This is a genomic window from Neobacillus sp. C211 (assembly GCF_051842875.1).
Taxonomy (GTDB): domain Bacteria; phylum Bacillota; class Bacilli; order Bacillales; family Cytobacillaceae; genus Neobacillus.
The window spans coordinates 172010-229149 of sequence record NZ_JBPXRO010000003.1; the positions used below are offsets into that span (position 1 = coordinate 172010).

Annotated in this window: 61 protein-coding genes, 1 pseudogene and 2 riboswitches (1 of these 64 cut by a window edge); of the genes and pseudogenes, 17 read left to right on the forward strand and 45 right to left on the reverse strand. The window is 39.0% G+C overall.

All coding sequences use genetic code 11. The annotated features are described in order from the left end of the window. Window positions 1-33: 33 nt before the first annotated feature. The 7 genes from ACSU6B_RS04430 to ACSU6B_RS04460 form a co-directional block, all read right to left on the reverse strand. Window positions 34-807: an SDR family oxidoreductase gene (locus ACSU6B_RS04430; RefSeq protein ID WP_215001846.1), complete on the reverse strand. Its 774-nt coding sequence runs from the start codon at window positions 805-807 to the stop codon at window positions 34-36. A gap of 230 nt (window positions 808-1037) precedes the next feature. Beyond that, window positions 1038-1439: a MaoC family dehydratase gene (locus tag ACSU6B_RS04435; protein WP_410883079.1), complete on the reverse strand. Its 402-nt coding sequence runs from the start codon at window positions 1437-1439 to the stop codon at window positions 1038-1040. After that, entirely contained in the window at window positions 1436-1885 is a 450-nt protein-coding gene (locus tag ACSU6B_RS04440) for a MaoC family dehydratase N-terminal domain-containing protein (protein ID WP_215001842.1), read from the reverse strand. The genes ACSU6B_RS04435 and ACSU6B_RS04440 overlap by 4 nt, the downstream gene beginning before the upstream one ends. A 20-nt stretch (window positions 1886-1905) precedes the next feature. Then, window positions 1906-2670 carry a beta-ketoacyl-ACP reductase gene (locus ACSU6B_RS04445; protein WP_410883082.1) on the reverse strand — a complete coding sequence of 255 codons (765 nt, stop codon included), beginning with the start codon at window positions 2668-2670 and terminating at the stop codon, window positions 1906-1908. A gap of 478 nt (window positions 2671-3148) precedes the next feature. Continuing rightward, the gene (locus ACSU6B_RS04450; RefSeq protein ID WP_410883084.1) at window positions 3149-4327 is read right to left on the reverse strand and encodes an acyl-CoA dehydrogenase family protein; all 1179 of its coding nucleotides are present in this window, start codon (window positions 4325-4327) and stop codon (window positions 3149-3151) included. Window positions 4328-4518: 191 nt separating this feature from the next. Then, the gene (locus ACSU6B_RS04455) at window positions 4519-4890 is read right to left on the reverse strand and encodes a DUF3147 family protein (protein WP_410883086.1); all 372 of its coding nucleotides are present in this window, start codon (window positions 4888-4890) and stop codon (window positions 4519-4521) included. Window positions 4891-4908: 18 nt separating this feature from the next. Further along, window positions 4909-5268 carry a DUF3147 family protein gene (locus ACSU6B_RS04460; protein ID WP_410883088.1) on the reverse strand — a complete coding sequence of 120 codons (360 nt, stop codon included), beginning with the start codon at window positions 5266-5268 and terminating at the stop codon, window positions 4909-4911. A 252-nt stretch (window positions 5269-5520) separates the two neighbouring features. On the opposite strand from ACSU6B_RS04460, the gene ACSU6B_RS04465 reads away from it, so the two are divergent. The 3 genes from ACSU6B_RS04465 (at window position 5521) to ACSU6B_RS04475 (ending at window position 8261) form a co-directional block, all read left to right on the forward strand. Next, window positions 5521-5676: a YpzG family protein gene (locus ACSU6B_RS04465; RefSeq protein ID WP_088086945.1), complete on the forward strand. Its 156-nt coding sequence runs from the start codon at window positions 5521-5523 to the stop codon at window positions 5674-5676. 182 nt (window positions 5677-5858) lie between these two features. Continuing rightward, window positions 5859-6362, forward strand: coding sequence for a GNAT family N-acetyltransferase (locus tag ACSU6B_RS04470; protein ID WP_410883090.1), 504 nt, complete (start codon window positions 5859-5861; stop codon window positions 6360-6362). A gap of 228 nt (window positions 6363-6590) precedes the next feature. Continuing rightward, window positions 6591-8261 carry a PAS domain S-box protein gene (locus tag ACSU6B_RS04475; protein WP_410883092.1) on the forward strand — a complete coding sequence of 557 codons (1671 nt, stop codon included), beginning with the start codon at window positions 6591-6593 and terminating at the stop codon, window positions 8259-8261. Window positions 8262-8286: 25 nt separating this feature from the next. On the opposite strand, the gene ACSU6B_RS04480 is transcribed toward ACSU6B_RS04475, so the two are convergent. Genes ACSU6B_RS04480 through ACSU6B_RS04495 form a run of 4 tightly spaced genes read right to left on the reverse strand, consistent with a single transcriptional unit; the run spans window position 8287 to window position 13365 of the window. Continuing rightward, window positions 8287-9393 carry a GerAB/ArcD/ProY family transporter gene (locus ACSU6B_RS04480; RefSeq protein ID WP_410883094.1) on the reverse strand — a complete coding sequence of 369 codons (1107 nt, stop codon included), beginning with the start codon at window positions 9391-9393 and terminating at the stop codon, window positions 8287-8289. 28 nt (window positions 9394-9421) lie between these two features. After that, the gene (locus ACSU6B_RS04485) at window positions 9422-10537 is read right to left on the reverse strand and encodes a GerAB/ArcD/ProY family transporter (protein WP_410883096.1); all 1116 of its coding nucleotides are present in this window, start codon (window positions 10535-10537) and stop codon (window positions 9422-9424) included. Window positions 10538-10567: 30 nt separating this feature from the next. Next, window positions 10568-11782, reverse strand: a complete 1215-nt coding sequence (locus tag ACSU6B_RS04490; protein WP_410883098.1) for a Ger(x)C family spore germination protein — start codon at window positions 11780-11782, stop codon at window positions 10568-10570. Next, window positions 11779-13365 (reverse strand): spore germination protein, encoded by a 1587-nt coding sequence (locus tag ACSU6B_RS04495; RefSeq protein WP_410883332.1) that lies wholly within the window; start codon window positions 13363-13365, stop codon window positions 11779-11781. Before ACSU6B_RS04495 ends, ACSU6B_RS04490 begins: the two co-directional genes overlap by 4 nt. Before the next feature lie 204 nt (window positions 13366-13569). Here ACSU6B_RS04495 and ACSU6B_RS04500 point away from each other — a divergent pair, with 204 nt between their 5' ends. Beyond that, complete coding sequence (locus ACSU6B_RS04500; RefSeq protein ID WP_215001829.1) at window positions 13570-13800, forward strand: hypothetical protein; 231 nt, start codon at window positions 13570-13572, stop codon at window positions 13798-13800. A gap of 61 nt (window positions 13801-13861) precedes the next feature. Here the strand turns inward: ACSU6B_RS04500 and ACSU6B_RS04505 are convergent, their stop codons facing one another. The 4 genes from ACSU6B_RS04505 to ACSU6B_RS04520 form a co-directional block, all read right to left on the reverse strand. Next, complete coding sequence (locus tag ACSU6B_RS04505) at window positions 13862-14086, reverse strand: hypothetical protein (RefSeq protein ID WP_410883100.1); 225 nt, start codon at window positions 14084-14086, stop codon at window positions 13862-13864. Window positions 14087-14351: 265 nt separating this feature from the next. Next, window positions 14352-14618 carry a phage holin gene (locus ACSU6B_RS04510; RefSeq protein WP_088086936.1) on the reverse strand — a complete coding sequence of 89 codons (267 nt, stop codon included), beginning with the start codon at window positions 14616-14618 and terminating at the stop codon, window positions 14352-14354. A gap of 108 nt (window positions 14619-14726) precedes the next feature. Next, a complete protein-coding gene (locus tag ACSU6B_RS04515; protein ID WP_410883103.1) occupies window positions 14727-16076 on the reverse strand; it encodes an ABC transporter permease in 1350 nt (449 codons plus the stop codon). Continuing rightward, window positions 16073-16762 (reverse strand): ABC transporter ATP-binding protein, encoded by a 690-nt coding sequence (locus tag ACSU6B_RS04520; protein ID WP_410883105.1) that lies wholly within the window; start codon window positions 16760-16762, stop codon window positions 16073-16075. The genes ACSU6B_RS04515 and ACSU6B_RS04520 overlap by 4 nt, the downstream gene beginning before the upstream one ends. A gap of 221 nt (window positions 16763-16983) precedes the next feature. Here ACSU6B_RS04520 and ACSU6B_RS04525 point away from each other — a divergent pair, with 221 nt between their 5' ends. Next, window positions 16984-19086 carry a transglycosylase domain-containing protein gene (locus tag ACSU6B_RS04525; protein ID WP_410883107.1) on the forward strand — a complete coding sequence of 701 codons (2103 nt, stop codon included), beginning with the start codon at window positions 16984-16986 and terminating at the stop codon, window positions 19084-19086. 17 nt (window positions 19087-19103) lie between these two features. Here the strand turns inward: ACSU6B_RS04525 and ACSU6B_RS04530 are convergent, their stop codons facing one another. From ACSU6B_RS04530 to katA, 18 genes and pseudogenes are all read right to left on the reverse strand, one after another. Further along, window positions 19104-19820: an ATP-binding protein gene (locus ACSU6B_RS04530; RefSeq protein ID WP_410883109.1), complete on the reverse strand. Its 717-nt coding sequence runs from the start codon at window positions 19818-19820 to the stop codon at window positions 19104-19106. Continuing rightward, window positions 19817-20308: an ECF transporter S component gene (locus ACSU6B_RS04535; RefSeq protein ID WP_410883111.1), complete on the reverse strand. Its 492-nt coding sequence runs from the start codon at window positions 20306-20308 to the stop codon at window positions 19817-19819. The genes ACSU6B_RS04530 and ACSU6B_RS04535 overlap by 4 nt, the downstream gene beginning before the upstream one ends. A 1-nt stretch (window position 20309) precedes the next feature. Then, on the reverse strand, window positions 20310-20894 hold the full coding sequence (locus ACSU6B_RS04540; protein ID WP_410883113.1) for a cob(I)yrinic acid a,c-diamide adenosyltransferase: 585 nt from the start codon (window positions 20892-20894) through the stop codon (window positions 20310-20312). Window positions 20895-20909: 15 nt separating this feature from the next. Then, window positions 20910-21344, reverse strand: coding sequence for a bifunctional adenosylcobinamide kinase/adenosylcobinamide-phosphate guanylyltransferase (locus ACSU6B_RS04545; protein WP_215001813.1), 435 nt, complete (start codon window positions 21342-21344; stop codon window positions 20910-20912). Then, entirely contained in the window at window positions 21296-21895 is a 600-nt protein-coding gene (locus tag ACSU6B_RS04550) for a histidine phosphatase family protein (RefSeq protein WP_410883115.1), read from the reverse strand. The genes ACSU6B_RS04545 and ACSU6B_RS04550 overlap by 49 nt, the downstream gene beginning before the upstream one ends. Further along, complete coding sequence (gene cobS, locus ACSU6B_RS04555; RefSeq protein WP_410883117.1) at window positions 21865-22653, reverse strand: adenosylcobinamide-GDP ribazoletransferase; 789 nt, start codon at window positions 22651-22653, stop codon at window positions 21865-21867. The genes ACSU6B_RS04550 and cobS overlap by 31 nt, the downstream gene beginning before the upstream one ends. Next, window positions 22650-24158, reverse strand: coding sequence for a cobyric acid synthase (locus tag ACSU6B_RS04560; protein WP_410883119.1), 1509 nt, complete (start codon window positions 24156-24158; stop codon window positions 22650-22652). Before ACSU6B_RS04560 ends, cobS begins: the two co-directional genes overlap by 4 nt. Next, the gene (locus ACSU6B_RS04565) at window positions 24155-24727 is read right to left on the reverse strand and encodes a bifunctional adenosylcobinamide kinase/adenosylcobinamide-phosphate guanylyltransferase (RefSeq protein WP_410883121.1); all 573 of its coding nucleotides are present in this window, start codon (window positions 24725-24727) and stop codon (window positions 24155-24157) included. Before ACSU6B_RS04565 ends, ACSU6B_RS04560 begins: the two co-directional genes overlap by 4 nt. Then, window positions 24709-25785, reverse strand: coding sequence for a threonine-phosphate decarboxylase CobD (cobD, locus tag ACSU6B_RS04570; RefSeq protein ID WP_410883123.1), 1077 nt, complete (start codon window positions 25783-25785; stop codon window positions 24709-24711). Before cobD ends, ACSU6B_RS04565 begins: the two co-directional genes overlap by 19 nt. Continuing rightward, window positions 25742-26725 (reverse strand): adenosylcobinamide-phosphate synthase CbiB, encoded by a 984-nt coding sequence (gene cbiB / locus ACSU6B_RS04575; RefSeq protein WP_410883125.1) that lies wholly within the window; start codon window positions 26723-26725, stop codon window positions 25742-25744. The genes cobD and cbiB overlap by 44 nt, the downstream gene beginning before the upstream one ends. Next, window positions 26722-28188, reverse strand: coding sequence for a heme ABC transporter ATP-binding protein (locus tag ACSU6B_RS04580; RefSeq protein ID WP_410883127.1), 1467 nt, complete (start codon window positions 28186-28188; stop codon window positions 26722-26724). Before ACSU6B_RS04580 ends, cbiB begins: the two co-directional genes overlap by 4 nt. Before the next feature lie 2 nt (window positions 28189-28190). Further along, the gene (locus ACSU6B_RS04585; protein WP_410883129.1) at window positions 28191-29252 is read right to left on the reverse strand and encodes a FecCD family ABC transporter permease; all 1062 of its coding nucleotides are present in this window, start codon (window positions 29250-29252) and stop codon (window positions 28191-28193) included. Beyond that, entirely contained in the window at window positions 29218-30183 is a 966-nt protein-coding gene (locus ACSU6B_RS04590; RefSeq protein WP_410883131.1) for an ABC transporter substrate-binding protein, read from the reverse strand. Before ACSU6B_RS04590 ends, ACSU6B_RS04585 begins: the two co-directional genes overlap by 35 nt. Before the next feature lie 194 nt (window positions 30184-30377). Continuing rightward, a riboswitch (cobalamin riboswitch) is annotated at window positions 30378-30570 on the reverse strand. A gap of 59 nt (window positions 30571-30629) precedes the next feature. Beyond that, window positions 30630-31100 (reverse strand): 6,7-dimethyl-8-ribityllumazine synthase, encoded by a 471-nt coding sequence (gene ribH / locus ACSU6B_RS04595; protein WP_214716906.1) that lies wholly within the window; start codon window positions 31098-31100, stop codon window positions 30630-30632. A 25-nt stretch (window positions 31101-31125) separates the two neighbouring features. Beyond that, window positions 31126-31749: pseudogene (gene ribB / locus ACSU6B_RS04600) on the reverse strand (3,4-dihydroxy-2-butanone-4-phosphate synthase); the annotation flags it as partial. A 60-nt stretch (window positions 31750-31809) separates the two neighbouring features. Then, on the reverse strand, window positions 31810-32469 hold the full coding sequence (gene ribE / locus ACSU6B_RS04605; protein WP_410883133.1) for a riboflavin synthase: 660 nt from the start codon (window positions 32467-32469) through the stop codon (window positions 31810-31812). Window positions 32470-32617: 148 nt separating this feature from the next. Further along, a riboswitch (FMN riboswitch) is annotated at window positions 32618-32766 on the reverse strand. Between the two features lie 162 nt (window positions 32767-32928). After that, entirely contained in the window at window positions 32929-33399 is a 471-nt protein-coding gene (locus ACSU6B_RS04610) for a GyrI-like domain-containing protein (protein ID WP_410883135.1), read from the reverse strand. Window positions 33400-33566: 167 nt separating this feature from the next. Then, window positions 33567-35027 (reverse strand): catalase KatA, encoded by a 1461-nt coding sequence (gene katA / locus ACSU6B_RS04615; RefSeq protein ID WP_410883137.1) that lies wholly within the window; start codon window positions 35025-35027, stop codon window positions 33567-33569. Window positions 35028-35273: 246 nt separating this feature from the next. Here katA and ACSU6B_RS04620 point away from each other — a divergent pair, with 246 nt between their 5' ends. Beyond that, a complete protein-coding gene (locus tag ACSU6B_RS04620) occupies window positions 35274-35477 on the forward strand; it encodes a hypothetical protein (protein ID WP_215001785.1) in 204 nt (67 codons plus the stop codon). Further along, complete coding sequence (locus ACSU6B_RS04625; RefSeq protein WP_215001783.1) at window positions 35470-35667, forward strand: YwbE family protein; 198 nt, start codon at window positions 35470-35472, stop codon at window positions 35665-35667. Before ACSU6B_RS04620 ends, ACSU6B_RS04625 begins: the two co-directional genes overlap by 8 nt. A gap of 212 nt (window positions 35668-35879) precedes the next feature. On the opposite strand, the gene ACSU6B_RS04630 is transcribed toward ACSU6B_RS04625, so the two are convergent. Both ACSU6B_RS04630 and ACSU6B_RS04635 read right to left on the reverse strand, forming a co-directional pair. Beyond that, window positions 35880-36080: a cold-shock protein gene (locus ACSU6B_RS04630; RefSeq protein ID WP_215001781.1), complete on the reverse strand. Its 201-nt coding sequence runs from the start codon at window positions 36078-36080 to the stop codon at window positions 35880-35882. Between the two features lie 129 nt (window positions 36081-36209). Next, window positions 36210-36965 (reverse strand): Cof-type HAD-IIB family hydrolase, encoded by a 756-nt coding sequence (locus ACSU6B_RS04635; RefSeq protein ID WP_410883140.1) that lies wholly within the window; start codon window positions 36963-36965, stop codon window positions 36210-36212. A 218-nt stretch (window positions 36966-37183) separates the two neighbouring features. Between ACSU6B_RS04635 and ACSU6B_RS04640 the strand changes: the two genes are divergently transcribed. Genes ACSU6B_RS04640 through ACSU6B_RS04650 form a run of 3 tightly spaced genes read left to right on the forward strand, consistent with a single transcriptional unit; the run spans window position 37184 to window position 38139 of the window. Further along, on the forward strand, window positions 37184-37450 hold the full coding sequence (locus ACSU6B_RS04640; RefSeq protein ID WP_215001777.1) for a spore germination protein: 267 nt from the start codon (window positions 37184-37186) through the stop codon (window positions 37448-37450). A gap of 20 nt (window positions 37451-37470) precedes the next feature. Next, window positions 37471-37713, forward strand: coding sequence for a spore germination protein (locus ACSU6B_RS04645; protein WP_215001775.1), 243 nt, complete (start codon window positions 37471-37473; stop codon window positions 37711-37713). Between the two features lie 12 nt (window positions 37714-37725). Continuing rightward, window positions 37726-38139 carry an Hsp20/alpha crystallin family protein gene (locus ACSU6B_RS04650; RefSeq protein ID WP_215001773.1) on the forward strand — a complete coding sequence of 138 codons (414 nt, stop codon included), beginning with the start codon at window positions 37726-37728 and terminating at the stop codon, window positions 38137-38139. Between the two features lie 72 nt (window positions 38140-38211). On the opposite strand, the gene ACSU6B_RS04655 is transcribed toward ACSU6B_RS04650, so the two are convergent. After that, complete coding sequence (locus tag ACSU6B_RS04655) at window positions 38212-38514, reverse strand: iron-sulfur cluster assembly accessory protein (RefSeq protein ID WP_215001771.1); 303 nt, start codon at window positions 38512-38514, stop codon at window positions 38212-38214. Window positions 38515-38888: 374 nt separating this feature from the next. On the opposite strand from ACSU6B_RS04655, the gene qoxA reads away from it, so the two are divergent. From qoxA to qoxD, 4 genes are read left to right on the forward strand one after another with little or no spacing between them, the layout of a single operon-like run. Then, window positions 38889-39851 (forward strand): cytochrome aa3 quinol oxidase subunit II, encoded by a 963-nt coding sequence (gene qoxA, locus ACSU6B_RS04660; RefSeq protein ID WP_215001769.1) that lies wholly within the window; start codon window positions 38889-38891, stop codon window positions 39849-39851. Next, complete coding sequence (gene qoxB, locus ACSU6B_RS04665) at window positions 39841-41817, forward strand: cytochrome aa3 quinol oxidase subunit I (RefSeq protein ID WP_410883143.1); 1977 nt, start codon at window positions 39841-39843, stop codon at window positions 41815-41817. The genes qoxA and qoxB overlap by 11 nt, the downstream gene beginning before the upstream one ends. Then, entirely contained in the window at window positions 41807-42412 is a 606-nt protein-coding gene (qoxC, locus tag ACSU6B_RS04670) for a cytochrome aa3 quinol oxidase subunit III (RefSeq protein ID WP_410883145.1), read from the forward strand. Before qoxB ends, qoxC begins: the two co-directional genes overlap by 11 nt. After that, window positions 42413-42706: a cytochrome aa3 quinol oxidase subunit IV gene (qoxD, locus tag ACSU6B_RS04675; RefSeq protein WP_410883147.1), complete on the forward strand. Its 294-nt coding sequence runs from the start codon at window positions 42413-42415 to the stop codon at window positions 42704-42706. Between the two features lie 66 nt (window positions 42707-42772). On the opposite strand, the gene pssA is transcribed toward qoxD, so the two are convergent. The 4 genes from pssA to ACSU6B_RS04695 form a co-directional block, all read right to left on the reverse strand. Next, the gene (gene pssA, locus ACSU6B_RS04680) at window positions 42773-43399 is read right to left on the reverse strand and encodes a CDP-diacylglycerol--serine O-phosphatidyltransferase (RefSeq protein WP_410883149.1); all 627 of its coding nucleotides are present in this window, start codon (window positions 43397-43399) and stop codon (window positions 42773-42775) included. Window positions 43400-43493: 94 nt separating this feature from the next. Next, the gene (locus ACSU6B_RS04685; RefSeq protein WP_410883151.1) at window positions 43494-44165 is read right to left on the reverse strand and encodes a phosphatase PAP2 family protein; all 672 of its coding nucleotides are present in this window, start codon (window positions 44163-44165) and stop codon (window positions 43494-43496) included. Window positions 44166-44357: 192 nt separating this feature from the next. Then, window positions 44358-45146 carry a TerC family protein gene (locus tag ACSU6B_RS04690; protein WP_410883153.1) on the reverse strand — a complete coding sequence of 263 codons (789 nt, stop codon included), beginning with the start codon at window positions 45144-45146 and terminating at the stop codon, window positions 44358-44360. Between the two features lie 295 nt (window positions 45147-45441). After that, a complete protein-coding gene (locus ACSU6B_RS04695) occupies window positions 45442-46974 on the reverse strand; it encodes a carboxypeptidase M32 (protein ID WP_410883155.1) in 1533 nt (510 codons plus the stop codon). Between the two features lie 281 nt (window positions 46975-47255). Between ACSU6B_RS04695 and ACSU6B_RS04700 the strand changes: the two genes are divergently transcribed. Next, entirely contained in the window at window positions 47256-49343 is a 2088-nt protein-coding gene (locus ACSU6B_RS04700; protein ID WP_410883157.1) for a peptidoglycan D,D-transpeptidase FtsI family protein, read from the forward strand. Window positions 49344-49380: 37 nt separating this feature from the next. Here the strand turns inward: ACSU6B_RS04700 and ACSU6B_RS04705 are convergent, their stop codons facing one another. The 4 genes from ACSU6B_RS04705 to ACSU6B_RS04720 form a co-directional block, all read right to left on the reverse strand. Further along, window positions 49381-49815: a (2Fe-2S)-binding protein gene (locus ACSU6B_RS04705; RefSeq protein WP_215002067.1), complete on the reverse strand. Its 435-nt coding sequence runs from the start codon at window positions 49813-49815 to the stop codon at window positions 49381-49383. A gap of 60 nt (window positions 49816-49875) precedes the next feature. Beyond that, window positions 49876-50709, reverse strand: coding sequence for an FAD binding domain-containing protein (locus ACSU6B_RS04710; protein WP_410883159.1), 834 nt, complete (start codon window positions 50707-50709; stop codon window positions 49876-49878). After that, entirely contained in the window at window positions 50709-53027 is a 2319-nt protein-coding gene (locus ACSU6B_RS04715; RefSeq protein WP_410883161.1) for a xanthine dehydrogenase family protein molybdopterin-binding subunit, read from the reverse strand. The genes ACSU6B_RS04710 and ACSU6B_RS04715 overlap by 1 nt, the downstream gene beginning before the upstream one ends. Before the next feature lie 100 nt (window positions 53028-53127). Continuing rightward, on the reverse strand, window positions 53128-54141 hold the full coding sequence (locus ACSU6B_RS04720; RefSeq protein ID WP_410883163.1) for an XdhC family protein: 1014 nt from the start codon (window positions 54139-54141) through the stop codon (window positions 53128-53130). Between the two features lie 151 nt (window positions 54142-54292). Between ACSU6B_RS04720 and ACSU6B_RS04725 the strand changes: the two genes are divergently transcribed. Continuing rightward, window positions 54293-55663, forward strand: a complete 1371-nt coding sequence (locus tag ACSU6B_RS04725) for an MFS transporter (RefSeq protein WP_410883334.1) — start codon at window positions 54293-54295, stop codon at window positions 55661-55663. A gap of 86 nt (window positions 55664-55749) precedes the next feature. Here the strand turns inward: ACSU6B_RS04725 and trhA are convergent, their stop codons facing one another. Further along, window positions 55750-56400 carry a PAQR family membrane homeostasis protein TrhA gene (gene trhA, locus ACSU6B_RS04730; RefSeq protein ID WP_215001749.1) on the reverse strand — a complete coding sequence of 217 codons (651 nt, stop codon included), beginning with the start codon at window positions 56398-56400 and terminating at the stop codon, window positions 55750-55752. Between the two features lie 574 nt (window positions 56401-56974). Here trhA and ACSU6B_RS04735 point away from each other — a divergent pair. After that, a protein-coding gene (locus ACSU6B_RS04735; protein WP_410883165.1) for a hypothetical protein crosses the window boundary here: on the forward strand, window positions 56975-57140 show its 5' end (the start). It continues 185 nt past the right edge of the window; only the first 166 of its 351 coding nucleotides appear in the window; the start codon lies at window positions 56975-56977; the stop codon falls past the right edge of the window.

Genomic DNA, 57140 nt, shown 5'->3' on the forward strand with positions numbered 1-57140 from the left:
TTCAATCAGCGAATCTCATTTTGGTGATAATATTTACATCGCATGCGCCCCTCCATCGACAACCACGATATCTCCCGTCACAAAGTCCGAAGCTGGTGCAGCTAGGAATAAGGCAACGCCTTTAAGATCATTATCGGTACCAAATTTCCTTAATGGTGTCCCTTCCAGAATGGCTTCTCCCCCTTGATCAAGCAGCCCTTTTGACATTTTCGTCGGGAAAAAACCTGGGGCAATCGCATTTACATATATGCCACTAGGTCCCCACTTAACAGCTAAATCTTTAGTAAAAGTAATCACAGCCCCTTTACTAGAGTTGTAGCCAATTGCATTCATATACTTTGGATTACTGCCCTTTAAACCAGCCACTGATGCAATGTTAATTATTTTTCCTGATTTTTGTTCGAGCATCACTTTTCCAACCGCCTGTGACATTAAGAAGGTACCAGTAACATTTACATCCATGACCTTTTTCCAAGCTTCGAGCGGCATTTCCTCGACTGGTGCTCCCCAAGTGGCACCGCTATTATTTACGAGAATATCGATTCTCCCAAATCGTTCAATCGTCCGCTTGACGACATTCTTGATATCTTCGGGGCTGGTGACATCACATTTTAAGGCAAAACTCTCCACACCCAGTCTTTTTATGCCTTCGCTTACTTCCTCACAGGCTTCCAATTTTCTTGAACAAACCACTACATTTGCACCTGCTTCCGCAAAGCCTTCAGCGATTTGCTGGCCAAGTCCCCTGCCGCCGCCTGTTACAATAGCTACTTTTCCCGTTAAATCAAACAACTCTTTCACATTCATTGATCTTTCCCCCTATTAATAGCATCATTGAACCCGTTACCACCGAAACCGGTAAAAAGCTTCCTGCACTTCCCTTTATAGACAGTCACTAAATACTAACCAGTTGGTATGTAGATATTTCTTATAATATCAAAATTTTCATAATATTCACATCCGACTTGATAACAATAAACCCAGCAGCAAGAAGGTTTTTTTCTTCTTGGTGCCGGGTCTAAATATACTTCATGTAATCAATATCGGTGATAGACTACCTCACCTTTTAATACTTCATTTCCTTGTTGATTGACTGCTTGGACCGTAAAGCGCAGATTTTGTTCCTGCTTTTCTTTCAGTGTCGCTTTCAGTGTAATCACATCATTTAAAAATACCATTCCTTTAAAACGGATCGAGTAATCCTGTATGAAGCCTTCGTCATAATAAGTAGTAAAAAGCTTTGCAAGGTTCCCCATTGTCCACATTCCATGGGCAATTATTCCTGGTAATCCTGCTTTTTTCGCCTCATCATCAATCGTGTGTATTGGGTTAAAGTCTCCTGAAGCACCCGCATACTTGATTAAGTCAAGACGCGAAACAGGCTCCAATTGAATTTCTTTGACCGATTCTCCAACTTGTAATTCAGTAAGAGTACTCATTGTGCCAACACCTTCCTCACAGCTTCAGAGATGACAATCGTTGAGGATGAGCTAAAAATTAAAGCGCCGGATAGATCCTCACCGTAATTTTCCACAACCAGGAATCCCATTTTCCCAAAGCTCCCTTTTTTCTCAAAGTAGCTTTTTACTTTGGAATAACAGTAAATTGTTTCGCCAACCCTTAATGGCCGCTCGTAATGAAATGTTTGTTCCCCGTGGATTAGACCTTTATTGGGAAGATTTAATCCTTCGGTGACACCATAATCAAAAGTTCTTGGAAAGGTTGGAGGTGCAATGTTGGCTTTGTTTCTTGAATTTCTTCCAGTTTCTTCATCAAAATAAATGGGATGAAGGTCACCAATCGCCTCCGCAAATTTTTTGACGGCTCCTCTTTCAACTTCATTTTTAACCTTGTTTGATTGTTTGCCTATCTGGTCTTTAAACAATTCATCCTCACCTCACCTAATTAACATTTTGGTCCGCCGGCAACATAAATTACTTGGCCATTCACGAAAGACGATTTTTCATCAGCAAAGAAGGCTACTGTATTGGCAATGTCTTCTGGCTTGCCACTTCTGCCGACTGGAATATGTGCCACACTTGCTTGAATTAATTGCTCAAAAGGAATGCCGATTCTGGCAGCGGTTTCCTTTGTCATCTCCGTTTCAATAAATCCTGGCGCCACTGAGTTTGCTGTAATCCCATATCTTCCCAACTCAATTGCGAGTGTTTTTGTAAAGCCCTGCAAGCCGGCCTTTGCCGCCGCATAATTGGCTTGACCGCGATTTCCAAGTGCTGATGTCGAAGAAATATTGATGATACGCCCATATTTATTTTCGACCATATATTTTTGTGCAGCTCGGGCTGCATTGAATGATCCTTTTAAGTGCACATCCATAACGGTCTGCCAATCTGAATCGGTCATTTTAAAAAATAGATTATCGCGGATTACCCCGGCATTGTTCACGAGGATATCTACGGAGCCAAATGCCTCATAAACCTCTTTCATTGCATCTTCAACCTGCTCGGCATCAACGACGTTTGCAACCTTTGAATAAACGTCATAACCTTTTTCTTTTAATTCACTAGTTGTTTCACTTAACGCCTCTTCGTTCAAATCTATTATAGCTACCTTTGCTCCTTCTTGTGCAAAAAGCTCGGCAATCCCTTTGCCTATTCCACGGCTTCCACCCGTAACAAAAGCAACTTTTCCCGTAAATCTGCCTGCCATTTCTATTCCTCCTGAGTTTAATAAATTTATAGATTGCGCTTACATTTAAATTGTGGCTATGTTATAGTTCATTTGATTTAGTTGTCAATAACCCTCATTGGAGACACTTTTCTTTGTTTTTCCCTGATTTCTGTTGCCAATAGCCCTCATTGGAACCACTTTTCTTTGTTTTTCCCTGATTTCTGTTGCCAATAGCCCTCATTGGAACCACTTTTCTTTGTTTTTCCCTGATTTCTGTTGTCAATAAACCTCATTGGAACCACTTTTCTTTGTTTTTCCCTGATTTCTGTTGCCAATAGCCTTCATTGGAGACACTTTTCTTTGTTTTTCCCTGATTTCTGTTGTCAATAACCCTCATTGGAGACACTTTTCTTTGTTTTTCCTGATTTCTGTTGCCAATCGTCTGGACCTTACAAATACAATAAATATGTCTCTTCACGACTTTATTTTGAACATCGAAATATAACAGAGACAATAATTATACGTATTGACCAATCTTCACATGACCTTTAATTAGGTTACGTGCGATAATCATTCGTTGGATTTCGTCTGTGCCGTCGTAAATTCTCCATAGTCTTGCTTCACGATACCAGCGCTCAATTGGTAATTCTCTTGTATACCCCATCCCGCCGTGAATTTGAAGGACACGGTCAACGACGTTGTTGCCCATATTTGCACCATATAATTTTGCCATCGATGCTACGTGTCGATTATCTTCCCCATGATCTAGAGTAAAGGCAGCGTTCAAGACTAGCCATCTTGCTGCTTCAATTTCAACCACAGAATCTGCGATTTGCCATTGGATTGCTTGTCTTTCAGCAATAGGTTTCCCAAATGTAACCCGTTCCTTGGCATAATCAATCGCCATTTGCAGCAAGCGTTCAGCGGCACCGACTGCTCTTGCCCCAACAACCCAGCGTGCAAACCCAATCCACTCGAGACCGAGATTATACCCCTTGTGTAATTCACCCAGAATATTTTCCTCCGGAACACGGACATTATCGAATACTAAGCCGGCTGGACCCCATTCTCCCATTGTATGTATATACTCTGATTTCCAGCCCATATCGCGATCGACAATAAAGCATGTAACCCCTTCGCGGCCTTGTGTTGATTGATGTCGTTCCTTATCCGTAATCGCTATCGCCATAACGAAGTCCGCTTCGTTTCCGCCGGTAATGAACGTTTTTTCACCATTTAGAACCCATTCACTGCCGTCTTTCACAGCTGTCATTTTGATATTTCTGGTATCAGAACCAGCACCTGGCTCTGTCATTGCAAAGCAGGACTTTTTCTCACCATTTATTGTTGGAAGTAAGTATTTTTTCTTTTGTTCTTCGTTGCCATAGTAAAGAATATTATCTGCACCACCGCCGAACTGGAATGGGACAAAGGTTTTTGACACTTCCATTAACACAATTGCCATCATCATTTGACCAAGATCTGCACCACCATATTCCTCTGGAGTGTTAATTCCCCAAAAACCTGCTTCCTTCGCTTTTAGTTGCAGCTCTTTTAGTTTACTTGCAGGAAGACTCGGTTTACCTTCTCGTTCATTACGAAGTACATCGTTTTCAAGAGGAATCAGTTCTTTTTCTACGAATCTTCTAATTGTTTTTTGGACCATTTTTTGTTCATCAGTCAATCGTAAATACATACCATTCACTCCATTCTTATTCTTAACATCAAGTTTAATGCCGTTAATTTATAATATGCTGAACCGATAGCAGGCATACCTACCGGTTGGTATGTTAACTTTATTTTATTCCGAACTTTCAGATAATACAAGTTAATATTTTCCTAATAAAAAAAATTCTCGAGCTATGGCTCCAAAGAATTTTTTGTTAACTATACATGACTAATTACTTTTCTTGCTGCCCGCTCTCTTAAGGTGAAAATGGTAAGTGAACTTCCAAGCCAAAATAGGAGACCTAGAATGATACTAAAAATCCAATTTTCACTGGTTTCCAATGTTATTAAAACTGTTATTACACAAATGATTCCACCAATCATTCCATATACTGAGCCTCTAGCAATATTTGTGGCTTTCTTAGTCCCCGAGGCAATTCCCACCATAATAACGGCTGTCAACATTACGGCTGGAAAAGCGGCAAAAATACCGGCAAGAATCTTCCATGGGGAAATAATAGTTATAAGATAACTTAGGGAGACTGCTGCCCCACCTAGTAAAAACCGAATAAATAAGTCCTTTTTATTCATGTTGTCCACCTTTTTCATTTAATGAGATGTAATGGATACAACAACAATTGATACAGTAAACCAGCAAGCCATTGCATGCAGGATTCCCTTTTTCCAACCTATCTTAGGAAGCAGGTAGCCTTCGAGGATGGAGACAAGAATATTGATTGCCATCCCAAAAATGGCGCCTTTAGATAACATGATCGAATGGGTAATAAGCTGACCTCCGTGAAAATCAAGACCAATGGTGAGTAATGCTGCCAGGTAAACAGCAGGAAATGCAGCAAATATTCCCCCAGCTTTCTCCCCTAACTTCTTTGCTACGACAGTACAGGCAACTACAGCTAGACCTCCCAATAGGAATCGAAGAAGCAGTCCGCCAAGTGATAAACTAACCATTTTAAATTCGCCTCTTTTATTGTTTTGACATGCTGTTAAAAATAATTTGATTTGTGAATTGAATCACAATCATTCGATGTATTCATTTTAACTCATTTCCATGACTATGCATTTGAACGTTTTATTAACGTTTTTAAAGAGATTTCTCATTAAATTTAAGTTTGATGACTAATTTCCTGACAATTTACAAAAGATAATAGTGATATTCATTAGAATATCGTCGTTTCAAATCCTTTGATGAGGTGATTTTAGATGAGTTATAAAGACCATTTAGATCCGCACTCAGAGCTCTTTCACTACCATACGACGCGTCCAAAACGTCAAAATTCACAAGTGAATGGGCAAACTCAAGTGACGCACAACACGATCATCTTAAGGAGTAATGCCAAGGCCCACCGTTGGGTTTAGGCAAAGAAACGAGTAATGGCAGCATAAACATTTACTGTCATTAGAAATGACCTTTTCTCGAACAGCAATTTCGAGAAAAGGTTTTTCTTTTTCTAAGTAATTTGTTATTACAATATTGATAATGTTTGTTCCAAAAGATATCATAAAATCTATTAAGAAAAAAAACGGGAGTGGTACATAACATGTTTGATGACTTTACGATTAGAGATGCCGATATGTGTGATTTGCCTGTAATTGTTGATATATACAATACAACCATAGCAAGTAGGATGGTTACAGCCGATCTTGAACCAATATCAGTAGAAAACAGAGTTCAATGGTTTAACGATCATTCATCAACCTTTCGTCCATTATGGGTTGTAGAAAATCAAGGAGAAATTTGTGCATGGGTTAGTTTCCAATCTTTTTACGGCAGGCCTGCCTATAATGCGACGGCAGAAATTAGTATCTATATTCATCCCGACTTTCGAGGCAGGAAACTTGGTAAATATTTAATCCAAAAAGCAATCGATACCTGTCCAAGTCTACAAATCAAAACCTTACTAGGTTTTATTTTTGGTCATAATGAACCTAGCATTAAACTTTTCTCAAGTTTTGGATTTGAAAAATGGGCACAGCTTCCGAATGTGGCTGAGTTGGATGGCATTGAACGTGATTTAGTTATCCTTGGAAAAAGACTCTTCTAAAAATCTTGAAATCGAAGAACAGATAGCTTATGGAATACACTCCATAAGCCTTTTCCATGTAGGCAATCAGATAATAATGTAGTAAAAGTTTTTATAGTTATTAATATTTCAAGCGTTGCATTATTCCAAAATAATGGATTATCTAGTACTATAGACTAAGGAGTAATAAATACTCACTACTCCTTGTTTTTAATAAACTTTATTCCTTTAAGAGAACTGGAGATTTCCATGAATAAAATAAAGATCATCATCTTCTACTTTTTTACAAGTATTATTTGGATATATGGGTCCAATTATGTAATCGAACAATATGTGCCCTCTTCACTTATTGAGTTGGTGTTAAGGTCAAAAGAGATCTTATATGTTGCCATGACTGGAGGGTTCATTTATTTCTTCATTAGTAAAAAAGAGGAGTTAGATGTTTCCCAGGAAGATCAGAAACGTCTATCTACTTTAATCAATTCAATGGTTGATTTTGTTAACTTTAAAGACGGTGAAGGCAGATGGATTGAAGCAAATGAATTTGGTTTACAATTGTTCCAGCTTGAGAATGTGGATTATCGGGGGAAAAAGGATTCGGAATTAGCCGAGTATACAGACTTTTACGGTGATGCTCTCAGATTTTGTGAAACTTCTGATGAAGAAGCTTGGATTAATCGAGAAATCACTCGCATAGAGGAAGTCCTTCCTGTTCCAGATGGATCAGTAAAAATATTTGACACGATTAAAGTACCACTATTTCACGAAGATGGCAGTCGACAAGGTTTGGTCATCATTGGACGTGATATTACCGAAAAAAAGGAAATGGCCTTAAAATTAGCAGAGAGTCAGCAACAATATAAGTCATTATTTGAATACAGTCCAGATATTGTTTATATGATGGATTTAGGCGGAACTATTACCAATTTAAACCCACAGTATGATGTCATTACAGGCTTCAAACGGGAAGAAGCGATTGGGAAAAATGTAAAACAATTATTACCGAAAAGTTATAAACGATATCTTCCAAAGTTCATTTCCACTGTTGTGGAAGAAATAAAACCGGTCATGTATGAGCTGTATATACCACATGCAAACGGGAATCGGATTATCTTACAATGTACTTCCCTTCCAATGATAATTAATGGAAATATCACTGGGATCATTGGCTATGGCAGTGATGTGACCACCTTAAGGGATGCAGAAGAACGTCTTCGCAGGACAGAAAAGCTATCAATCGTTGGAGAATTATCTGCCAGCGTTGCCCATGAAATTCGGAATCCGCTGACGTCATTAAAAGGATTTGTCCAACTTTTACAAATGGAAGATGAGAAGCATCAATTTTTTTATCAAATTATGCTCGACGAATTAAATCGTATCAATGACATTGTTGGTGAGCTTTTGTTATTGGCAAAGCCTCAGCTTTTAAAATATACCAAAGCAGATCTTCAGAAGCTATTAATGGACGTCATATCATTATTAAACACCGAAGCCAGTTTATATAATGTTCAAATTGAATCTCTTTTTCCAGAAAACAACATATGGATTGAATGCGAACCAAATCAACTCAAGCAATTGTTTATCAATTTGATTAAAAATTCGATTGAAGCAAGCCAAAATGGCGGAACGGTTTCCATTATTCTAGAGCAAATAGAAAATAGTCATGTGTTAATTTTCATTAAAGACAATGGCTGCGGAATTTCAAAAGAAAGATTAGAGAAAATTGGCGAACCTTTCTACTCTTCTAAAGAAAAAGGGACTGGGTTAGGTTTAACGGTTAGTTTCAAGATTGTTCAATCCCATCAAGGCAATATCCATTTTGATAGTCAGAAAAATCAAGGGACTTCGGTTCAAATTTCATTACCGATCAAGCAAAAAGACCCTAAAAACAACCAGCGCTCGATTCCTGAAGGAGTGTAAGACAAATGAGTGATTAGCCCGTCCACTACGACGGGTTTTTCTTTTTCTTCCGATTCCGGAAAAAAGCAATAATTAATAACATGGAAGGAATGATAATTTGAAAGGGCCAATGTAAATAAGTAGGTACTATAACCAGCCCTTCCTTTATATGTTCCGAATAATTAGATGCAATCGTAACTGATGTAAATAAGACGATAATTCCAAGTGGGAACCCGAGCTTTCGTTGGTTTTTTAATTGAAAGATATCAGCGGCACCAGCCACTGCAGCATAATAGTAGATGGCAATCTTAAAAAAACCTCCAATGATTAGATAGAGCATAAACAAGACATCGAGACGTTCGATAAAATCGGCAATTTGAATTTTCCCAACTGTCGTTAATAGTGGGAAAGTGGAATAACTAAAGAGATTTACCCCTAATACTGAAATATTTACTACTACTGTAATGGTAATATTTATTCCGCTTAATATCATGCCACTTAAACAGACTATTTTAACCTTCTTTTTATCATTTACAAACGGGAGCAGCATTGTAAAGACGACCATTTCTCCAAAAGGAAAGTTTATGGTTTGGGTTAAAAATGTCTTTATTACCGGTTTCAACCCATTCTCTAAAATCGGTTTTAAATTTCCCAAATGAATTAACCCAGAAAAGATAATTAACAGCATTCCTAATATCGCAGTCAGGTAAACAACCCCAAAATAAATTTCTCCAACTCGGGCTATGACCTCAAACCCCTTATGGATTCCATAGATAATAGTAATGATCATCAAGGTATTGATAACAAACAATGGTGTACTATTATAAATAGTGGTTGTTAATAACTCTCCAAAATCTCGCAATACCCTGGCTGCAAGATAAATAAAATAAACAATATATAAGAACCCAATCAACCGTCCAAGCCATTTTCCAGTTATTTCTTGAACATAACTAGTTAAGGGAAGGTCAGGATAGTACAAAAATAATTTGTAATAAATAAAAAAGATCATGATACCGCCAGTTAAACCGAGCAAAATGGCTATCCAAGCATCCTGTTTCGCATCTGATGCAATCCCAACTAGAATCGCACTACCCATTTCAAACAAAATGACTAGGACGAACAATTGGGTTGCACTTATTTTCGCCTTTTCCATGTACGATTAATCCCCCCCTTAAAAAGGGTTATTTATTTAAAACCGGGCTTGTTTGTTTCTTCCTGTTACGAATAAAAGCAATGATTAGTAAGATGGAGGGGATGATGATTTGAAAAGGCCATAGCAAATAAATTGGTACAAAAATCAGCCCTTCCTTTATAAATTCTGCAAAATTTGATGCAATCGTAATTGATGAAAATAAAACGAGCATTCCAATTGGAAACCCAAGCTTGCGTTGATCTTTAAATTGAAAGATATCGGCAGTTCCGGCCACTGCAGCATAATAATAAATGGCAATTTTAAAGAAACCACCAATGATTAAATAGAGCATAAATAATACATCTAAACGCTCGATAAAATCGGCAATTTGGATTCTTCCTACTGTGTTTAATAAGGGGAAAGAGGACCGACGAAAGAGATCCACTCCCAAAACAGAAATATTTACTACCGCTGTAATGGCAATATTTATTCCCGCTAATATCATCCCACCCACACAGACTATTTTGGCCTTTTTTTTATCATTTAAGAACGGGAGCAGCATCGTAAAAACAACCATTTCTCCAAAAGGAAAGTTGATGGTTTGAGTTAAAGAGGTTTTAATAACAGGTTTTAAGCCATTCTCTAAGATCGGTTTTAGATTACTCAAATGAATTAAACCCGAAAAGGTAATTAGCAGCATGCCTAATATCGCTGTCAGGTAAACAACTCCAAAGTAAATTTCTCCAATTCGGGCTATTACTTCAAACCCTTTATGGAGCCCATAGATAATAGTAAGAATCATCAAAGTATTGATCACAAATAGTGGAGTGCTATTATATATCGTTGTGGTTAATAACTCTCCAAAATCTCGTAATACCCTTGATGCAAGATAAATAAAATTGACAATATATAAGAACCCAATCAACCGTCCAAGCCATTTTCCTAAAATTTTTTGAAGATAACTAGTTAAGGGCAGGTCAGGATAGTACATATATAAGCGGTAATAAATAAAAAAGACAATGATTCCCCCAGCTAAACCGAACAATATAGCTATCCAGGCGTCCTGTTTCACTTCTGATCCGAGACCAAGAAGAATGGCACTACCCATTTCAAACAAAACAATCAGCACGAACAATTGGAAACCACTTATTTTTGCTTTTTCCATGTACGATCGTCCCCCCCTCCTTACTTCGCGTTATTTATTAATGCCTGACCAAAATGGATTTGTCCGTACTCCTTCGCGACGCACGTATGAATCTACCTTTACATTCACTTCCAGGTCTGCAAAATAATCGTTCCAATTCCCCTTTAGCTTCTTCCATAATTCAGGGTTAGCTTTATGTACACTATCACCAAACCCGAAGATATCACACTTTAGTTTCTGGACTTCCTTTACTGAAGACTGTATTTCCTTTTTAATCTCTTTTTCCACTAATTTTTCAATTTTTCCAATAATTGTTGGATCCATCAAGTCAATTGCGGTATTCGCTTCACTAATCCAGCCTTCATTCTCAATTTTAATATTTATTACAGGTTTCCCATTTTTAAAGATAGTTGAGACTTTGGTTTTTGATCTAATAGGCACCATACTAATGGCATTTTTCTTACCATTCCACTTTAGAGTTATATCGGTACTCTTCGCTTTATCTAGGACCCAGATCACTCCACGAGCCTTGTTACTTTCAATCCAACCGGTCAATTCACCGTCTTTAATAACCGCTAAGCCATCAGCTGAGAGGTAAGCATCGGTTGTTGTTTTTTGCAAATTAGTTGCTTTATTGGCTTCTTCTTTCTTACCAATTAGTCGATAACCGTTTAGAATAGGTTCTTTTCCACTGCCGACAATTCCATCAATGAGATCATCTATACTTATACTTATATTTTCCCCTTTCATAGCTTCAGTTGATTTGATCTCTTTTGTAATCTTAGTAACAGGCAGTTTATCGAGAATAGTCAGAGTTGTGACTATTTCCTCTGCCGTAGAATCTCTTGCTATAATTAGCTCTGTAGTTGTTCTAAATTCTGGATCCCTTGCAAAGGCATCTAACATATTAAGCATTAGAGTTCTATCACGTGCCACTTCTTCACTAACAACGACTACATTGGTGTGCGCATAATATAAACGGCGCGAAACCTTTTTAGTTGCATTTCTAGATGCTTCAGTAATGGTTCTACCAGTGCTTTTATAAACGGCTATCGGCAGCCCCTGGCCTCCTCCACCTTGCGCAGCTGAAACGTTCGCGGGATTAACAAGCTGAAACGAAATATGGTACAGATCGTCCTCACCCCTATCAATACCAAGTGCCATTACAAAGGCCAAATCAGTCAACTCTTTCTGATTCCAGCAAGCACTCAGGATCGGCAGAGACATGATTAAGATCAAAATAATAATGAACCATTTTTTCATCATTCTTCACCATTTTTAGGTTGATTTTCTGTTGGTTTAGGTGGACCAGGCTTTTGATGATCTCCTGTCCTCTTCATATTGCCTTTGCTAATAAACATCGGTCTATTTTTCATAGCCCAGACTGGAAAGCGAATAAATGCGTCCTGTTGATTATGGATGTTGAAAGGTGCTAGTGGCATCATGTATGGAATTCCAAACGAGCGAAGCGAACATAAATGAAGTGACATGAACATCAGCCCTAACATGATTCCATAAAAGCCTAACATCGTAGCTAATCCCATCAGGACAAACCGGACTAATCTTGCCGCAATCGCCATAGCAAATACGGGTGTGGAAAAATTTGCGATTGCAGTAATTGAAACGACAATAACCATTACAGGAGAGACGAAACCAGCCTGTACGGCTGCCTGACCAATTACGAGGGCCCCGACAATGGAAACGGCCTGACCAACAGCCCTTGGAAGCCTAAGCCCCGCCTCCCTTAAAATTTCAAATGTAACCTCCATGATTAATGCCTCAACAAAAGCAGGAAAGGGAACATTTTCCCGTTGAGCGGCAATAGCAATCGCCATCGTCGTCGGGATCATCTCCTGATGAAAGGTGGTCGCAGCAATATAAACAGAAGGTCCAATAACTGCGATAAGGAATGCTAAAATTCTTAACAATCGAATTCCTGTTGATATGTCAAATCGTGAATAGTAATCATCCGGTGCTTGGAAAAATTGAATAAAAATAGCTGGAACTGTAACAACAAACGGGGTCCCATCGACTATTATGGCAATTCTCCCTTCTAGTAAATGTGATGTCACGACATCTGGCCTTTCTGAGTGGTACGTGGTTGGAAATGTTGTCCAAGTTTGATCTTCAATCAATTGCTCTATATATCCAGAAGCAAGGATGGAATCGATATTGATTTGTTGAAGCCTTTCTTTGACCTCTCCAACAATTTTTTCATTGGCAATTCCTTCCAAATATATAATGGCGATATCAGTTTGGGAAACAGACCCTAGTTTCATGGAATCCACCCGTAAATTTGGACTTTTTATACGGCGGCGAATTAAAGCCGTATTCGTACGGAGTGTTTCCGTAAACGAATCTTTTGGACCACGAATTGATAATTGTGTGGAAGGCTCCGTAATCGAACGCCTTTCCCATCCTTTTGTTTCACCACTGATAGCTTTATTGCATCCCTGTAAAAAGATGACCGTATCTCCTGAGAACAATGAATCAAATACCTGATTCCAATTATCAATTGTCTTGACACTTCCAAGTGCCATAGTTTTATCCAGCATGTATTGTATTAGATCGACTGGTTCATCCGGTACCTTTGTTTCGATTACTGTTTCTAATATATAGTCGGCTATTGCATCAGAACTAGCCATTCCGTCAACGTAAACAAGAGCACCTTTATGTGGCCCAATTTTAAACTCGCGAAAGTTAATATCGCTACTATTGCCAACTTCCTCTTTTAGACGAGATATATTCTCTTGATAGTCTCTTAAAATCGGCAAGTCCTCCGGTTTTTGCGGATCTTGTTTTTGCCTATAATTATCATCCTGTCTCTTTTTTTGTTTATTTTTAAGCATCTTAGACAAAATCGACACAATACCGGCCTCCTTAAAAATTATTTGAACACTTTTCTCCCAATACTGGATATATTGCCCAAGGTATATCACTTTATCCCATTGAAAGTGGTTTTTATACAACCATAATTAAAATATACGAGTTAGAATAAGGAACAGCTTAGAAAAGAACAATAAAAACAAGATATTCCTAAGGGTGTGGTGAGGTTGAAAATATTGTTTGTTACGACCCTGCTGGCATTTGGCAGCTTAATACTAATTATTTCGTTGGATCTTTTGATGGGCGCAAGTATTTCAGGAATTATTTGGAAGGCAATTAACCCTTTTAGGGTAATGGAGGCAGCCGAATATATCATTGTTTTATTATTTATATTGTTTTTCGTCATTGATTCCTTCGGTGCTTATTTAAATAAGAAAAAAGGGAATTCATCTAACTAAAACGTAAAAATAATACGGTTTTCATTTTTCTTGGAAATATAAAAAAAGATAAGAGCTTACCTTATAATGGCAAGCCCTTATCTGAATTAGTATTTGATCTTTCTTTTTCTCTTTTATGGAACAACCGTTTATATATAGCACCTACAGCAGACAGACTACCCCACCATCTCCTCTTTCTTTCATAATTTGCACCATACACATAACGGTTCCAAAAAAAGTAGATGAATTCCTCTACAATCAGCAATAGGACGAAACATAAAGCAGAAATAGTAATCCAAAACCACATTTTAAGGACCCCTTTCCCAATGGATCATTAATTCTATTCCAAAAACAACAAAGAAGTACTACCAAGGGTCAAACCTAAATATCCTCTTACCATATCTCTCATCCTTATTTTAACAAACATTTAGCAAATTGTAGACATTATGGTAATAAATGTAGAATTTGGGTCAACAGTCCTAGAATTGAAGATATGAAAAATGCCTCTGGTTTTCATCACCAAAGGCATTTTTTTATCTTTCTGGGTATCCAGGTAGCCAGTTTTCATTAGATTAATTTGGGTCCTTGTATTTTAATGCCCGTTCACTGTCCCCATAGCCCTTGGTGGTTGGATCCTGTACGATTCCTAACATAGACAGCAATACAAATACAGCATTTAAAAAGGTTAACACAGAATTTTGAATAGCATCAGTGAGTTGAAAATCAATGATCCCAAAGGAATTTAAACATGCAAACACCATTTGAGCAACAATCATAATTTGAGATACAAACGCGATAACCCAGTTCCGGTTTCTTAATCGTACCTTCCAGTTAATCATCTTCCCCAGCCCTTTCCTTTATGTTAAACAATCTTTCTATTAACATATGCTTGGACTAGGAATTGGTTGTCCGCGAATGGTGCGGAATTTCATTGGATAACCTCGTAACTAAACTTCTCTCCGCATTGCTTTTAATACATCAACTTTTGTTGCCCGCTGTGCTGGTCGAAATCCTGAGATAATCGTAACACCATAACAAATTACAATACAAATGATTGGTAAAATAAGCGGGATGTCGCTAAATATTAAGTCTAAGTCCGATTCTTGACCAAATGCCTGTTTGATAATTAATGGAATCGCAAAATTCACCGCATAGCTAATCCCATAGGAAACGACTGTACCAATGAGTGCACCGATCAACCCAATATAACTGCTTTCAAGCAGAAAGATTCGTTTAATTGTTTTTGGACTCGCCCCGATTGCTTTCATAATTCCAATGTCAGGAGCCCGCTCGGTCACCGCCATCGTCATCGTATTATAAATTCCGATAGAAGCGATTAAAATAGCGATCGTTCCAATAAATATGAGTCCTGCTTTTGCAATCATAAACACCATATTTACCTCTTTTAATTCATTTACCACTGAATACGAAGCATAATTCTTGTCTTTTAATTGATCAGAGATACTTTGGACGGCTTCCATGTTTTTAGCATAGATTTTAACTTCATCATACGAGTTTTTATTGACATTCAGGTCGACAGGTACTTCACCATTGGCATCGAGCTGGTACCCTTTTGGTGTTCCTGTAAACGTCTCAATTTCCGTTAGCATATCATCCGAAATAAACACACTTCGATCTTCGGCCCATTCTTTCGTTGGCTTTTTAGAGATGCCAACAACCTTCAATGGAATCGTTTTTTCTACTTGTTTGCCCTCTTTAAACTGCCTGATCGTTAACTTAATTTCCTTGCTTAGTAATTCGCCTTTATAGAGATACTCCTCTTTAACCTGACCCTTTTCATCGTACAAATCATCGCCAGCATCCTTTTCTGCGAGATTATTTAGGAAATTGTACCCTACGGCCACTTCATCTTTTCCCTTTGGCAGCCTGCCCTCAGATAATTCAAAACCGGATTTTATTTCTGCAGGAAAATTCGCCACAAAAGTTTGCGTTGCTTCTTGATAATTCCCAATCGAATAGGTGCTTTCCTGTTGCAACATTTTCCTTCTTGTGACAGCTTTGACATCTTTAACTTTTTCAAAAACTTGAATATCTTTATCATTTAAAGGACGAAAAACCCCTTGATCTTTTGTTTCTTTGCCGTGAACATCAATTTGGGTGATGACCCTGCGTTCAGTAATTTCCTTTACCACTGATTTCTGTAAACCAAACCCGACAGAGGCGAGAACAATTAGGAAAGCACATCCCATTGCTGTCGCTAGAATCGTCATAAATACTCTCGTTCTATTTTTCTTCATATTCTGGCGGACGAAGCCGAATTGATCTTTTAACTTCATAACAGCACCCCCTCGACAATGCGGCCATCTTTTAACTCAATCTTTCGGCTGCCGATATCGGCCACCTTGTCATCATGGGTGATTATCAAAAAGGTGATTCCTAAATCTGTATTTAATTCCTTAATGAATTTCAATAACTCTTCCTCTGTTTCGCTATCAAGGCTGCCGGTCGGTTCATCGGCAAGTATAATCGGGGGATTAACAATTAAGGCACGGGCGATACTTACCCGCTGCTGCTGCCCGCCTGATAATTCTCCTGGATAATGATCCTGGTAATCTAGCAGCCCAACTTTTTTAAGCATTTCTTCCGTTTGGATTTTTCGTTCCTTTTCGTTAATACCTTTTAATATAAGCGGCAGCTCCACGTTTTGAAAGGCAGTCATGCTCGGAATCAATTGAAAGCTTTGAAAAATAAATCCTAGATTATTAATCCGGAAATCTGCAAATTTCGTTTCATTCAGATCTGATACCTTTTCCCCGCTGATCCAAATCTCACCCTCTTTCGGATGAATGAAACCACTCACTAAATTAAGAAGCGTCGATTTCCCCGATCCGCTTCTACCAACAATCGTAACAATTTCACCTTTTTCGACCGTCAAAGTAATATCTCTAAGTACCGGAATAATCGTTTGACTTCCTTTTTTTCCAATCACAAAATCATGGCTTAATTTTTTTATCGTAATCATTATTTCCTCCTGTTTCCCATTCATTACACCTAATAGACGAAGGTTTTTTTAATGAACCCTACACAAATTTAAAATATTTTTTAACTACTTTGTAGACGTGACTAAGTTTTATTTGTTACAAGAGGGAATAATAATAGCCAAATGGCTTTTGCTAGTCTTTTTATTCGATAAAATTTATAATAAAAGAATTAAAAATTACTTTTTTAAAGTAAGGAGATCACATGGAGAAATTGCATCCATTTTGGGAAAAAATCGTTCGTTTCTGGAAAAAGAAACATTTAACACAAATATTCTTATTAATTATTCTAGTGGTTGTTTTAGCGACCATCCTCTATTTTGGCTGGCTCGCGATGAGAGCAAATGTCCAATCTTTGAAGCAGGGTCTCAGCCAGCCGACAGTTATTTATGATAAAAATGGAAAAGTGGCTAGCAATGTCGCTACCAATCGGACGAAAGGCGTAAAAATCGAAGACTTGCCAAAGTATGTACCCAATGCGGTCGTTGCCATTGAGGACGAACGCTTTTATCAGCATGGCGGTTTTGATATCAAAGGGATTGCCCGTGCCTTTTTCAGTAATTTGTTTGCGGGAAGAATTACAGGCGGTGGCAGTACTTTAACACAGCAGCTAACGAAGAACGCCCTTCTCTCACCAGAACGGACCTATAAGCGAAAAGCTGAGGAATTATTTTTAGCGGTAAAAATCGAAAAGGTTTATACCAAAAACGAGATTCTGCAAATGTATATCAATCAGGTTTACTTCGGGAGCGGTGCCTGGGGTATTAGCAATGCATCAAAAAAGTATTTTAATAAAAATATCGAGGATGTAACGGTCAGTGAGGCAGCGATGCTAGCCGGACTATTGCATTCACCGAATTATCTTGACCCTTATAAAAACTATAATTTAGCGATGAAAAGACGAAATACAGTGTTAGCAAAAATGAAAGAACTCGGGATGATAAATAATTCACAGTATACGAAGGCTAAGAAAGAAAAGATCCGCCTTCACGATGGCGGCGGGAGCTTTGTTGAACGAAAATACCCTTATTATGTGGATGCTGTTTTAAATGAAGCTATCAATAAATATGGCATAACACAGGAGGAAATTTTAACAAGGGGATATAGAATTTACACTGCTTTGGATCAAGATCTTCAGACTGGCCTTGAAAAGGTCTATAGTAAAAACTACTTGTTCCCAAGGAGCCAAGGGGGGAAATTAGTTCAAAGTGGTTCCGTCCTAATGGACCCAGTATCAGGGGGAGTCTTAGCCCTTGTTGGCGGCCGCGGCGAGCATGTATTCCGAGGCTTTAACCGAGCAACACAATTACGGGCACAGCCAGGGTCAACGATCAAACCATTGGCAGTATATACACCTGCTCTTGAAGAAGGATACAACTATTCATCCAAGCTTGTCGATGAACCAACCACCTTCGGAAATTACAAACCAGAGAATTTTTCAAAAACATATTCTGGAAAGGTTGAAATGTATAAGGCACTTGAGAAATCGCTGAATATCCCGGCTGTGTGGCTGTTAAATAAGATTGGCCTAGATAGAGGGATCGATTCATTAAAAAGGTTTGGCATCCCTGTTACAAAAGAAGATAAAAACCTGGCAATCGCACTGGGCGGGATGAGTCAAGGGGTCTCCCCCCTTCAAATGGCAAACGCTTTTTCAGCTTTTCCAAATGGCGGGAAGCGTGAAGATAGCCACTTAATTACTAAAATTGTTGGGCCGACTGGAAATGTTTTAGCAGAGAGGGAAGCGAAAACCACAAAAGTGACGTCAGTAGAGGTCACGGATGAAATGACTTCGATGCTTTTAAATGTAGTAGAAACCGGGACGGGTAGACGCGCCCGTATTCCTGGAGTGCAACTTGCAGGAAAAACAGGATCGACCCAGTTACCATTTAAGGATGTCAGTGGAACGAAGGATCAATGGATGGTTGGATATACTCCAAATCTTGTCGGGGCAATCTGGTTAGGATTTGACCAAACCGACCGAGAGCATTACCTGCCAAGTGCGAGTTCGGCCAATGTGGTGCCAATTTTTAAAGAGATGATGAAGGAGTCTATTCAGCATCTTCCGAAAGAAGAATTCGAAGTTTCTTCAATTAATGCACAGCTCGCCGGAGAAGCTCCCCCAAATCTAAGAATCAATGAACAGGCGAAGAAGATAAGCAAAGAATTAAATGAAAATGCTCAAAAACTAGGTGAAACCATAAAAGAACAAGCCCCTGGATGGAAAAAGGGCTTGGATAAGGCTTTATATAAGCTCGGCGAGGCCGTAAATTTATTAGTTGAAAAGGTTAAGAATAGAGGTGAATAGCACGCAATTGATGCGTGCTATTTTTTTATTTCCAATAGGTTGAAAAATCTTCCTGCTGTTTTTATAACTGTTTCTTCCTGTCCTGGATCATACACAGCCAGAAAGCAGGTAGCTGGTCCAGCCGATTTTAAAATATCCACGTTTGTGATGACCATTTCCTTTGACACTTCTTCATTAGGGAACATCTGATTGATCTCATATAAAATCCCTCTGGAACCAACCGGCCAGACCATGACATCTTGAATCTTGCTGATCATCTGAAAAACGGACAGAGGGGCAACTTGATCCTTTTGTTCGATCACTTCGTTTCCAACAAGAGGCCTGCCTACCACTGCAAATTTCAATTGGTTAGAGTAAGCTAGCTCTGTCGTTCGAGCAATGGACTTTTTCCCAAGAACGATTAAACCAACAGCAGATTGCATGAGTGAAAAATTACTTTCAGTACTACCAGTTATCCGTACATCCGATAAATTTAGTTCACGCAGCCCTTTTTGTATTCCCGAAACTAACTCATCCCAGGGTTCAATTCCGCAGAAGTTGTGGAGCACCACTGAAATGGGCTCCCCCCCTGCTGCTATACATTCCATAACGGCAACTCTAAACGAAAAATAAGCTACCGTTTCGTATGGGACATGAACTAGATCTTGTTCCTTCTTCCCGATGGATCCGCTATTGTCGCATGCAATAATGAGCGAGTCCATATTGTTAAAAGGAATGGTTATAATATCTCTCATAATTTTTCTTCACGCTTCGCTAAGTCAAAAGTGACCAATGAAGAAAGCCTTGGAATTGCAACCAGTGCGATTACTGTATTGATGACCGAGCCGATTAGCAGTGAAGGGACAATTCCTAAATAAAAACCGACATTCATTAAAAAAATAAATGGTAAGGGAGCAACAAATGCATTCCCAATAATGAAGAGCGCACTTGCTAAAACCTTATTGTTTTTATAAAGACGTCCAAACATCCAAACGAGCACTGCCATTTCGACAGCAATTAAAAAGTGCATTGGCCCCAATGGGAAACCACCTATTAGAGCGGATAGCAGATGACCAAATGCTGCCACAACCGCTCCAGCCCTCGCTCCAAACAGGACTGCTGCCAATAGCGCAGGAAAAACATCCAATGCGACACTGCCGACAATGGCTGGAATTTTAATCATTGCTCCGACAACTGACAATGCCGTTAACATGGCCAGCCCGCTCACCACTTTTCCCTTCATACTACTTTTCCTCCTTACGCTTCCCATCCCTGAATACTTTTGCACTGCGCAAATACTCAACGTCGCTGACATTTAATCGGAAGTTTATAACTCTAGCCAATGCAAAGAAATAATCTGATAAGCGGTTTAGATACATTAAGGCTAATTCAGGTGTTTTCGAATCAGCTTTGACTAGCTTAACAACTAATCTTTCCGCTCTTCTTGTCACCGTTCTAGCAATATGAATCGATGCCGCGGGCTTAGATCCTCCTGGTAAAATAAACCTTTCTAATTCTGGTGCCTCTTTAATGTATTCATCTATTTTCTTTTCAAGGTAATCAATCGATTCTTGCTGAAGCTTTATTACTCGCTTCTCAGTCACATTAGCAAGGTCGCCTCCACAATCAAATAATTCATGTTGAATTTTCTCCAGATCATCAAGCACGTCCTTGAATAATTTGGGGTCAAGCTCTTGTATGGCCTGACCGACAAAACAATTCACTTCATCGACCGTTCCATAGGCTTCCACACGGGTATCATCTTTGTCTACCCTGCCACCAATTATACTTGTTTTTCCTTTGTCACCTGTTCTTGTGTAAATTCTCATTGAAACTTCTCCCCTTTACTTAATCGTTTGATTTAATCCATACCAAATGACGTCAACCTTAGCTGATTTTACGGCGATATCTTGATAGGCCCATCCTGTTACATCCCGCCACAGTCTATTTTCTACTTCCAATGGCACAATTCCTTTTGTAATATCAGTCCCAATTACAATTAATTGGCGATGTAGAGCTTCCTGCTCCCAAGAAAGCCAATTCTCGAGACATTTATTCCAAATCTCTCGACACTTGTCGCCATCATATGTCACAGTTAAATCTTTCAACCATATTTCTACACCCTCAAGGATCATCACATCCTTGCCAAAATCAATTAAATTTAACGGGAGAGAATGGTTATCATAAGCTGAGACCCAATGTTTATTCTCGTAAACAGTGTAGGTATTCTTTACCCAAGCCCGTTTGCCGTTAAAGGCACCTCCAATAATAAAGTGCACCGCATCCTCCTCCTTAAAGATTCTTTTTCAAATATGAGTTCAAACCCCTGATCATGATTAACCTGCCACTCCCAAAATTCTTTTTGGTGTGGGGCAAATTTTGATAAAAGATATCTGATGACTCCCCCATGAGTAATTACTGCTGCGTTCTGCAAACTAGAATCGAGAATCTCTCCAATCAGCCTGGCCCAGCCAGCATCAACTCTCTTGGTGAACTTATCAAATGATTCACCGTCGGGCGGACAATGCGTAACAGGATCTGCCAGCCATTGACGATAGAGTCTATTTTCTTTCAAGTCTTCGTACGTATTCCCTTCCCATTGACCGAAATTTATTTCTCGTAATTCTTTTAATAGGGATAGATTAGAGTTTGGAAATAATATTTCCGCTGTATCAGTACATCTTTGCAAATCACTTGAAAAATAGCGCTGATAGCTTTTTGTTACCGATATAGGTTTTGATTCCGGACATAACGGCGAATCGTTCCACCCTAGATAGGCTTTTCGTCTATTTTCTTCAGTTATACCATGACGAAATAATGCAATAACCACACGGTCATCCACAGGATTAACTCAGTCCCTTCAACAGCCGCACCTAATACATCCCCCGTAATTCCACCGAACCATTTCACAGCTTTCCGACGAAAAAGGAATAAACAGCAGGCTGCAGCGAAAATCAATAAACCTATTAAGAAGAATTCTTTTATGAATAAACTAACTAGAATTAGAACACCAACTAAATAAATGGGATACAGCCATAATGCCTGCGGTTTCGCCGCACTTTGGAATAACGTGCCCAGCCCTTCATTCTTGGCTGATTTTACCGTTAACAACAGAACACCCATGACAGTTTTACTTAAAAAAGGGATGACAGCAATCATGATAAATAGTATATTTCCGACCTTTGCTGTACTCTCATACATAAATAGAAACCGACAGCTTAATAAAACAAGAATGGAGAGAACGCCAAATGCACCCGTTCTTGGATCCTTCATAATTTCTAGCCTTTTCCCTTGATCTTGATAGGAAAAATAAGCATCACTTGCATCCATCCAGCCATCCAGATGAATTCCTCCGGTCAGGAGAATCGTTGCCAGCCAAAGCATGAATGCACAGGCAAGATGGGAAAAAGGAGTATATTCAAGACACAGATAAAATACCGCTGAATAAATGATCCCTTGTATTAATCCAACGAGTGGGAAGGCTTGGACTGCCTTTTTAAGATGGTCTTTATCCATTGGTAACTCGAGTGTGATAGGGATTGCTGTAAAGAATTGAATATTAATCAAGAAACCTTTCAAGAACGTCATGTTTTTGAACCCCATTGATTGATAATCTTTTTAATCAGATCCCATTTTAGATGACTTTTCATTTCGTCTGCGATAGAATCAAATCGTTTGTCTTTATAGTCGCTAATTGAACGGATTTCTTCTGCAGGGAGTCCTTTCCTTGTCCGAATCATGTTTAACCAGTGATTTCTCCATTCATCATTATGAAATAGATGGTGAAGGTACGTTCCAATGATTTGACCGTCATTTGCGAAATAGCCTTCTTCTTCCCCGTTTGCTAATGTTAAAAACGGACAGACCTCTTTAGAAAATATCGTCTTTCCTAAATGGATTTCATATCCTACGATTGGGTGGTGAATGGGTAATTCTATCCTCTTGTGATACTGGGCAGTGACTCGATTTGTTTCTTTTTCTTTATAAAAAGTGGTAGCAGCAGGAATCACTCCTAACCCTTCCACCTTGTAGTTCCGTATCCCAGTGTCGGAACCAACTTCATCGATCAAATATCCGCCAAGGATTTGATACCCGCCACAAATCCCAACAACATAACCGCCATTTTCTACGTGGTTTTGGACTAAGATATCTAACTGTTTATCTTTTAAATTTTTTAAGTCGCTAATCGTACTTTTTGTACCCGGAAGAATAACGGCATCTGGCTGTCCAAACTCACTAGCATGATTCACCAAACGGAGCGAAACATCTTTTTCAAATAAAAATGGTTCCAGATCACTGTAATTTGAAATAAACGGCAGGTTGATGACGGCAATATCAATTGTCCCTTCATTCCGATTAGAAAATTGGCTGCGAATCGATAATGAGTCCTCACCATCAATCATATGATTTTCCACAAACGGCAATACACCTAATACAGGTACACCCGTTTTCTCTTCCAGCCACTGAACTCCGTCCTCAAATAGGGTAATATCACCGCGGAATTTATTGATAATCACACCGACAACTCGTTGCCTTTCGTAAGGCTCCAATAGTTCAAGTGTGCCAACAATACTAGCAAATACTCCGCCGCGGTCAATATCGGCTACCAGCACAACTGGTACATCCGCCAATTCGGCTACCTTCATATTGACCAACTCGCGGTCCTTTAAATTGATTTCAACCGGGCTCCCTGCTCCCTCAATCACCACTACATCATATTCATCGGCAAGCTGATGTAGAGAATTCTTAATTACCTCTACCCCTTTTTCATAAAAATGATCCCGATATCCTTGTCCCGAAAGGGTTTCGATCGCTTTTCCTAGATAAACAATTTCTGCATGCTGATCTGACCGTGGCTTTAATAGAATAGGGTTCATCCAAACGGTTGGCTCCACTCTAGCTGCTTCCGCCTGAATCCCTTGTGCTCTGCCAATTTCTTTACCGTCTTGTGTCACGTACGAGTTATTGGACATGTTTTGAGATTTAAATGGGGCGACCTTTACTCCCTCATTGGCAAGTATTCGGCACATCGCCGTTACGATTAGACTTTTTCCCACATCTGAAGCCGTACCCTGAATCATGATTCCTTTCATTGCGTTACTCCCTTCATTACGATAGGAATCCCTGCCTCCACTAAAAACACTAACTTCGCTTCCTTGACTAAATATTGATGGATTTCGCCCAGCAAGCGGCCATAAGTAAAAACCATTTCATTGCCAAGTAACGGCTCGTTTAAGACTTCATTACTGACAACAATTATTGTCCGAGCACGATTTTTTATCGAAGTAATCCCTGTAATCACATTTTCTTTAACCGTTTCTAAAAAATGTTCATCCCACGCTTGCTCAGAAGAAAACAATTCATTATTTAATAGAGTTGTGACACAATCCAACAAAATAACATCCTCGCCATTAAAGTCATCAGCTATTTTCCCGATTTGAACTGACTGTTCATACGTTTTCCACCGGTAAGTCGCTGAAACTCGATCGCGTTGGTGCTTTTCAATTCGTTCCTTCATTTCTGAGTCAGAAGGAACGCCGGTTGCCAGATAGTTAAGCTGGCAGCCTGTCTTACGAGCGATCTCTACTGCTTTCCTCTCAGCAAAGCTGCTCTTCCCACTTCTTACTCCGCCTGTTATGAAGATTAATGATGATGACGCCATTTCGCCAACACTTCCATTAGTTGATTATTTTCTTGATTACTTTTTATGGCAAACCGAAGCCATCTTCCCTCTAAACCAGGAAAGTTAAAGGTATGCCTTGGTATGATGCCTTGATTTAGAAGGAACTCAAACAACGCAAACTGATCTTTCAAATGCGGATCCTTCAATAAATAGAAATTCACGTTGGAAGACGAAACCACAAATTCTTCCTGTGTAAAAAAGGCAAACAGCCTTTTCCGCTCATGACTAATATATGCCTGTGTCTCTTTAATAAAAAATTTATTTTGCAGACAAAGTTCCCCTGCTAATAACGCAATGGTATTGGTACTCCAATGTGATTGTAACTGGCTAAGACCCGAAACAATCGCTGGCTGAGCGATTAAATATCCCAAGCGTATTCCTGGAATTGCAAACATCTTTGTCAGCGAGCGAATAATAATTAAATTTGAAAACTTGTTTATGTATGGAACCAATGATTCATATTCTATTAAAAAATCAAAAAATGCTTCATCCAAAACGACCAAGCAATCTCGCTTTTCACATTCCTCTATGATCGAAATAACCGTAGAGGCCGGATAGTAAATACCTGTTGGATTGTTTGGATTACACAGAAACACCGCATCTGCATCCATCAGACTCGAGTGAAAATCGACTGGATTCAATTCAAAGTTTGGCTCCACAAGTTGATGGTAGACAATTTCACATTTGTTTGCCCGACATGCTTGTTCATATTCCGAAAATGTTGGTTCCACGATGACTACTTTTTTGCCGGCAAGCATACGGGCAAGCAGCGTAATAAGCTCTGCTCCTCCATTTCCAATTAGGATTGTATCAATCGGGGTCTGCTCCGATTTTGCAATCCTTCCCTTCAGCTGTGTTGCATAAGGATCTGGATAAACATTAATTTCTTGAAAAAAATCCAGCCATTTTTCTTTCAAAGCAGATGGCGGGCCAATTGGGTTGATATTTGCGCTAAAATCAATAAACTGCAACGGGAGTGCAAGGCCCATTGCCTCATATAAATATTGAGGATTCGAGCCATGTGACGGCCAATTCAAGGACCATTCCCCCTATCCATAAAAATAATAAAAATAAAAAGACCGTTTTGCTAAGAATTTGATTGGCCTTGATGATATGTTCCGCTTGGATGGACTGAATGGGTTCACTCATTTTTGCCCGGTTCGATATCAATCCTTTATAATAATTGATTCCGCCAAGCTGTATCCCTAAAATAGCTGCGACAGCCGCTTCACCCCAGCCGCTGTTTGGGCTCGGATGCTTTTTCGCATCACGGAATAAAATTGTCCAAGCTTTTCTATAAGGCATCCTTACGGGACGTTTTCCTATTAGCATGATGATCCCTGTTACTCGACTCGGAATCCAGTTCATCACATCATCCCATTTTGCAGACGCCCAGCCAAACTCTTTATATCTATCGTTCAAGTGGCCTACCATCGAATCACATGTATTGGCTGCGCGATAAACCATCGCCAGCGGGGCTCCACCTATTAGTGCCCAAAATAAGGGGGCCGTCACCCCATCACTAGTATTTTCGGCCACTGTCTCAATCGTACCGCGAGCGATTTCACTCTCATCCAAGGAATCTGTATCACGGCCAACAATATAGGATAGTTTTTTCCTTGCTTCAGGAAGGTCCCCTTCAATTAATGGACGATAGACTTCTAGAGAAGCCGCCTTTAAGCTTTTTTGAGCAATGGTTGTAGAAATAATTATACCTTCTACTAAAATTCCAACAACAGGATGAATCCAATATCCTATTAAAACTAATATCAAAACGACGAAAAAAACTAAGACTAAGATAAAAAGGAGCATGGCCAGCCCTTTCCACCGCTTAGAATTGCCATTATTCCAACGTTTTTCAAGAAATGTTATCATCTTTCCAATCCATCTTACAGGGTGGGGCCAATCGGGTGGATCCCCAATAAACAGGTCAATAATATAGGCAACTGTGATTGAGATTAAATGATGGACGATCATTTGCATTTCCTCTTGCTGGATTTTTGAATCGCTTCGATCGTGCACTGATAAACTGCCTTGCTAATAAGCTTGCCTAACGGGGTAATCGTACCCGCAAATTCTAATACTTCACCCGTTTGAGTAGCAGCAATTAAGATACTATCTGTCGATGTACCGGTGGCGATCGTTCCGGTGACTTCATCGATTACCTTTAGATCATTCAATGCCTTAACCTTCGCTTCAGTTGCGGTCATGATACTTTGTATAAAAGCTTCCTCTGTCAGCTCGCCGCTCACAAAAATCCAGGTATTGATTGTTCCTGGTGTCATTTCAAATGTATGCTGTTCACTTTTCGAAGCATCAATCGCATTTCCTACTCCAGCTGTCACAACAGCAAATATCGAGAAGCTATTATGTTCAAACCGCTTGTATACTACATCTTCGAGGACAACTGCGGTCATCATGCCAACAGTTTCCGATGGTTCAAACCCGTTTGATTTTAAAAATGAACTCATTTCTATACGATGATCACTACAGTTGTAATCCTTGTTAACATGGCGGTTCACAAATGTTAGGTGCCATCCGGTTCCCGAACCAATCACCCCAGATGACATCGTCCTTAATGGCATAGGGGATGTTAACTCGATTAATTCTTCTGAGATATGCAGCATCGACTCATCTAGGTCAAAATCGACAACTTTGTTTTTCACTTTTGGCAGTAAAACCATTTGCGGTGCAGCGACTTTAGGATGGGGATGTTTTTGAATGTCTGTATGATACACATCTCTTATTCGTTCTTCCCGGAGCACCTCATTAGGAATATGATCGATATTAATTCTTCCATTTTCGAGAAGGAGCAATCGATCACAATAAAGCCCCGCAAGGTTTAAATCGTGAAAAATAGAGATGACTGTTAATCCACTTTCTGACGTCCATTGTTTTAAGAAATCTAATAATTCCTTTTGGTACGACAAATCCAAATGGTTGGTGGGTTCATCTAACAAAAGTATTTCAGGCTCTTGAGCCAAAGCTTGGGCAAGAAATACTCGTTGCTTTTCACCGCCTGATAATTCTTGAATATTTTTATTTTGGAATCTGGAAACACCAATTTGCTTCATTACTCGCTGGACAACCTCTTCATCGGCATTACTCCAGGTTTGAAATAACCCCTTTTGATGTGCATAACGGCCAAGCGAGACAGTTTCTTTTACGGTGTATGAGAATGATTGTGTTGAATGTTGTGAAAGAACGGCAATCATTTGGGCCAGTTGTTTTGTTTTGTATTCCTGCAGCCGTTTCCGATTGATAAAAATCTCACCTTTTTGGATGGGCAAAATTCCACTAAGCATTTTCAAAAGGGTTGTCTTTCCACTTCCATTCGGCCCCAATATCCCGAATAATTCTCCCTTTTCCACATCAAAAGAAATGTCTTTCAGAACCGCTTCACTCGAGTATCCTCCGGAAATCTGTTGAACACTAAGCATCCCTAACCACTTCTTTCCGTCCTTTTTCTTTGGAGCAGGATTATTGCAAATACCGGTGCACCAATTAAAGCTGTGATTACACCAATGGGTAATTCTGTAGGAGATATGATTGTTCTTGAAATTAGGTCAGCTAAAATTAAAAAACCGCTTCCTGTTATGATCGATAACGGAAGGAGATGCCGGTGATCGGGACCCCATAATAATCTTGATAAATGAGGAATCACTAGCCCGACAAAACCAATGGTGCCTGACACCGCAACTGCCGCTCCTGTTAAAATAGAGCCAGCTGTTAAAATAATTAGCTTTCTTTTTTGAACATTGACCCCTAAATGCTGTGCCCGCTCTTCCCCAAACGACATGGCGTTTAGTTCCTTTGCATTAAAAATCAGCAGGCCTGAGCCAATGATAAAAAATGGCAAAATGATTTTTATGTACTCCCAGCCTCTCATCGATACACTTCCTAATAGCCAGCCAATAATTTGCCTCAACTCATCTCCAGTCAGCGCAATCATCAGCGAAATAATTGCCCCTAAGAAGGAGCTAAAAATTATCCCTGTTAAAATAATCGTTTCCACTCTCATGGAACGCTCTATTTTACTGGCGAAAGTAAGGACTAAAAAGATGGTTAAAAAGGAAAATAAAATACTTAGCAATGGTAATGTGAAGGAACCTATAAAAGGAATCGATAGATGGAAAAACAGTGTCAACACCGCTCCAACTGACGCCCCGGAGGATACACCCAATGTATAAGGATCTGCTAACGGATTTCTTAGCAGACCTTGGAAGGCTGCCCCTGCAATAGCAAGAGAAGCCCCGACAAGACCAGATAAAATCACTCTAGGTAAGCGAATGTTAAGGACAATACTTGAATACATAGGGTCAATTGTCTCCAATGAAATAACCCCAAAAACTTTCGCACTGAAAATCTTAATAATGGTTAAGATTGGCACCGAAACTGTTCCAATTGAAATCCCTAATAAAAAAGCTAGAACAAGGAACATTCCAGCTATTATATAGGCTAAATACTTATTATTTAAAAATCTCAGGATAGACAGCCTTTGCAAGATCTTCTACTCCTTCAACGATCCGAGGGCCTGAGCGAGTCACGCGATCAGAATCCACATCGACTACATGCTTATTTTTTACAGCGTTGACCGTTTCCCAGCCCTTTCTAGTTAAAACTTGTTCCGCCGGATTTTTGACATAGTATCCATAGGTAGTCAGGATTACATCTGGATTGCGTTTAATCATCGCCTCTTGATCAATTTTAATCCAGCCTTCTTGATCATTTGCGATGTTTTCCGCATTAATTATACTTAGCATTTGATCCATAAAGGTATTCTTGCCAGGTGTATAAATTTCTGGAGCGGGCGAAACTTCAACTAATACCTTTTTCTTTTCTTTTATTTCCCCAGCCTTTGCTTTAATTTCGGCCAATTTATCCTTCATCCCTTTAATCATCTCATCGGCTTTCGCTGTTTCACCGGTAGCTTTCCCAATCATATCAATGGAATCATAAACTTGGTCAAAATTTTGCGCATCATTAACAACCAAAACGGTAATTCCAGCATCTTTAAGCTGCTGAAGCCCTGCTTCAGAATTATGAGCTGAAGATGCATGTGCTAACACTAAATCCGGTTTTAAGGAAATGATTTTTTCTAAGTTTATTTCCTGTCCGCCGATTTTTTCTTTTTTCGTCGCTGCTTCCGGGTAATTATCGAAATCAGACACGCCCACCACTTCTTTGTCAAGTCCTAATGCAAATGCAATTTCTGTATTACTTGGAATTAGTGAAACGATCTTTTCAGGTTTCTTTTCGATAATAACTTTAGTTTTGGTAGCATCTGTAAGTGTAACTGGATAGGTTATTTCCGCTGTTTTCTTCTCAACGCTGGATTTATTCTCTTCCTTAACTTGGTCTTTCTTTTCAACACAACCTGTTAAAACTCCTACTGTTAATAATACTACTAACAGCAATGAATACAACTTCTTCATTTTTCTCCCTACTTTCAGTTAATAAATATTATGTAACAAAAAATAAATCTTCTTGTGCAAAAACAAAATGGCTTGGATAAAAACAAAAAACATCTCCACTATGTAATGGAGATGTTGGTATGATTAGATTCAGGTTACTAGCAATAAGTAAAGGGAGTCTAGCCTTCAACACCGTCCCATCCTCGTAGGTTTTATTGGCGCACAAGAATTAGGCAGGTTTCCTGGCTCATGATCATCGCTTCCTATGCCTTCCCATCTTAGTCGACAGTGGCACCATATAGGTTGCTCTCATTTACAGTGGCGGGACCGCGTTGGCTTTTACCAAACTTCTCTTTTAAGCCGAAAATCTTACAATAAGATTTTAGCACCTAATAATAAAAAATATTTTTTGTTAAATTCATTATAGAAAAGATGAAATGAATTGTACATGTATTTTTGCAATAATTTTAAAGTTCAATCGTTCTGCACAAATTAGCCATTTCAATTGCAGCCGAAGCGGCATCCCATCCCTTATTACCAGCCTTTGTCCCAGCACGCTCAATCGCTTGTTCAATAGAATCTGTGGTTAGTACTCCAAAAATAACAGGAATGCCACTACTTAAATTGATTGCGGAAACACCTTTTGCCACTTCATTACAAACAAAGTCAAAATGTGGAGTAGAGCCGCGAATGACCGTACCAAGCGTGATAACTGCATCATATTTTTTGCTATTAGCCATTTTTTGGGCGATTAATGAAATTTCAAATGCACCAGGTACCCAGGCAATATCTACGTCTGTCTCACTGACGCCATGTCTTTTAAGTGCATCCTGTGCACCGCCTAATAGTTTACTTGTAATGAATTCATTAAAACGTCCAACCACGATTCCAACTTTTAATCCTGAGCCAACTAAATTTCCTTCAAAAATATTACCCATGAGTATGCCTCCTAAATTTGTTTTAAACTTCCCGCTTAACTAAATTTTCCTTGTTGCTTCGGTATTCTACTAAATCTTTAATCGTAATCATTTTAATGTTTAGCTTATCAGCAATTTTGCGCAGCTGTGGGACACGTGCCATCGTGCCATCGTCATTCATGATTTCACAAATGACACCAGCAGGCTTGGCACCGCATAAAATTGCAAGGTCTACAGCTGCTTCTGTATGCCCCGTTCTGCTCAAGACTCCGTCTTTTTTAGCAATCAACGGAAACATATGCCCTGGTCTTAAAAAATCGGATGCTTTTGATTCCGGGTCAACCATACTCAACACCGTTGCTGATCGTTCAAATGCAGAAATTCCAGTTGTAGAAAATTTATGGTCAATGCTTACGGTAAAAGCTGTTCGATTTGGATCCGTATTCTTGGAAACCATTGGATGTAAGTCGAGCTTTTGAGCTAATGCCTCGTCAATAGGAACACAGATTAGACCTCTTCCGTGAGTGGCCATAAGATTTATGACCTCCGGCGTTGCTTTTTCAGCAAGAGAAATAAAGTCCCCTTCATTTTCCCTGTTTTCATCATCGCAGACAATAACAACCTTTCCTTCTTTTAAATCAGCAAGAGCTTCGTTAATCGTATTAAACACGCAACATCTCTCCTTTCAAAATGACAAACCCTTTAAGATTGGACTTTTCCAAACTATAATTTAATTAAAACCATTGTCTGCTAAAAATTGTGCCGTTATCCCTGTCTTATGATTTTGCGCAGTATCACCTGAAAGGTTTTTCATAAAATGACCAACGTATTTACCAATCATATCGCATTCTAGATTAACGATATCCCCTGACCCCTTTATTCCCAAAATCGTTTCCGACAATGTATGGGGGATGATCGATAGTGTAAAACTATTTTCAGTTACCGCAAAAACAGTCAAACTTGTCCCATCTACCGTTATAGACCCTCTTAAGATTACATATTTTAATATGTCTTGCTCTGCTTCAATCTCATAGTAGACAGCATTTTCGAAGGACTGTTTACTTTTAATTATGCCTGTTCCATCGATATGTCCTGAGACAAAATGGCCGCCAAACCTTCCACCTGCTGCCATCGCCCGCTCAAGATTTACTCTGGAACCTCGCTTTACCATATTTAAACTTGAAGCTTTGACCGTTTCGGGCATAACATCTACCGTAAACAGCTTACCCGTAAAGGATGTCACCGTTAGACATACCCCGTTGACAGCAATACTGTCGCCAAGGTGAACATCATTAAGTATTTTATTTGCCTCAATGGCTAAAACAAACGACTCGCCAGTCCGCTGGATGTTCGCGACTACCCCAATTTCTTCAATAATTCCAGTAAACATAATTTCCTTCTCCTTACTATGGTTCCACTTAAATTCTTACCCTAAAATGAAAAAGACCCTGAAGACAATAAGTCCTCAGGGTCCTGTAAAAGACAATAGAAAATAAAGGGTTAAAAATAGGTACACTACACCCTACAATTAATCCTGTCTTTTCCTTCTCCCATCCAGACTTTAACTGTCGGCTCTGGAGTTTCACCAGATCCACCGTTTAACAATAATATGTTAACCGGGTCACGGACTAAGAAGCAACGCTTCATCACCGCCGGTTAGGAATTTCACCTGACCCCGAAGGAAATATACAATTCTTATTTTAATGATAGTATACTCTATTGGATCAGTAAAGGGAAACGCACTAAAAAGTATTTTCATACTAAAATCATTTGATCATTATTTCACATAAAATCCATAAGCTAAGGTGATTTCTTCTCCCCTTAGCTTGCTTCCATTGAAAGAATTAGTTTACTCTTTATAAGTCTTTACTGGTAAATAAATATCAAAGTGAAGCTCCCCAGAAGTATACAGATGTTTATGCTCTTCTTTATATACTTCAATACTTAATGCGTTGTGATCCTGTTCATAGCCATATTCTTTCATCCAAGCATATATTTGTTGATATGTATTTTCGACTTCCTCTTGCTTTCCTTTATGGGTAGCAAAAACATAATTTTTACTCGGAATCGTAAATCCAACCATACCATCAGGAATTTCGTCAATTTTTTCGACGGGAGTTGTAACATAATAGGTGAACTCTGTTTCCCTGCTATGAAAAGGTGCAATCAAGACAGGTTCTTTCGTTTGATAGGATACTTCTTCTAGTCGATTAACCATTTCTTGAAAAAGACGTGGAAGTGTATTGATTTGTGAGTAAGTTCCATTCCATGAAATCCCAACAACTTTCATTTCTTCTTTTTCTATTACCTGGATACTCATGCTAATCCCCCTTTTAAATCATCATATTAATATAATTCTAATCATTGCCCTTAAATTCCTGCAAAAATAGTTCGACTAATCATTTAAAAAACTGACGAGATCTCAGCTCCTGTTACCATGAAAAAAGACCGTCCATCTTAATGAACGGCCTTTTACTAGTTTAATAGTCACTTTACCTCTTGAGGAATAGCTAGATTTAACCCTTTGGCTACTTTCTCACCATATTCTGGGTCTGCTTTGTAGAAATGTTGAATTTGACGTAGCTTTATGTCATTCCTCTCAACTGGTTTCATTGCGCCTACCACTGTTTCAATTAAGCGGGCCCGCTCTTCTGCTGACATTAAGCGATATAAATCACCGGCTTGTGTGTAGTGGTCATTTTGATCATAGGCTACTTGTTCAGCAAGTCCATTAACCTGGAAGGCAGTTTGTTTATGTTCAGGTTCTTCCTTTGGTCCTCCAAAACTGTTTGGCTCATAGTAAACCGAACCACCACCATTATGATCGGAACGCATCGCCCCATCACGTTGATAGTTATTTACTTCTACCTTTGGACGATTAATTGGGAGCAAATTATGATTTGGTCCGACACGATAGCGGTGGGCATCCGAATAAGCAAATAGTCGGCCTTGAAGCATTTTATCCGGCGAAGCCTCAACACCAGGGACCATTGTTCCAGGAGAGAATGTGGCCTGCTCGACTTCTGCAAAATAGTTTTCCGGATTACGGTTGAGCACCATACGTCCAACCTCGATTAATGGGTAGTCCTTATGTGACCATATCTTTGTGACATCAAACGGATCGAAGCGATACGATTGAGCATCTTCAAAAGGCATGATTTGAACATGGAGTCTCCATGCTGGGAAGTCACCCTTGTCAATTGCATGAAATAAGTCTTCCGTATGGTAATCAGGATTATCTCCAGCTAACTTACCAGCAAGCTCTGGTGCCATATTCTTCACACCTTGTTCGGATTTAAAGTGATATTTGATCCAAACTGCTTCTCCATCCGCATTAACCCATTTAAAGGTATGGCTGCCATAGCCATTCATGTGTCTAAGTGTTGCTGGAAGTCCTCGGTCACCCATTAAATAGGTAACTTGGTGTAAGGATTCAGGTGACAGTGACCAGAAGTCCCAAACTGCAGTTGGATTTTTCAAATGGGTTTTAGGATCTCTTTTTTGAGTATGAATGAAATCAGGAAATTTAATCGCATCGCGAATGAAGAAGACTGGCGTGTTGTTCCCTACTAAATCATAGTTTCCTTCTTCCGTATAAAACTTAACAGCAAACCCACGCGGATCACGAACTGTATCAGCTGAACCAAGTTCACCTGCTACAGTTGAGAAGCGAATAAACATAGGTGTGCGTTTTCCAACGCTATTAAACAATTTTGCTTTTGTATATTTTGACATATCATTGGTCACTTCGAAATAGCCATGTGCTCCGGCACCTTTGGCGTGGACAACACGCTCAGGAACTCTCTCACGGTTAAAGTGTGCCAATTTCTCTAGTAAATGTACATCTTGAATCAATGTTGGTCCACGTGATCCAGCCGTCATAGAATTTTGATTATCACCGACTGGTGCTCCATTTCCTGTTGTTAAGTGTTTGTTACCATTACCCATTTGATCACCTCGTAAACTATTTTTTAAAGCTTAAACAAATTATAATATAAATCTTATTAAAATCAATACTAAATTATAATTAATATAAATTAATATTGATTATCATCAGAATAACATGTACCCACTATTACATAGCTATTAAAAATAAAGGACGTTATTCCAAAAATGAGAAATATCGTCCAAAAAATTTTTATTTGGACGAAAATAGCTTATAATGTGGTTAACACTTTATTAGGAGGATTTTTTATGAGTGATTCAAACCAAACCAATCCACAGGAAGAACCGAAGAAGAAAATAAGTCTGCAAGAAGCGATGAAACAACAGCTGGAAAATAAGAAAAACAAGTCAGCCGCTGGGAATTCAAGCTCGAATAGCTCACAGGCAACTAAAAAGCTGCAAAGCCAGCAGACTAAAAAAGTAAGTAATTCACGGAGAAAAATGGGTGTCTAGTGGTCAAAATAGAGTAGACATAGTCCCAGGGGCTTTAGTCAAAATAGTCCTAAAAGCAGATCAAAGAAGCGGGAAACTCACTGAGGGGACTGTTAAGGATATATTGACAAAGTCAAGTTTTCACCCTCATGGCATTAAAGTGCGGTTGACGGATGGTCAAGTTGGCAGAGTCAAGGAAATCAATCGTTAAACCAATCCTCTACATTTATGTAGAGGCAGACTGTCGACAAATCCGAAAAACTTGGGTTTGCCGGCAGTCTTTTTTATGTCTTTGTTAATTTGTTTGTTGATTTACGCTCCAGGCGCTCCAATCAACATGTGCCAAAATCAACAATGAGCTTTAACATAGTCTTTCAATAAAAAACAGACCCAAATGCTTGGGCCTGTTTTATCGGCGGGTCATTATGCTTTACGGACGTTTACTGCTTGTGGTCCACGTTGACCACTTTCAATTTCAAACGTAACCTCTTGACCTTCATCTAATGTTTTGTATCCTTCGCCTTGAATAGCCGAGAAGTGAACAAATACATCTTCTCCACCTTCACGCTCAATGAATCCAAAACCTTTTTCACCGTTAAACCATTTTACTTTACCTTGTTCCATTTTTGTAGCCTCCTAGCATGTAACAATTACATGTAAATTGCAAATTCAATTGACTTGCCTAATTATTTTTACCCATTTCCTGTTTGCATATACCATACTAATTCTTAAATAAATTTTTTCGTCCAAATTTTATTTTGAAAGCACCCATTTATGGATAGCTTGCGCCACACCATCTTCTTCGTTGGTTGCTGTTATCCAGTCCGCGGACTCCTTTACCTTATCCTGTGCATTTCCCATCGCTACACCCAAACCAGCTGCTTTGATCATCGCTAAATCATTGAGGCTGTCGCCGACGGCCATAACATTCTTCATATCCAAACCCAGCCGGCTGCAAACAATCCCAAGTCCTTTCGCTTTATTAATTCCAGATGGATTTACTTCAATGTTCTTCAGTGTTGAATTGCTTAATTCAAATTCACCTTTAGCCTGTAATTCATTAAAGATTAGTGCTCTTGTTGCGTCATCATCGATGTTAAAGCCAAATTTCATCCATTCCAGTGTATGCAGGTCAGCCGGCATTTCATTATGCCAATTACGCTCGGTACTAATCGCCCAAAATTTTGTGTTATGCTGTTGAGATAACCCCCACATCCACTCAACCAGATCCGATTTGACCAAATTCCTTTCCACTAACTCCCGTTTCTCATCCCAAATTTCACTTCCATTTACCGTTACCAAATATGAATTCAGCTCCAATGAATCAGCATGCTCTCGACTAGTAATCACAGAACGTCCAGTACTTAGAACGACAAAAATCCCTTTGTCCTTTGCAGCTCTGATTGCCTGCCGATTTGCTTCCGATATCTGGCCTTTATTATTTAAAAGTGTGCCATCCATATCCAGTGCTACTAATTTGATTTCAACATCATTTTTAAAATTATCCATATGTATTAACGTGCTCCCTTCTAACTTTTTCCATTATAAGATTAACACCATTACTAAAAACTAATCAAACAATTAAGTATAACTAATATATTTACGTTAAACAAAGAAGAACCCTGCGAATTTACATCCATTCATAATACATGAGTATCATAAAGTAACAGATAGGCACTCTTTTGCATATAGTACCCATAAGCCAAAGGATAGAAAGGTGTTTAAAGATGCCATCGGTTGTAATCAATTTATATTATTTAAAAATCAATAGTATTTCGGGTAATGGTTCCATCACTATAGGGGAAGCAGCTCATAATAGTCCCACTTCCAATACTAAATCACAAGGAATTAATGCTTCATATGGAGACACTTCACCGACTGAGGCAATGATGGAAAACCTATTAAATGATCCTGACGTCAATGATCAAACTTCAATTGGAACTACTGATGTTGCCAATGTAAATAAGCCCATTCAACCTGTACTACCAATCTAACATTATAGGGGTTATATGATATGCCATTTCAAATAAATATTTTAAATTTTAAGATTAATGGAGCTACGCAAAACGGAAATGTTGATATAGGTCCAACTGTGCATAACAGCCATACTGCTAATAGTAAATTTGTCGGTGCAAATTTTTCTTTGGGTGATTTTTCACCGGCATCTTCCCTTATGAACTCAGGCAATGTAGATCCAGATGTTAGTGATCAAGATCAAATAGCTAACCCTTCTATGCCTATCGCCAATCAACTTTAAAGGAGTAGTAAGATGGATATAGAAAAAATGAGAAAATGGCTAGAGATTACAAATGAGTATAGAGAGAGCAATTTTTGGTCTAGCGTACTTAAGCAAAAACATCCTGATGAATTTTTTAGAGAAGCGGTATGTAATCCAAAATTTGATATATATCTAAATGAAAATTATTACTTTATTATTTTTGAAATACCTGGAGTAAATCGAGAAGATCTTTCAATTAACTTAATCACAAATACACATTTAAAAATTAATGGCAAAATAAAGCCGGTTCTACCATTTGAAATGGGAATGAAAAGAGAGCGAATCTATGGTGATTTTGAACGCGTCATTGAACTTCCAGAACCAACTTATGCTCATTTAATGCAAACACAAATTTATAATGGACTACTTCATATATCCTATCCTCGAAAAAGTGTGTTGGAATAATTTTTAATAGAAAGAAAAGAATATATTCAAAAAAAAAACGCAGTGAACTCACAAGCGTTTTTTCTTGTTTTATTAATGGTGATGATGTATGCCCATTGTTGGGTTGGTAATTAGCCATTCTTCTTTTGGTAATTGGAAATATTGAATCCAGATATTATTTAAGGTCGGATCATTTTTATCAAGAATAAAGTCAATTTCTTTATCACTTGTAACCACTACATCGTTTTCTGTTGGTGTATCAAGCTTTAAATCATAATGGGCGTGGTCCCCGTGGATACTTGTCACATATACTCGAAACAATTTCCCTAGTGCCTCTTCTTGTTCCATCATTTTCTTCAATGCTTTTGCTGCATTCCGATTAACTTTTACCTTCATTTTGTACTCTCCTCTAACTATGTATTCCTTCGTATTATCCCACTTTTTAGCTAAAATAGACAATTAAAAGGTTTGTGACAACAAAAGACAAATTAAATTTTTGTATAAAATCAACTTACCTTATTCCCCCTTATAATGGATATTAAATCCTTAACAAATTTGTCACAATTTAATTCAAAAAGCTATATTAACATCACGGCAAAGTTGTTAATATAAGTCTTAGGAAAAAACATAAAGACTAATTAATATTAAATAATAATTAATATAACCATGTTTGTTTCAGTAAAAAATAGAAAGGAAATAGTTTTTCTTGTTTGTGAATGATTTCACGATTATAATCTTAAAAGTGTACATTATGGAAGGGAGAAATATTCATGTCTAAAAAAAGCTACATAATTCCACTGTTAGCTTTATTACCGATTCTACTTTTAAGCGGCTGTTCGAATATGGTCGTGTTTGATCCAAAAGGACCTGCAGCACGTGATATTCTTGATTTGATTAACTGGTCACTTATTTTTATGCTGCTAGTGGTCGTCGTTGTATTTGGTTTATTTGGATATATCATTTGGAAATATCGTGCGAAACCTGAAAATGCAGATTACGAACCGCCTGAAGAACACGGCAGTACAAAATTAGAGATTATTTGGACTGTCATTCCTATTCTGATTGTCATTGCTTTAACGATTCCTACTGTTAAAACAATCTATAAATTAGAGAAAGTACCTGCCGGGTATGAAAATAAAAAACCTATTACCATTAATGTAACATCAGCTGATTGGAAGTGGATTTTTAGCTATCCGGAACAAGGGATAGAGACAGTGAACTATGTGAATATTCCAGCTGGCACTCCGGTACAGTTTAAGTTAACCTCTGCTGGTACAATGCAATCCTTCTGGGTTCCTGCTTTAGGTGGTCAAAAGTATACCATGAACAAGATGGAGACAGAGTTGTATCTCACAGCAGACAAGCCTGGAGAATTTCTAGGTAGAAATACAAACTTTAACGGCAAGGGATATGCTGATATGGAATTTACAGTTGAAGCGAAATCCCCGCAGGCCTTTGAAAAATGGGTAAAGGAAGTCAAAGATACTGCACCAAAGTTAACAGAAAAGAAATACTATCAACTTCTTAAGCCTACACACTTGGGTCGTGAAACATTTCTTGGAACTCATCTAGCCTGGGTAAACCATGCTGATATGAATTCTAAAACTTATACAAATCCTGAATTGTACGAAGTACATGGCGTAAAAGGAAAGATTTTTAAAGAGAAAGAAACAAATGGTCATTCTATGGACATGGGCGAAAAATCAGATGGAGGTGAGCACAATGGGCATTAATTGGCATGACTTTTTTATCGTCGGCAACCCATTAATACTAGGTTCTCAGATTGCTATTCTATTAACAATGATAGGAATAGTAGCAGGGGTTACCTATTTAAAGAAATGGAAATGGCTGTGGAGAGAATGGTTGACAACGGTTGATCATAAACGGATTGGGATTATGTACATCCTTTCTGGTGTGCTGATGTTTTTCCGGGGAGGCGTAGATGGTCTTTTAATGAAGGCTCAAACCTCTCGTCCAGAGATGAAATTTTTAGATGCGCAGCATTACAATGAAATTTTTACAACACATGGTGTTATCATGATTTTGTTTGCAGCGATGCCATTATTAATTGGTTTAATGAACGTGGTGATCCCGTTGCAAATAGGTGCCCGTGACGTGGCATTCCCTCAACTTAACGCGTTAAGCTTCTGGTTGTTCTTTAGTGGTGCGATGTTGTTTAATATTTCATTTGTTATTGGCGGTTCACCAGATGCCGGATGGACTGCTTACTTCCCTCTTGCAGGTAAAGAATTTACTCCTGGAATCGGGAATAACTATTACGCTATTGCCCTGCAAATTGCCGGGATTGGTACCCTAATGACGGGAATTAATTTTATTGTCACTATTTTAAAAATGAGAACAAAAGGCATGACACTAATGAAAATGCCAATGTTTACTTGGACTTCATTCATTGCATCGGTTATTATTGTAGCTTCATTTCCAATTTTCACTGTTGCACTTGCATTGATGACCTTTGACCGGATCTTTGGAACGCACTTTTTCACCTTAAGTGGTGGCGGTATGGATATGATGTGGGCAAACTTATTCTGGTTATGGGGTCACCCTGAAGTATATATTGTTGTCCTTCCCGCATTTGGGATGTTCTCTGAGGTTATTTCAACCTTTTCTAGAAAAATGCTGTTTGGATATAAATCAATGGTATTCTCCATTGTTGGCATTGCGTTATTAAGTATGCTTGTTTGGGTTCACCACTTCTTTACTATGGGTGCCGGACCAGGAGTTAACTCTGTTTTCTCCATTACGACGATGATGATTGCCATTCCAACGGGTGTCAAAATGTTTAACTGGTTATTCACGATGAGAAAAGGTCGAATCGAGTTTACAACGGCGATGCTGTGGGCGCTTGCGTTCATTCCTTGCTTTATCATCGGCGGTGTAACAGGGGTAATGCTCGCCATGGGTGCTGCAGATTATCAATACCACAATACCCTATTCCTTGTCGCTCACTTCCACTATGTGTTAATTCCTGGTGTTGTGTTTGCGGTATTTGCTGGTCTTTATTATTGGTGGCCAAAAATGTTCGGCCATATGCTAAATGAAAAAATCGGTAAAATTCATTTCTGGTTCTTTACAATTGGATTTAACTTAACGTTTATGCCGATGTTCTTCCTAGGCTTAGACGGTGCTGTCCGCCGTTCATACACGTATTCAGCTGAATCAGGCTATGCACCATTATTCATGTTATCTACCATTGGCGCAGTGATTTTAGCTATCGGCTTTGGTGCTCTTTGCTATAACATTTATTGGAGTGCACGCTATGCGGACCGTAATATTTCAAATGACCCTTGGAATGCAAGAACCTTAGAATGGGCTACTGCTTCACCGCCTCCATTCTATAATTTTGCAAAACTACCAGAAGTGAAATCTGTTGATACCTTTTGGTATATGAAAAAGAATAACGAAGGATTGACCCTGAAAGACGACGAAATTAAAGAAATCCATATGCCAAGTAATTCCGGCTTGCCAATCTATATGGGAGTGATCTTTGGAATCGCAGGATTCTTCCTTGTTTTCGAATGGAAAATAGCTGCACTTGTAGCCTCAGTTGGAATAATTATTGGATTAATCATTCGTTCGTTCGATTATAACGATGGCTTCCATGTTACTGTTGACGAAATAAAGGAAACGGAAAAAGCGTGGCGTAACGTCGATAAAGGGGGGAACAGCCATGTCAGCTAATGTAAATACAGCTTTACCACTCGAATATCAAACAGAACAGAACCGGATGAATATTCTAGGATTCTGGATTTTCTTAGGAGCTGAGATTGTCCTCTTTGGAACTCTCTTTGCCGTCTTTTCTGTACTCAATGCACGGTATGCTGGTGGTCCTACACCAAAAGACCTTTTTGAAATAAAAGATGTGATGATTGAAACCATACTGCTATTAACAAGTAGTTTTACTTGCGGTCTTGCGATCTATGAGATGCGTCGCAATAACCGTAATGGTCTATTATTATGGTTTATTATTACCCTTCTACTTGGTGCTGGCTTCGTGTTCATGGAGATTACGGAATTCATCCATTATGTCCACGAAGGTGCAACGATGCAAACTAGTGCTTTTCTATCTAGCTTCTTTGTATTACTTGGGACACATGGACTGCACGTAAGCATGGGGATTGGCTGGGCAATTATGGTGATTACCCAAATTTTAAAAAGAGGGTTAACACCTGTTACTGCCCGTAAAACATTTATTATCGGTCTATATTGGCACTTTTTAGATCTTGTATGGATTTTTATTTTCACATTTGTGTATTTAGCAAGGATGGTGGCATAAATGGCTAAAAATACAAAAGGGTTTCCGCTTACGCACGTGTTAGGTTTTATCATGTCATTATTGCTAACCTTTGCTGCACTTGGTGTGGCACTGAAAACCAATCTTCCTTTTAAAACAATACTCTGGATTATAGGTTCCTTAGCTGTAATCCAGGCTTCTCTTCAACTTTATATGTTCATGCATATGAACGAAGGTGAAGACGGAAAATCCCAGATCATCAACGTCATCTACGGCTTCTTCATTGCCTTCGTAACCGTTGCTGGATCCATTTGGGTCATGTCGTTTGGAATGTAAGTAAGGAAATATAAATAGGGTGTCAGGCACCATGTGAAAATTTCACATGGTGCCTGACACCCTTCTTTATTTTGGACTATTTTTTCTTTTGTTCCGAACTAATTGGTAGCCGATAAAAGCTATATAAAGCGGTATTGCTACGTATATGAAGTACGGAAAGCGATGCTGTTCTTTTTTAAAGACAAGGTATATGGCGTATCCCAAAAATAGTGTGACGATAATTCCGTATTTTGGCAGCGGGATATCCTTTAGGCTAGGAATTTTAATGGTACTAACCATCAAGTAGCACAGAATAAAAAAGGCAAAAGGAAGGATAATCGCTGGCATTTTCCCGTGGAACAAGGTAAGAAGCGTTAACAATCCCCCTGCTGCCGTTATTGGGACACCAGTAAAATACTTTTTGGATGATTTGACCGCATTAATATTAAACCGTGCTAACCGATAGGCACCGAATAAAGGAAATAGGCCAGAAATGGCCATACCAGCTACCCCAAACTCTGAGAAATACGAATAATATGCCATCATTGCTGGTGCCACCCCAAAGGTAACCACATCTGCTAAGGAGTCCAATTCTTTCCCCAATTCACTATCCACCCGTAACATTCTTGCAATTCGGCCATCCATACTATCGAGCATCATCCCTATCAAAATTAATATAGCTGCGTTTTTGTAATCCCCTTGCGCAGAATACATAATTGATAAAAATCCAAAAAATAAATTAGAAATCGTAAATAAATTAGGAATACTGTTTCTGATGATATGTATCACTCCATACTAATTAAGATAATCATGCAATACCCTTTTCTCGTTGTTTCTTCTTATTATAACGTTTCTCTTGGTAATATTGAAAAAACAAAATCGCCGTTGTAATCCAGAACCCACTTGCAAAATAGCCGCCGATTATATCGCTTGGATAATGGACACCTAAATAGATTCGGCTGATTCCGATTGCTAAAATCATTATAATGCTTACGGAGATTAACACACCTCTGCCAAACCTGCTTGGAATATGACGCCATAATAAAAACGAAAGAATACCATAAACCGTAAAAGCATTCATCGCATGTCCACTTGGAAAACTATAGCCTTCAATATCAATTAAACGATGGAAATCAGGACGGACTCTTTGAAAAAACTGCTTTAAGATACCATTTAATATCGCCGATCCGGTGATTGCCGCAGCAAACAATATTAATTCCAAGCGATGATGAAGTACTTTATAGAGAAAAAATAACAGAAAAAGACTAAGAACAATGACAAAAGGGGCAGAACCAATAAACGTAAAAAATTTCATCACATTTGTAAGAACCAATGTTTCAGACCCTTGGACCATATCAATTACCGTACGGTCAAAATAGATGATTTTCTGATCACTTATCAATAAGGATATCAAACTAAATCCAATTATGGAAACAGCACTAATGCTAAAGGCAATAACAAGATACGTTTTTAAATTCATCAACTCAAACCTCTCAGGCAAATTGGAATTGTGATTGTACGATAATAAGGTGCTCTTAGTTTAAGCCTTTACTGTCTATACTATCACTGAGACTTTGAAAAGTATCTCAAAAATGCATTTTCTTAGTTAGGAATAATAATAAAAGGCAGAACTTTTTAGTCTGCCTTTTATTAGGCTAAAATGAATTAATAATTATAAAGTCTCTGGTTCTTTTCTTACTGGTTCTGTGCTGTTGTCTTTTGAGAAAAGCCAGCCTGCGGCAGCAATACCTACCAAAACAACATAAAAGGTTACTTTCCATCCCATTGAATGCGCAAATTCCTCACTTAAAATAGCCAATGCTGGATGTGATAAGGTGTAAACTGCAAGTTTCACGCCAACCCAGCCAACAATCGTAAAGGCTGCAATCTCTAGACCCGGACGTTTTTCTAAAAGTTTTACAAACTGATTTGCTGCAAACCTCATAATAATTAGACCAATAATCCCGCCGGCGAAAATAACTAAGAATTTACCACCATCCAGACCGCCGATATTAGGCAGTGGAGTGTCTGGTAAAGCAACCGCCATCGCGACAGCAGCAAGAATCGAATCAACCGCAAAAGCAATGTCAGCCACTTCGACTTTTAATACAGTCATCCAAAAGCTGCTTTTTTTTGATTCTTCCTTCTCCTCTTTATCCTCTGCTGCCTTCCCTTTGATTACCTTACGGAATATATGATTTCCAGCCATAAACAGTAAATAAAGAGCCCCAATTGCTTGAACCTGCCATACATCAACAAGAAATGAAATCACGAACAAGGAAGCAAAGCGGAACACAAAGGCTCCGGCTAAACCATAAAATAAGGCCTTCTTACGTTTTTCCTCGGGTAATTGCTTAACCATAATTGCGAGTACTAAAGCGTTGTCTGCAGCTAACAGACCTTCTAATGCCACCAAGATCATTAACACCCAGCCGTATTCGAGTAACAGAGTTAAGTCCATGAATGTTTCCTCCTCAAAAGTTTGTTTTTTTTAATATACTCCCTTACGCCATAAAAATAGGCCTTTACTGGATACAGTAAAGGCCTAAAAAAACACAAAAAGACCTTTACAGTAAAGTAAAGGTCTTGCTAACAACGCAAATGTTGCCAATAAAGCCGGAGAATTGAATTCTCGGAATGACGACTTTATTGTAGCAGCTACTCCCCTTTAAAAAGGAAATATTTAATTACTCATACTATAATATAATTCAAGTTTATTGTCAATGTGAGTTTACATGTTTAATAAACTTAAATAGTTACAATTCGTAAACCTCTGCATATTTTTTCTCAAGGTATTCGACAAGGTATTCGGCGTTTAATTCCTCACCCGTTACCCTTACAATCAATTCATTTGGGGTGTAAAGCTTACCGTACTGATGAATATTTTCTTTTAACCAATCTTGAATCAGGTCAAATCTCCCGTTTTCGATATGGCTGTAAAAATCAGGAAGGTCTTTTTGAATCGTACGCAGAATTTGAGCTGCATAGAGATTTCCTAATGAATAGGACGGAAAATAACCAATACCGCCAAATGACCAATGAACATCTTGGAGTACGCCTTCTGAGTCAGAACTTGGTGTTACACCAAGGTAATCCTGCATTTTCTGGTTCCAGACTGTCGGAAGGTCTTTCGCTTCAATCTCTCCGCTTATTAATGCCTTTTCGATTTCATAACGAAGCATAATATGCAAATTATACGTTAACTCATCCGCTTCTACACGGATAAATGAGGGTTTCACCGTATTAACCGCCCGATAAAATTCATCCACAGAAATAGTTTCGAGCTGTTTCGGAAAATACTCCTGCAGTTTAGGGTAAAAGTATGTCCAGAAAGCCTTGCTGCGGCCGACCATATTTTCTAAAAACCTCGATTGCGATTCATGGATTCCGAAAGATGCTCCGCTTTGGAGAACTGATTCCTCATAATCAGGGTTGATATGCTGTTCATAGATTCCATGACCCGCTTCATGTATTGTACCGAATAGTGCGGACCGAACGTTTCTTTCTAAATAACGAGTGGTTAACCGTACATCTCCAGTATTAACGGTTTGGGCAAACGGATGGACTGTTTCATCCAACCTGCCGGCCTCCAGGTCAAAACCAATGATAGGCAAGATAAAGCGATTAAATTCTTTTTGTTTTTCAATTGCAAACGATTGATCAAAAATTTCCGCCTGTGTCCGGTTTCCATTTTGTTGAATACGTTCTAATAGTCTAACACTAGAATCTCTTAACTTGGCAAATAGCGGGTCCAGTCTCTTAACCGTTAATCCCGGTTCAAATTCATCCAGGAGCGCATCGTATGGGTGGTCAACATATCCATATATTTCAGCAAATTTTCGTTTGTACTCAACGATTTTTTCTAAATAGGGCAGGAAGCAGGCAAAATCATTGTTTTCCCTAGCCTCTTCCCAGGCATCATTTGCCTGTGCTGTTAGAATGCTATATTCTTGAAAAAGGTCAGCAGGAATGCTCTTCGATTTTTGGTAGTACGCTCTATATTCTCTAACTTTTGCTTTTGTTACTTCATCTAATAAATCAAAGTTGTCAGGAAGAGTTAGTTCAGCTAGCAAGTCGCCCATTTCCTGAGAGACAGAGAGTTTAAAAATTTCCGTCCTTAGTGTGCCAGTTGCCTTGGCAAAGATACTTCTCCCTTTTTTCGGTGCCATGACCTTTTGATCCCAATCAGCCAAACCGATGATACTTGAAAAATGTGTGATTTTTTCATCCAAACCCTTAAATTGAGCTATTGCCCTTTTTACAGCTGGATCGATCACTTTCTGTTCCATAATATACAGACCTCCTAATCAATCTCTTTTTCTGTTTCTAAAGATGTTCGTTCAAGAAAACAACCATATCCCAATTTATTATAAATTAAAATTTCAAATATGGGAAAAAATTAGAAATTTTTTTATAGACAAAAAATTCATAGAAACATAAATACTGTCGATAAATGATCCCATCACTTAAAGAATTTGAAAGAATTTGAACAATTTTCATACCACTATTTACAAATGGGCAGGATATATATGTAAACATTTTTGTTCTGTAAAAGGGATGTGCAGGCAATTTGGATAAACAGAAAAAGAAGAAGTCACACTTCCCCTTTCGTTTAAATATCATTTTTTTTAGTGTTTTTTTACTATTTTCTGTTTTAATCCTCCGGCTTGGCTTTGTGCAAATCGTGTATGGCGAAAATTTTAAAAGAGATTTAGAAAGAAAAGAAGATGTAACGGTCAGTAATCCTGTCCCAAGAGGAAAAATACTTGATCGAGATTACAGAATCATCGTTGATAATGTCCCAAAGAATGCGATCAGTTACACGAACGAGGGATTTAGCCAACCACAAATGCTTGAAACGGCTGAAAAATTAGCAAAACTAATCAATAAAAAAACAGACAAGGTATCCGAAAGGGATAAACTTGATTTCTGGATTATGAATAATCCTGAGCGTGCTAATGCCAAAATCACAAAAAATGAAATGGAATTATTTTATGCCAAAAAATTAACAGACAGGGATATTTATCAATTAAAATTAGAGCGCATAACACCTGAAGAATTAAAGGAAATAGATAACGATAGACTTGAGGTACTTGCACTTTTTAAAGAGTTCAATAGTGGATACAAATTTACAACACAAATTATTAAAAATGAAGGGGTCACCGCTAAAGAATTGGCCGTTGTGAGCGAAAATCTTCAATCCCTTCCAGGGGTGGATACTACTACCGACTGGGAGAGGTGCTATGCTTTTGACGGAACCTTAAAGTCTGTGTTAGGAAAAGTCACCAAATCAGATGAAGGGCTGCCAGCTGAACAATTGGAATATTTCTTGGCTCGGGATTACAGCCGTAATGATCGTGTTGGCAAAAGCCAACTTGAATGGCAGTATGAAGATGTTCTTCACGGCTATAAATCAAAATTAAAAAATGTTACTGATAAAACAGGCAATATAATTGAAAATCATCCCGTATCAAAGGGAAAAAGGGGAAAAGACCTTGTCTTAAGCATTGATATGGATTTGCAAATGAAAGTTGATCGGATCATAGAGGAGGAGCTTTGGGCAGCTAAAAGATATCCTGGTACTTTCTTAATTGACCGTGGCTATGTTGTCTTAATGAACCCAAAAACAGGTGAAGTTTTAGCCATGTCAGGTAAAAAAATAGTCAGGAACAAACAAACTGGCAGCGTTGAAATGGAAGATGATGCCCTCGGGACCTTTACCACCACGTATAACGTGGGTTCGACTGTCAAGGGTGCCACGATTTTGACTGGTTATAAAACAGGTGCGATTGGCCCCGGGACTGTTTTTGATGATAAAGGTTTAAAAATTCAAGCTACTCCTCTAAAAAAATCATATGCCTACTTAGGTAAATTAAACGAAATTAATGCCCTAAAATTATCTTCCAACGTTTATATGTTTCATACGGCTATTAGAATTGGAAAAGGGCATTATGAATATGATAAACCCTTAAATATTAGCGCGAAGGCTTTTGACACGATTAGAAACTCATTTGCTTCGTTTGGTCTTGGATCAAGAACTGGAATTGATTTACCAAATGAACAAACTGGATTTAAAGGTCAGAGCCACCTGCCTGGATATTTGCTTGACCTTGTGATTGGACAATATGATACCTATTCCGCCATGCAGTTGGCACAATATGTTTCAACAATTGCGAATGGTGGATATCGAATGCAGCCCCATGTGGTCAAACAAATGCTCGAACCACAGGAAGGGAAAGATGAACTAGGTCCTGTTATACAAGAAATCTCTCCAACCGTCCTTAACACGATTGATGTGAAACCAGATTGGATGTACCGTGTCCGATTAGGTTTTAAAAAGGTCATGCAAGAACGTGGAGGTACGGCCTATAAGTACTTCAGCACTGCACCCTACTCACCTGCTGGTAAAACAGGTACAGCTGAAGCCTTTTATGACGGACCGGAGCGATATAGGTTTGGTAAGGAACCTCCTCCAGTAATGAACCTAAGCCTGATTAGCTACGCCCCTAGTTCGAATCCAGAAATCGCCATGGCCGTTATTGTTCCATGGGCATATCAGGGAAAAAAAGACAACCGAGCAAACCTGAAAATTGGCCGCCGTGTACTGGACACCTATTTTGAAATAAAAAAAAATAAATCATGGTCGAGGGTGCCATAAAATGGCATCCTTTTTCGTTAGATCGTTCTCCTTTTTGTCACTTCTTCTTGAGCACTGATTTCAATGCCCTTTCAATTTCAGCATAGCCGGTACATCTGCAGATATTCGACTCCAGCCATTCTTTAATCATTTGATCATCTGCTTCTGGATGCTTTAGTATTAACGAATGGCAATTCATAATAAATCCGGGGGTGCAGTAACCGCATTGAAAAGCAAAGTTTTCCACAAAAGCACGCTGGATGGGTGTATTCTCCAACCCCTCAATAGTTGTTACTTTTTTTCCCACCGCTTCAACAGCAAGCATTAAACAGGACTTCATCGGCCAACCTTCCACATTAACTGTACATGCGCCGCAATCTCCGTTTAAACAGCCCGGTTTTGCACCTGTCAAACCAAGTTTATCCCGGATCGCATATAAAAGTGTATCGGCAGACCGAACGGTTACACTTCGATTTTCTCCATTTATATTCATCGTAATTATGTGAGATTTCAAGTTACTCTCCCCTCCTTTTTTTATTTTATGAATCTGACTTCAAGTTCCATCCAAAACTGCTAACACATCCATCAATAGATTCCGCAAAACAAATAGCCTATATTTTGCTGACCCTTCTACATCATCTAAAATAGGCTTTGGTAACTTGGAAAGCCCCTCATCAATCCTTGAAACTACTGGCAGATCTCTTTTATTTAACGAAGCTTCAAGTTCCTTTGACCGAAATGGAAAAGGGCAAAAGCCACTGATTGCGACACGTACTTCCTGACCTATTTTTAATGCCGCTACCGTGATCAATGGGTAGCCCGTATCCCACTGCTGACGACGCTTGAAACTAAAGAACGGTGCTTTGATAAACCGTGTTTCTGTTACTAATTGAACGAGAAATTCCCCTTTTTTCAGTTGAAGCTTTTCTAAAAATATCTCATTAATTGGCACCATCTTTTTTCCTTCTGGACCGACAATTAAAACTTGGCTATCAGAAAGTAAAAATGGCAAAACAGCTTCCCGGTAAAAAATTCGAGCACAGATATTCCCGCCTAAAGAAATCTTCCCTCGAGCCGTATGATCAGCGACTTGACTGGCAGTTTTCGTTAATAATGGGAAAAGATTTGCTTCTTCTATTTTTGTAAGTGAGAGGGTACTGCCAAGCAGCAAATGCTCACCACTTTCCTGCATTGCATTACATTCGGGGATATCCTTGATATCAATAACAGCTTCGGTATAGGCTAAATCTATTCTTCCAAGTGTAATTAATTCGGTTCCTCCCGAAAAGAACATCGGCTGCTTGCCCTGCTGATCTAAATAGTGATGTAAATCGGCTGCTTCTTTCAATGTGGCCGGCTTATAATAATCAAAATCAAAGGGAAGCATTATTTTTGCGCCTCCTTTGCTTTCCAAATCAACTCTGGAATGAGCGGCAAATGGTGGAGCGAAACTCCTGCCGCTGTCGACAAAGCATTCCCGAGTGCAGCAGGCATGCCCATAAGACCATGCTCTCCAACGCCACGGGCCCCATAGGGACCATCCAGCAGCGGCGTTTCCACAAATTCTACTAAATATTCTGGATTCTCTCCGTAGCGAAGTGGCCGATACGTTCGAAGTTGGGGATTCAGAACCCTGCCAAGCTCGTCAAAATAAAACGTTTCCCTTCCTGCAAAGGCCAATCCCATGCTCATGGCACCCATAACCTGACCCAAGGCTGCTTTTTCATTTAAGACTCTGCCAAGATCAACAACGGTACAAGCCTTCAGCAGCCGATAGGTAAGATCCCTTTTATCCAACTCGATTTCCACTCCATAGGCTGCTACCGTCCATTCGGGTCCCGGTTTTCCAGCCCCAGTCTCAGGATCTAAATGGGTTAGATGCCGCAAAATATAATTACCACGACCTATTATTTGTCCACCAATAGAATTACCATTTGGATATTGATATCCATAGCAAATATCTTTAAAAGGGACTCCGATTGATGGGTCATCCCGTAAATAGACTCGACTATTTGCTACTACAAGATCTTCTATTGGTGCCCTTAAGACCGTTGATGCGATATCTTTCAATTGGATAATGATATCCTCTGCTGCCTCCAATAGAGCTCTACCCGCCATAAATGTTCCCCTGCTGGCGACTGTTTTCCAATGCTCTGGTGTTGTTTGAGTATCTACTTCCATACGTACATAAATTTTATCAACATCCATTTTCAGCCTTTCAGCAAGCATTTGAGCAAGGACTGTCTTCGTCCCTGTTCCAATTTCAATCACACCGGATAGCAAATTAATACTACCGTCACGATTAAACGTTAGAATGACCCCCGATGGTGCGTTGGGATCAATGGTCGATGTTTTCCAGCTGCAGCTAACTCCTTTTACCCTGATCATCCGTTCACTTATTTCTTTGATTGGACCTTCGTCCCATTTCATTAAATCTCTAACTCGCTCAATACATTTTGATAAGTTACCTACATTACTTTTATTTAGGCGGACCCTTGTAGGGGTGGTATTCCCCGGTTTTATGGCATTAATTTTGCGTAGTTCCAGCGGGTCTATCTTTAATTTTTGCGCCAGTAAATCCACTGTCCGCTCAATGGCAAAGGAAAGTTCCGAATGACTAAATCCTCTAAATGGGGCTGCATAGGGGTGGTTCGTATACATGCAGTACGAATCGCACCAGACATTTTCAATATTATACGGACCAGTGCAATCGGCTGCACCTGCTCTTGTTAGATCAATTGCTTTATCAGAATAGGCCCCGCCATCCCACAAAAAGCGAATGTCTGCTGCTTTAATTTTGCCACTACTGTCTGCTCCAAGTTTAACTTTTGCATCTAAACCTATGTGACAGGGAGAGGTTAATATATCTTCTTCTCTCGTATTCAATATCTCTACTGGTTTTCCGCCAACTGCCTTTGAAGCTAGATAGGCCAAAACTTCAAGCTGTACGGCTGCCTTCCCGCCATAGGCTCCACCTACGAGTGGAGTACGGACAATAATTTTCCCCATATCCTCACCAAAGTAATCAGCGATAAGCCTTTTGGTCATAAAAGGTGCTTGTGATGAAGTGGTAATAATGATAGTCCCCTCAGGTAATATCTCAGCAGACGAACATCTAGTTTCCATTGCGACATGATCAGAAGGGGAAAAGGAAAAACTCGCTTCCACCACTGTTTCACTTTCGCTCCAGCCCTTTTCCCTATTGCCCTTGCGGATTTTAATATGGGTAGCAATATTGGTGTCAGGCACCGGGTGAGAATCTTCTTCTTTTTTATAATCACCTAATCGTTCATGGACTAATGGTGCCCCTTTTTCAAACGCTTGTGACGGTGAATTAACCACCGGCAGCAATTCATATTGGACCTTAATAAGATCAGCAGCCATTTTAGCCTGCGCAGGTGAATCGGCAACAACAAGCGCAACCGTTTCCCCATGATAACGAACCTTGTCAACTGCGATTGGAGGTCGATCTCGGATTGCTTCCCCTGTTAATGGATAGTGCTTCCCAGCGAGGATTGCCCTTACCCCGGGAATCTTTGAAGCCTCCGTTGTGTCTATTTTCACAATTTTGGCATGGCCATAAGGACTAATGACCATTTTGCCAGACAGCATCGGAATCGTATGATAGTCATGAGTATATTTCGCCCTTCCAGACACCTTATCAAACGCCTCTTTGCGAATGACACTTTTCCCAATAACCTCCAAATCCTGGCCTCCCCCCATGTATAAGTGGATTTTATACTTAGTAAATCCAACTTATAACTGCCTATAACACTGTTATTGCCAACTGAAGAACAATCTCCGCTTACTCGGGAATGGTCCACAGAAGTTGCACTCTTTCATGGACTGGCTTTCTCCACACCTCAATCAATTGAGCAACGATACTAACAGCGATTTCCTCAGGACCCTTTGCTCCAATATTCTTACCCATAGGTGAATAAATCCAGGTTGGGACATTTTCATATTTAAGCAGCCTTTTGGTTCTTTCCCGCGGCCCTAGTACACCTAAGTACTTTATATGCTCCTTGCGTACCACCTCTAATATTTCTTGATCCCTCTCAAAATGATGTGTCATGATGACCAAAAGATCATAGGGAGAGAAGGAAATTTGCTTCAAAAGCTTTTTAGGAAAGCCCAATAGGAGCTGCTCAGCTTTGGGAAAATATTTTCTTTGACAAAGCTCTTCCCGCCAATCACATACGGTAACTAAAAATCCTGTTTCCGCGGCCAGGTGAACAAGCGGTTTTGCGTCTGGTCCTGCCCCGAAGACTATGAGCCTTGGCTTAGGTTGATACGTATGTTGATAAATGGAATCAGTTCCAGGTATGATTCCACTTTTAGATGTAAAGGCAATTTTAGGAATATCCCCTGACCAATTGCCAAACGGATCCCCTTCCTCCTCAATAAACAGATACTCCCCCAATTCATCGAGCTTTTTTAACACGATTACAGGTTTACAGTTATCTAGGGATCTTTTTACAACAAAGAAATCCTCTGTTAATTTTTCAGAGACTGGCTCTAGTAAAATATCAATTGTTCCATTGCAGCCATTCCCTTGACCCCAACTCATATCGTCTTCATCTGCCAAATTATAATGGAACATTTTTGCTTCTTGCTTGATGAAAACCTCTTGAGCTTTAATGGTTAAATCTGTTTCCAAGCAACCTGCAGTTAACATGCCAAATTGCTTCCCATCTTCACAAAAAAGCATGGAAGAACCTTCTCTTTTATATGCTGATCCTTGAACACGAACAATGGTTGCTAATACCTTTTGGCCTGGTTGATCAATGACTTCTAAAATTGGATAAATATCATCCATAAGACTCCTCCACTTCATACTCAAAAATCCCTATCTTATTTATATTAGTTTGGAGGCTATTCCTAGAATGATAAATTTTCAATGTGGCACTCATAGAAATAAATATATTGCAAAAAATAAACTGAATCTAAATCCAGCAAAGGATGAAGACATGAAGAAAAATCGTGCATTATTTTTAACAGCTGTCGCCTCTGGAACGATGTTAAATCCACTTAATTCATCAATGATCGCCTTAGCATTACACAGTATACAGAAGGATTTTCAGCTTTCCTTTACAACCGTTTCGTGGTTGATATCCAGCTTTTATTTAGCAAGTGCAGTAGCACAGCCGGTTACAGGAAAAATTGGTGATATTTTTGGGAGAAAAAAAACCTTTTTAACGGGACTCATTTTAGTTGCATTGTCAGCGTTTGGTGCACCTATGTCACATACCTTTCTCATATTGCTTGTCATGAGACTGTTTCAATCGATTGGGAGCAGTGCCATTTATCCAGCAGGGATGTCGTTAATTCGAGACCATGTCAAAGAAAGACAGGCCTCAGCCCTTGCCGTATTATCGATTTTCGCTTCGGCAATGGTAGCACTAGGGCCTACTATTGGAGGTTTCTTAATTGTTTGGGGCAATTGGCCAGCCATCTTCTGGGTAAATTTCCCCTTTATTATCCTCAGTTTTCTGCTGGGGTGGTATATGTTTCCGAAGGACATCAAACAAGATAAGGCTCATATGAAGAAATTATTCTCCAACCTGGATTTTCTCGGAATCGGGTACTTCGCTGCCGGAATGGTATTCTTTTTATGGTTTTTGTTATCTTTTGAAGGAAAAATTCACTATCTGTCGGGGTTTGTTGGAATCATCTTTTTCGGTTTATTTGTTCTGAGGGAGTTAAGAGTCAAGGAGCCATTTATTGATATTCGTATTTTTAAAACACATCCAAAGCTTTCAATGGTTTACATCCAGTTCATCTTTTTGAATATCTTTTTTTATTGTTTATTTTTCGGGCTGCCCAGTTATTTTCAAGAAGGATTGGGCTTAAGCGTGGAAATGAGTGGCTTGTTAATGTTATTTATGTCTGGAATCAGCATTATTATTTCATCTGTAACGGGAAAATGGATCGACCGGGCCGGTGTAAACCTGCCGATTATGGTTGGCTCTTTTATATCAATTATTGGTGCACTGGCTTTTATCCTGTTTTTTGTAAATACTTCCTATTTGGGTATCGGGATTATTTTATCAATCATGGGCTTAAGCTATGGAATTGGAAATGTTGTGCTCCAAGTGGCCATGGTTAAGGAGAGTCCAAAAGAGATTATTGGGACAACATCCGGCTTATTTCAAACCTGCCGATATTTGGGCTCCATTTTATCCTCAATCATTTTAGGATTAATCTTTGGGAAAGAAGTCACTGCGGAAAATATGAAAATCATCGGGGAAGTTTTACTGTTCACGGGCATCATTAGCTTTTTAATGAGCCTATGGTTTTCTCGGGAGACATTTAACTTTAGAAAAATGCGGCATATTTGATCACACACTATTCGAATTTCTATCCACATGACTCCCATGAGGACAAAGTTTGCTCTTCGAAACAGACTTTTGTCCTCATGAACAACTTAAGAATGAATCGGCAAGACATAAAACAACACACAAAAAAAGTGAGCAACACTGGCTGCTAATACAAATAGGTGCCAGACTGCGTGGTGATATTTAAACCCACGCCAAACATAGAAAATGGCTCCGATTGTATACAGTGCGCCCCCAATAGCTAAATAGGTCATCCCTTCCAAGGATAGATTATTCACTAATGGTTTCCATGCGAAGACAATTAACCAGCCCATGACCACATAAAGCGCCGTTGATGAAAAAAGGTACTTTTTCACAAAAAAGCATTTAAAGACGGTACCCGCAATCGCAAGTCCCCAAACGATTCCAAAAAGTGACCAACCTAGTGTTCCTTTGATTACGATTAATAAAAATGGTGTGTAGGTCCCGGCAATAAAAAAGTAAATAGACGAATGATCAAAAATTTCAAAAATGTCCTTTGCCTTTCCTTCAGGAAAACTATGAAGCAAGGTAGATGACATATAAAGTATAAACATTGTTACTCCAAAGATCGTGAAGCTAACCACATGCCACACCGTTCCATATAGGGATGCATATACAATTAAAATAACTAAGGCAGAAATACTTAATAGTGCCCCCACTCCGTGTGTGATGGAATTAGCTAGTTCCTCTTTTTTTGAAAAAGTATGTGTAACTGCCAATAGGATTTCCTCCTTTCAAGTAAAGCACGATTCAATTAAATAGAAATGATATTCATGAAAATAACATGATTATCAAAGAAGGACAATGGACATTTGTCATCTACCAAAACTAAAAAAAGTGAAACTTATCGTTAAGTATCACTTTCCTTTCTAACCTTATTAACATTATCGATTATTTTCTTAATATTTTCTCTCGGACTCCAGCAATTAAATTGGTAGTCCGTTTTTGTCTCAAAGCCTAAACGACTACAAAAGTAGTGCATCCCCTCTGGCTTTTTTTCTGCTTTAAAATGCCTGCATGTCGCACAACAATGGAAATCTTTCATTTACTCTCCTTTTCTTTCTTAAACTATTAATCTTTCGTTCATAATTTATTAATAATTTTCCATTAAGATTTAAATAGGTTCACGGAAGAACCTTAAACCTCCGCCCCCTTAAAATATAGATTAGTTTGAATACCCGGCCCCATGGCCGGGTAATTTTTTTTATAGAAATTTCCACACCTGGATAAGTATACTTCTCCTAAACCCTGTCAATAACAATACCAATCAAGGAAATAGATGAGGTGTTGAATATGAAGGGAATTTATTTTATCAATGATCGTATTTGTTTAAATGGTCTAACTAAGGAAGAAAGTATTTCAGTTCAAGAACAATCCTTAAAGAAGATGATCCACGACCAAAAAATTCAAGTAGTAAAGTTCAACCCCTACCAGTTGAATGACTATTACACCATTCCAC

What these genes read in the sequence shown, in the direction of transcription:
- ACSU6B_RS04540 (WP_410883113.1), bottom strand. Translation starts at nt 20,894, where the DNA reads ATGAGAATTTACACAAGAACAGGTGACAAAGGAAAAACAAGTATAATT.
- ACSU6B_RS04630 (WP_215001781.1), bottom strand. Translation starts at nt 36,080, where the DNA reads ATGGAACAAGGTAAAGTAAAATGGTTTAACGGTGAAAAAGGTTTTGGA.
- ACSU6B_RS04530 (WP_410883109.1), bottom strand. Translation starts at nt 19,820, where the DNA reads ATGAGAGATATTATAACCATTCCTTTTAACAATATGGACTCGCTCATT.
- ACSU6B_RS04590 (WP_410883131.1), bottom strand. Translation starts at nt 30,183, where the DNA reads ATGAAGAAGTTGTATTCATTGCTGTTAGTAGTATTATTAACAGTAGGA.
- cobS (WP_410883117.1), bottom strand. Translation starts at nt 22,653, where the DNA reads ATGACGTTCTTGAAAGGTTTCTTGATTAATATTCAATTCTTTACAGCA.
- ACSU6B_RS04690 (WP_410883153.1), bottom strand. Translation starts at nt 45,146, where the DNA reads ATGGACTTAACTCTGTTACTCGAATACGGCTGGGTGTTAATGATCTTG.
- ACSU6B_RS04720 (WP_410883163.1), bottom strand. Translation starts at nt 54,141, where the DNA reads ATGGATGATATTTATCCAATTTTAGAAGTCATTGATCAACCAGGCCAA.
- ACSU6B_RS04445 (WP_410883082.1), bottom strand. Translation starts at nt 2,670, where the DNA reads ATGGCAGGCAGATTTACGGGAAAAGTTGCTTTTGTTACGGGTGGAAGC.
- ACSU6B_RS04650 (WP_215001773.1), top strand. Translation starts at nt 37,726, where the DNA reads ATGGATATAGAAAAAATGAGAAAATGGCTAGAGATTACAAATGAGTAT.
- ACSU6B_RS04640 (WP_215001777.1), top strand. Translation starts at nt 37,184, where the DNA reads ATGCCATCGGTTGTAATCAATTTATATTATTTAAAAATCAATAGTATT.
- qoxA (WP_215001769.1), top strand. Translation starts at nt 38,889, where the DNA reads ATGTCTAAAAAAAGCTACATAATTCCACTGTTAGCTTTATTACCGATT.
- ACSU6B_RS04515 (WP_410883103.1), bottom strand. Translation starts at nt 16,076, where the DNA reads ATGAAGTTAAAAGATCAATTCGGCTTCGTCCGCCAGAATATGAAGAAA.
- ACSU6B_RS04435 (WP_410883079.1), bottom strand. Translation starts at nt 1,439, where the DNA reads ATGAGTACTCTTACTGAATTACAAGTTGGAGAATCGGTCAAAGAAATT.
- ACSU6B_RS04620 (WP_215001785.1), top strand. Translation starts at nt 35,274, where the DNA reads ATGAGTGATTCAAACCAAACCAATCCACAGGAAGAACCGAAGAAGAAA.
- ACSU6B_RS04465 (WP_088086945.1), top strand. Translation starts at nt 5,521, where the DNA reads ATGAGTTATAAAGACCATTTAGATCCGCACTCAGAGCTCTTTCACTAC.
- katA (WP_410883137.1), bottom strand. Translation starts at nt 35,027, where the DNA reads ATGGGTAATGGTAACAAACACTTAACAACAGGAAATGGAGCACCAGTC.
- ACSU6B_RS04695 (WP_410883155.1), bottom strand. Translation starts at nt 46,974, where the DNA reads ATGGAACAGAAAGTGATCGATCCAGCTGTAAAAAGGGCAATAGCTCAA.
- ACSU6B_RS04725 (WP_410883334.1), top strand. Translation starts at nt 54,293, where the DNA reads ATGAAGAAAAATCGTGCATTATTTTTAACAGCTGTCGCCTCTGGAACG.
- ACSU6B_RS04565 (WP_410883121.1), bottom strand. Translation starts at nt 24,727, where the DNA reads ATGGCGTCATCATCATTAATCTTCATAACAGGCGGAGTAAGAAGTGGG.
- ACSU6B_RS04495 (WP_410883332.1), bottom strand. Translation starts at nt 13,365, where the DNA reads ATGCTTAAAAATAAACAAAAAAAGAGACAGGATGATAATTATAGGCAA.
- ACSU6B_RS04705 (WP_215002067.1), bottom strand. Translation starts at nt 49,815, where the DNA reads ATGAATATAAATGGAGAAAATCGAAGTGTAACCGTTCGGTCTGCCGAT.
- ACSU6B_RS04455 (WP_410883086.1), bottom strand. Translation starts at nt 4,890, where the DNA reads ATGAATAAAAAGGACTTATTTATTCGGTTTTTACTAGGTGGGGCAGCA.
- ACSU6B_RS04710 (WP_410883159.1), bottom strand. Translation starts at nt 50,709, where the DNA reads ATGCTTCCCTTTGATTTTGATTATTATAAGCCGGCCACATTGAAAGAA.
- ACSU6B_RS04505 (WP_410883100.1), bottom strand. Translation starts at nt 14,086, where the DNA reads ATGTGGTTTTGGATTACTATTTCTGCTTTATGTTTCGTCCTATTGCTG.
- ACSU6B_RS04470 (WP_410883090.1), top strand. Translation starts at nt 5,859, where the DNA reads ATGTTTGATGACTTTACGATTAGAGATGCCGATATGTGTGATTTGCCT.
- ACSU6B_RS04655 (WP_215001771.1), bottom strand. Translation starts at nt 38,514, where the DNA reads ATGAAGGTAAAAGTTAATCGGAATGCAGCAAAAGCATTGAAGAAAATG.
- ACSU6B_RS04580 (WP_410883127.1), bottom strand. Translation starts at nt 28,188, where the DNA reads ATGCTTAGTGTTCAACAGATTTCCGGAGGATACTCGAGTGAAGCGGTT.
- ACSU6B_RS04635 (WP_410883140.1), bottom strand. Translation starts at nt 36,965, where the DNA reads ATGGATAATTTTAAAAATGATGTTGAAATCAAATTAGTAGCACTGGAT.
- ACSU6B_RS04485 (WP_410883096.1), bottom strand. Translation starts at nt 10,537, where the DNA reads ATGGAAAAAGCAAAAATAAGTGGTTTCCAATTGTTCGTGCTGATTGTT.
- ACSU6B_RS04490 (WP_410883098.1), bottom strand. Translation starts at nt 11,782, where the DNA reads ATGATGAAAAAATGGTTCATTATTATTTTGATCTTAATCATGTCTCTG.
- ACSU6B_RS04475 (WP_410883092.1), top strand. Translation starts at nt 6,591, where the DNA reads ATGAATAAAATAAAGATCATCATCTTCTACTTTTTTACAAGTATTATT.
- ACSU6B_RS04450 (WP_410883084.1), bottom strand. Translation starts at nt 4,327, where the DNA reads ATGTATTTACGATTGACTGATGAACAAAAAATGGTCCAAAAAACAATT.
- qoxD (WP_410883147.1), top strand. Translation starts at nt 42,413, where the DNA reads ATGGCTAAAAATACAAAAGGGTTTCCGCTTACGCACGTGTTAGGTTTT.
- ACSU6B_RS04610 (WP_410883135.1), bottom strand. Translation starts at nt 33,399, where the DNA reads ATGAGTATCCAGGTAATAGAAAAAGAAGAAATGAAAGTTGTTGGGATT.
- ACSU6B_RS04535 (WP_410883111.1), bottom strand. Translation starts at nt 20,308, where the DNA reads ATGAAGGGAAAAGTGGTGAGCGGGCTGGCCATGTTAACGGCATTGTCA.
- ACSU6B_RS04430 (WP_215001846.1), bottom strand. Translation starts at nt 807, where the DNA reads ATGAATGTGAAAGAGTTGTTTGATTTAACGGGAAAAGTAGCTATTGTA.
- pssA (WP_410883149.1), bottom strand. Translation starts at nt 43,399, where the DNA reads ATGTATTCTGCGCAAGGGGATTACAAAAACGCAGCTATATTAATTTTG.
- ACSU6B_RS04560 (WP_410883119.1), bottom strand. Translation starts at nt 24,158, where the DNA reads ATGAAAGGAATCATGATTCAGGGTACGGCTTCAGATGTGGGAAAAAGT.
- ribE (WP_410883133.1), bottom strand. Translation starts at nt 32,469, where the DNA reads ATGTTTACTGGAATTATTGAAGAAATTGGGGTAGTCGCGAACATCCAG.
- qoxB (WP_410883143.1), top strand. Translation starts at nt 39,841, where the DNA reads ATGGGCATTAATTGGCATGACTTTTTTATCGTCGGCAACCCATTAATA.
- ACSU6B_RS04645 (WP_215001775.1), top strand. Translation starts at nt 37,471, where the DNA reads ATGCCATTTCAAATAAATATTTTAAATTTTAAGATTAATGGAGCTACG.
- ACSU6B_RS04460 (WP_410883088.1), bottom strand. Translation starts at nt 5,268, where the DNA reads ATGGTTAGTTTATCACTTGGCGGACTGCTTCTTCGATTCCTATTGGGA.
- ACSU6B_RS04480 (WP_410883094.1), bottom strand. Translation starts at nt 9,393, where the DNA reads ATGGAAAAGGCGAAAATAAGTGCAACCCAATTGTTCGTCCTAGTCATT.
- ribH (WP_214716906.1), bottom strand. Translation starts at nt 31,100, where the DNA reads ATGGGTAATATTTTTGAAGGAAATTTAGTTGGCTCAGGATTAAAAGTT.
- ACSU6B_RS04525 (WP_410883107.1), top strand. Translation starts at nt 16,984, where the DNA reads ATGGAGAAATTGCATCCATTTTGGGAAAAAATCGTTCGTTTCTGGAAA.
- ACSU6B_RS04520 (WP_410883105.1), bottom strand. Translation starts at nt 16,762, where the DNA reads ATGATTACGATAAAAAAATTAAGCCATGATTTTGTGATTGGAAAAAAA.
- qoxC (WP_410883145.1), top strand. Translation starts at nt 41,807, where the DNA reads ATGTCAGCTAATGTAAATACAGCTTTACCACTCGAATATCAAACAGAA.
- ACSU6B_RS04510 (WP_088086936.1), bottom strand. Translation starts at nt 14,618, where the DNA reads ATGATTAACTGGAAGGTACGATTAAGAAACCGGAACTGGGTTATCGCG.
- ACSU6B_RS04685 (WP_410883151.1), bottom strand. Translation starts at nt 44,165, where the DNA reads ATGAATTTAAAAACGTATCTTGTTATTGCCTTTAGCATTAGTGCTGTT.
- cbiB (WP_410883125.1), bottom strand. Translation starts at nt 26,725, where the DNA reads ATGATCGTCCATCATTTAATCTCAATCACAGTTGCCTATATTATTGAC.